Origin of the sequence: Oribacterium sp. C9 (genome assembly GCF_002007235.1) — a bacterium.
Taxonomy (GTDB): Bacteria; Bacillota; Clostridia; order Lachnospirales; family Lachnospiraceae; genus Oribacterium.
Genome location: NZ_MUHW01000022.1, coordinates 1 through 57,671 on the forward strand (window position 1 = coordinate 1; position 57,671 = coordinate 57,671).

The window sequence follows — 57,671 nt, forward strand, 5'->3', positions numbered from 1 at the left end:
AAATTCCCCCAAGTAGGTTTTATATTTCAGTGTCCTACTTGGGGGGAGCATATCATCATCTAGGCGACAGCCCCATGTTGTTAAACCTTCCACTTAAACGGCAGGAACTCTCCGGTTGTTATAAGATTAAAAGCTGTAAAATGCAGCCGGAGGCTACATCTATCCTTGCATCAGATTGTAAGGTCTAATATCAGAAATATCAACAATCTTACCTGATACCTTAAGCATATCCAAATCATACTGATTTTGAATGTTCAGCCAGAACTGCGGAGTTGTTCCAAAGTACATTGCAAATCTCATAGCAGTGTCGGCTGTAATTCCTCTCTTGCCACTTATGATATCACTGATTCTTGACTGAGGGATGTGTACCTCCTTGGCAAGTCTATATGCAGTTACTTTCATTGGTTCCAAGAACTCTTCTTGTAATACTTCTCCTGGTGATGTAGGTTCTAAATCCATCAAATAGGTCACCTCCTTAGTGATAATCACCGATTTCTTCAATGATTACGTTTCCTTTATTCCAATAGAAACAGATTCTATATTAGGTACATTCTTTCATCCATTTTGTCAATTACAATTATTACACCAAAGAGCAGGTCCCTAAGACCTGCTCCATTCGATCATTTATTCTGTTGTTCCTGAGGAGCACCCTGTCCACTAGAGACTCCGGAGCGGCCCTGTCCGTTGGGTATTCCCTGACCATCACGGTCACCGGTGACTCCTTGTTCACCGGAACCGCCGAAACCACCGGGTCTTCCCTGTCCTTCACGACCGCCTGGACCGCCGGGACCACCCATACCACCGCCCATCATATCAGCGGAACGTTCTCCGGCAGTGCCGGTCAATCCTTCTATAGTAACAGTTGCTTCCTGATCACCGGTCTTCACCGTGTAGGTCTCTCCAGCCTTAAGTTCCGGGCTTGAAAGCAGAAATACGGTGAATTCCTTCTGGGAGTCAGCATTGACATAGATGACCTTGCCTTCGCTGTCCGTAACCGTGATCTCAGTACCTGCCGCCTGTCTTTCCGAATAGTAAACTATGATCTGAGCCTGTGTTGATTCCCCGCTGAAGCTCTGGAACATGCCGCTGGAGCCTGTCAGTGAGAAGCTTCCGCCTGTAATAGTGGCTGTGCCGTTGTAATCGAGAGAAGCATTGCCATCCATGGAAGGACCGTCAACGTAGATCTCGCCTCCGGTGATGACCACATCGCCGTTTGAATCGATTCCGTCTCCTGCCGCAGTGATATAGACCGTACCGCCGTTAATGCTTATGGCCGCGCCTTCCGTCACATCGAACATGCCGCCTGAGGAGTCGGCGCCGCCGGCAGAATTTATGCCATCGTCGGAGGAAGAAACACTGATATTTCCGCCGTTTATCGTTACCTTCAGAGCCTCCAGTCCTTCATAGGATTCAACTATGTCCACATTTCCGCCATCAATCCTGACTTCATTTTCCGCGTGGATTCCATCGTCCTCAGCAGAGATCTGCAGTGTACCGTCGCTGATTATCACATCACCCTTGGAATGAAGCGCGTCCTCACCGGAAGTGATGCTGATGGTACCGGCCTGAATCTCCAGACTGTCCTTTCCGTTGATACCATGCTCTGTGGCTGTGATATCGAGAGTCACCGCCTCCGACACCATGAGAAGATCCTTTCCATGAATACCGTCAGAATAGCCGCCCCTGACAGTGAGTGCACCTGTTCCGATGATATAGAGATCTGACTTGCTGTAGATCGCGGCATCCGGAATCTCCTCCGTGGAGGTGCTGCCGGATGCTGCCTCACGCTTGTCCTCCACCAGATTTTCAGTTCCTGCCTCAGGCTCCAGGAAGAAATTTCCGGAAGTCTTTACATAAATCGGAGCTGTTTCACTGTTGCTAATGCTAAAACCGTCAAGTATCAGCTGAACATCATCCTTGTCTCCTGCCTCCACTAGGATCTGCCCCTCCGTAAGAGTTCCGCTCAGCCTGTAGGTTCCTGCCTTTGTTATGGTGATGGTGGTGCCGGAAACCTTCACACTGTCAGAGTTCTGACCGCTTACGTTGATATTTCCGTCATTCACTGTGATGGCTATCTCGCCGTTTGTCGACTTCGTTCCCGATGATGCCTTTGCTGCAGCTGTACTGTCAGACGATGATCCCTCATCTGAAGCTCCCGAAACATTGATACCACCCGTTTCCTGCTCCGATACTGTCCCGGAATTACTGCAGCCTGCCGCAAAAACAACTGTTCCCGCAACAGAAAGCGCCATCGCCATACCTTTAATACTTCTGATATATGCGTATTTAGAATTATTCTTTCTCATTTTTCCCTCATTTCTGTATGCAAACTGTTTCGGATCCACGAACCGATTCAGCATGCTTTCTCTGCCAATTATCTTCCGATGGTAATATCTTAACTGCAGACATCTCTATGACCGGCTCTTATGATCAAAGTGATTCTACCTTCTCCGAAATTCTTCCGCAGCTTATCTCGAGATTACCGTTTCTGGTTCTTAGGTCATCTATCATCTGCTTTTCGTTTTTCCTGTCCTTCAGAGTAATGTGATAAACCAGCTCATAAAGTGAGCCCATATTCACAGTCTTCACTCTCACAAGCTGAGCACCGTTTGAGTATGAAGCAAAAACATCATCAAATATATCTGCGTAATCGAGATTCTCAGGGATCGTCACCTTAAGCTCTCTTTCAAGCTCTCTTGCCTGTCCTATAGGAGCTGCCACTATAGCGATGGAAACCGCACCAACTATAAATGTCATCACCGCTGCCATCATGAGATACCCCATACCTGTTGCAAGTCCCACTGCCATGGCGAGGAAGATGGATGCGATCTCACGGCTGTTTCCCGGAAGCGATCTGAATCTCACAAGCGAAAAGGCTCCCATTACCGCAACTCCGGTTCCTACATTACCGTTTACCAGCATTATCACCGACTGCACTATAGCCGGAAGCAGTACCAGCGTCATGAGGAAATTCTTGCTGCTCCTGTTTCTGTAGCTGTGAAATGCCGCTATCACCGCGCCAAGCAACATGGAAACTCCGAGACATAAAACAAAAACTGCCGGTGTTGCTCCTGTATCGTAAATTATTGTATCTAACATGATTTTTCTCCTTCTATCTATGAAAAAATGTTGCGTTTTTCTCTCATAATTTATGGAAACGCTGCTAAAAATGTTTCCCGGTAGGATTTTCGCCACAAAGCAATAATTCTTTTGGGATAATCCGTGCCATCCGACCTCTCAGGCCATCGCTCTTCTCGGAAGCGCAAGCTCTCTCGATTCTTCCTCACTCTTTCTTCTGAGCTCCAGAGCATTCAGCTGTTTCATTGCTATGATCTTTGCTTCATATCCTGTCGCTTCCGCAAAGTGCTGCTTATAATATGTACCGTACTTTGAAAAAGAAACCATATTTATATTTAATTCTGCAAATGCCTCCGCCATCCAGACAGGCATCGCTCCCGGGATCTTCACCTCCATGAGAACCTGCGAATCTGAGATCAGATGCTCTCCCTGATCGCCGGATGTCAGTTCCAGATCCTTTTCTCTCGCTCTTATGGAATTGTCAAAAGTGACACGAAGCTCCGAATCCTCATTTCCATGTAACGCTACTCTGTCATAGGCTATAAATGCCTTTGGCTTAAGTCCGTAAAAATTCTTTGCGTAATCTATCTCCCTGAAGATCTGCCTCGTGGCGAAATCATTCTTTATTTCAGGAGTCTTACCCTCATACAGGTACCTTCTCGCCTCAGACATCTTCATGGCGATTCGTCTTTTATAAACGATTCCCTTATACTTCTTCTTAAGCTCGAGAAAAACCTCCTGATCGTCAGTGGGAACCCCATAGGATCTTAGTCTTAACTTTTCTTTGTACTTTGGCTTCTCTATGGAATTTCGTATCAACTGAAAATTGTCTGTATCAAAATATATGTTGCAGATCGTATAATCTGTGAACTTGTCAGGTGACATATGATCATCGAGTATCGGCTTAAGTCTTTCAAACTGTTCTCTCGTCAGCATGAATTTCTTTTCAATTCTTTCAAAAATCTGTAATGCCATTTCTTATTCTCCTCTCATATACCTAAGCCGGGATATCGTTTTTGCCCGATATCCCTTCGACTTAGTGCTTCCGGTCAAGTCTTTGGAAAAACTCAACTTTCTTAGGATGGATGTAGCATACAGTCTCAAACTGAAAAAAAACTGAAAAATCCTGTGGAAAATGTGTCCTTTATGTGAAAAGAAAGCCGGTTCGAAACTCAATCTGTCCGAACCGGCTTTCGTATGATGTCTCTCTATATAAAATGTAATCAGAATTCTACTGTTTCAGGCGCACTGGTAAATGAACTGAAGGTCGCCTTTGCGTTCTTGAAATAAAAAACCTCTGTGTTTGGATCTTCAGCCGAGTACATCTTCTGAAGAGACGGATATGCATCCAGCATTGACTTCTTCGCCTCGATCCTTTCATCCTCTACGAGTTCTCCTGCAACACGAAGCCATGTACCATCCTTAAATGCACACAGCTCCACCTTTGGATTCTTGTGGATCTGTCTGGAAACATCCTTCACCTTACCGGTCTGTATATAAAGCTTCCCTTCGAAGATATGTACTGTTCCGAAGGGTCTGACCCTTGGCTGGTCTCCATCCACTGTAGCAAGATAATATGTCTCTGCCTGCTTTAAAAACTGTTCTACTTTCTGCATGATTACCTCCTTATACTTTTATTTTACTTATATTCCCGAGCCTGTCCCGGGATGCCATACATTAATCAAGAAAGTGTCAATGCTTCTTTCCGGGGGATCTCATATGAAGGAAGATATGCTCCGCTTCCGTTCATCTTATAGTAGCCTCTGAAGATCTTATCTATGACCACCTTAGTTCCATCTGTATTGGCACCGATAATTATAACAAGAAAATGACTGTTTCCATACCTTGTTGTGATGTCAACATCTCTGATGTTCTGCCTTATGGACTGTTCCATATAGTACATCGATTTTTCCAGCTCTTCCTTATGATCCTTTTCGATACCTGCAGCATCAAGATTTATGGTTACAGCATCAAAGGGGTAAGCAAAGCTTTGCTCCTGCTCCGATAAAAAGTCAAAGAGCTTTGTGAAATTCCCGGATCCCCTCTCAGCATCACCGGAATCGACATCCTCTTTATCTGAACTGTAGCTGTTATTTTTACTCAGAAAGCTCTCCAATTCGCTTCTCATGATAGCCGATGAAATTCTGGCATTTTCTTCATCTGCGGCGGTATCGTCCTTCATGATCGAAGCCAGCTCTCCCTTGTCCCAGAGTTCTATGAAAACATCTACGAAATGCGGATCAAACTGATGTCCTTTTCCGGCAAGCAGCTCTTTTCTTATATGCTGTTCATCGCAGGCTTTTCTGTAAACTCTGTTGGAACTCATGGCATCAAAGGAATCCGCCACAGCAACTATCCTTGCCTCCTCGGATATCTGTATCCCCTTAAGTCCCCGTGGGTAGCCGCACCCGTCATATCTCTCATGATGACTTCGCGCCACATCCTCAGCTATAGCTATAGTCACCTTACCCTTCAGGATATCACCGCCCATGGTGGTGTGAGACTTAATGATATCGTACTCTACATCTGTAAGCCTCCTGGGATTATTTAAAATCGAATCCGGTACGCCTATTTTTCCGATATCATGCAATAAAGCCGAAAGCTTCAGTTCATTTATACGCTCCTTATCCCATTGAAGAGCCTCCGCTATCTTCACGGAATAATCACTAACTCTCGTGGAATGACCTCTGGTATAGGGATCCTTTGCATCTATAGCCTGAGCAAGAGCCTGAATGGTCTCGATGGATATCTGCTCTATCTTCCTGCTTCTTTCCTCTGCCACAGCGGTCTGCTTGGCAACCTCTTCAGACAGTTTGTTGGCATAATCGATCTCAAAAAGCGCCTTCCTGTGATACTGTATCATAGCCATGCCTGTGAAAAGAGAAAGGCAAATGTAAAGAAGAGGAAAACGTTCCATAAATCCATTTGTGTAATATGCCTTCACATGCTCTCTCAAAGGCGTATAAAAAACGATCACAAATACAAGTGAATAGTATGCAGAAAGAATTATACCGTTTTTTACACTTACGAAATAGCACATACCTATAGGTATCATGATGGCCCACAGCATGGCTGATCCATCTGCGGCACCGGTAATGATATACACTGTGATGACCACCATACAGAATATCGTCGGGATCTGTATGGCGAGCTCTCTGTCATAAAGCACCTTTGTGCAGAAAACGCAGCCTACCCCGGCTATCACAGTGACCATCGACGCTATAAACATAGCCGTGTCGCCAGTGAAATAATTTACCACTGCCAGGATCAATCCCAAAGCTGTAGAAACCGAACCTGCAAATGTAAGCGCCGTCAGATTTGATTTTAGACGGTCACCGACATAGATAGTCCTGTCCAGACTCTCCAAAACAGCTTTGACTTTACTTTTGAAATCGCCCCCCATATAACACCTGTATCCTTCCGAAATACCACATCCTTATTGAATAATTATACTAATTTCATAGGCAAAAAAATACCGGTTCATGAGCATTTTGTCATAAACCGGTACATTATAATCAGTTAAAAAGAGTATATAGCCGAATTACAGTCGGATCTTTGAATCCTTTGGAGCCGCTTCCTGCTTCTTCGCTTTAGCATCCTTTACGATCGCCTTTACATCTTTTGATTCTTTTGATTCTTTTACTTCTTTTGATTCCTTTATTTCCTTTGACGCTCTGGTCACAGTGGTTTCCTTTACTTCCTTTTGAGCCTTCTTCTCATCCTTTTTTTCGGTTTTCTCCTCTGCTATTTCAGCACTTACTGTAACTGTCTTTTCAGGCTCCAGCACCTTCGGAAGGAAATAGCTGATCTGCTTCATCCACCAGTCCCAGCTGTGTGAAACATCATAGCCCCAATAGTCGCACCATGCATTGATGCTCTTTGTTATGAAGATCCTTTCCAGATTCTTGAGGGCACGTACACCATCAAACTCCTGAGATCCCTGTCCGACGCAGAAGATCATCTTTCTCTGATTATAGAGCTTTATGTACTCATGATCCGGTGCCATATTTTCGAGAAAACGCTCCGGAGCATTCTCATAAAGATCATGATCTATATAGTTTCCGAAGAAATATCTCGCATCATAGATTCCCGACATGGCTATAAGTGCCTGGAATATATCAGGTCTTCTCAAAAAGACAACTGCCGCCTGATTGGCACCCATCTCTACTCCCGTGGCAATAGGCAGCTTTTTAGACTTGTTTATCTTTCTGATAAACGGAATAACATCCTCAACTATGTATCTGTAATAACTCTCCTGCCTTGCAGTTCTCCAGACATCTATTCCGTTCTCGCAGAGCCAGCTCTCATCATCAACTGAGCCTACGGTGAATAGCTGGATCTTTCCGGCCTCAAGCAGACTCTCGATACTGTCTACCATCCCGTTCTTTTCCCAATCATCAAATCTGGTACTCTTACTCGGAAACGCCAGAACCGGAACCCCCTTTGTTCCGTAAACAAGGACTGACATGTCTCTATCCAAATGCACACTGTGCCAAGTATACTTATCTCGATTCACTGATTGTACCTCCTGTCCCTCTATATTTTCACGATCGTTATTTCTATGTCAAAGTATTACAAAAATTATACCATGAATTACAGATTTCGTGCACTATATTTACTTCTGAAAAATATGTATAATGTTACTTGAGTGTCACAATTCCAGCATTCGTATGTGTTTCCATGCATGATCCCGGTATCGTGACCAAATCAATATTCGTCAGCTTTCGCAGTGCGAAATTTCATGGGCTGACGTCCCATCAGGAGGCTCTGATATGAATTTCATTTTTCTTTCTCCCAATTATCCGGATAATTATTGGAATTTTTGCGACCGTCTGAAAAAGAACGGTGTCAATGTCTTAGGCGTGGGTGATGCACCCTACGAAAATCTTCCGCAGGACCTGAGAGAAAGCATGACTGAATATTTCCGTATCGACAGTCTTCATGATTATGATCAGCTCTATCGCGCAGTAGCCTTTTTCTCCTATAAGTACGGAAAAATAGACTGGCTCGAATCCATGAATCCCTACTGGCTTTCCCAGGAAGCACGTCTCCGTACGGATTTCAACATAACGACAGGACTTAAACATTATCCTGCTGCAGCTTACGATGACGAGACTCTGGCTAAAAATCAGAATGCCGAGGGAATCATCTGCTCTTACGATGCAGTGAGCGACAGTCATGGAGAACCCTTATTTGAATCCATGACCGTATGGCCGGAGGACGAGCTCACAGAGAGCCGCGCCGATACCGGCATAGTATACTACACCTGCCCAACTATACCTGCAAAGCTCAAATCACTGGGCCGGAAGACTCTGAAGTCTCTCGATGCGAAATCCCGCTTCGTCCACTTCGTATTCAAACGCCTCACTAAGGATCAGGCCGACTTCGGTTCAGAGGGTGACTTCATCGCCATCGATACAGACCTTTGTCCTGCGGGCGGCTACATCCCTGATATGATGAACATCGCCCATTCTGTGGACGTATATAAGATATGGGCGGACATGATAACCACAGACAGACGTTATCTGGACGAGCGTCTTCAGACAGCTTCAGAACTCATGCATCACAGCTCTGAGAGCGACGAGAACTGCTTCTCCGTTCATGCGAGCCGAAAGGAAGGACCTGATTATGTTCATCCCGAAAGCCGCATCGCTGACAAGTATCACGACGTCATAGTCATTAGAAAGGAACTGCCTGAATCAGCATGGCAGCATATCGGAAGATATATCTACACGCTTCGTCTCCGCTCACAGCACGAGGTCGACACCTTCATCAGATTCCTTCATGAAACAAAAACAGAAGAAAAATAAAAAGCTTTATGCCGGATTCCTCGGGAATCCGGCATAAAACTTTTTTATAGAACTCTTATATCCGTCAGCGCCACCTGATCTCCTGTGATGGCTGCATAAACCTTTTTTCTGTGATCCTTTATTCTGGTGATATTCTTTATCTGTATTCCGAGATTTTCACTGGACAGCGTGATCCTGTCTCCCTTTTTCGTAAAGTACACATCATAAACGAGACCCTCCTTATTGCTCTTTTTCCAGTGATCCCATCCATCGAATTCCGCAGTCCTCTTTACGGAGAAAGCATTCTCTGCGTACTCATCCCTGTTATCATTTTCGCCGTTCAGCTTTATGAGGGCATATTCCCGGTATCCCTCTCCACGCACTTTTTTATCCTTTGAATAGTACAGAACAACATAAGGACATTCCCATACGAGACTTGCGGTAGGGAGGCTCATGGAATGGAATCTGAGCTCCAGACCATCCTTCACCTCAACTCCATCCGTTGCCGAAGATCTCGTCCTGTCTACCTGGATGTTCGGTATATCTGCCTCCATCCTGTCGATATAGCTTATCTCCTCTGAGATACGGGCTACATCCCCAGGCTCTATCCGACAGGCTGTATTCTCCAGCTCTATATCACAGATACGGCAGTTCTCTCCGGTAAGTCCGATAAAAGCCTTCATGGATTTATTCGGCAATGCCATAACAGCCTCGACTGTTTTTTCCGGTCCCTTCATGATCAGCCGGAGGTGATCCTCATACCTTCCGAATACTATTTCATATAAGTCTTCATCCCCGTTTTTATCCGGGTAAGATCCAAGTCTTCTTACCGTGATAACATCCGATGCCAACTTCTCCTCAGTCTTTACCCTGATTTCCATATTTCTGGCTGCCGTTGTTATACCATGACCGTCGAACCATATCTCACCGAATTCCATGTAGTGATTTGCTTCGATGGATTTAACATTATTATGTACATGTCCGTCGAAGGCGTCGAAAATGATGAGCGAAGGAGCACTGAAGGATACGGAATTCACATTATGCCTCCGGCACCTGAATCTGATAATGCTTTCGTTGTTCAGTATCGGTATACCGGTAGAGACATTGCTCCTGTACTCTTCGCATAATAATTCTTTCTCCAGATCCAGTTTACCTGAATCCTCCTTTGCTGCATTTTTAGAGTCTATCAGCTGAACCATAAGCTCCGTATAATGGGCATCGAACTGTGTGCCGGATCCCTTTATGAGCTCTTCCCGGACAACCTGTATGGGAAGCGGATCCCTGTATCGCCTTTTAGACACCATGGCGTCATAGGCTCTGGAAACCGCTATGATCCTTGATATCTCAGGGATATCTTCTCCGGACAGTCCGTCAGGATATCCTTTTCCGTCATATCTTTCGTAACTGTGGCGGGCGCTCTCACTGAGATATGGATACTCCTTTATACTTGAAAGTATCTCTCCGCTGAACACCGGCGTTTTCTTCACAAGCTTATACTCTGTATCACTAAGCCCCTCAGCCTTTCCGATGAGACTGTCAGGAAGCAGTATAAGACCTATATCATGTAGAAGCGCTGAATAGTAGACTCTGTCGCACTCATCTTCACTCTTGCCGCTTCGTTCAGCAAGTATCCTTGCGATATCAGCAATTCTCGAAGAATGTCCCTCTAAAAATGTATCCTTCCTTTCGATAGCGGATACAAATGCTTTGGCAGCCTCATCAAACAGTCTCTTCATACTCATCTTTTCCTTAAGAAGAGTATCCATCTCAAGCTTATGGGCTTCCGCCAGTCTTTCATTGGTATCCATAAGTGTAAAGATATAAATGATGATGATCTCTCCTACCATGGTCATATTGGTGAGGGACAGACCGTACCAGACTATCTGCAGTCCACCTGCCATAAGCGGAGTCAGCGAAAAGAGAAAAAGCGGAATAAGCACTCTTTTACTGAGCTTGTGGCAATACTTTATCAGCACCAAAAGCTGGGTGACTGCCATGATGACCGGAAGTATATAACTCATGATAAATCCCGGAGAACGTACATAATGATTGGTCTCATCAAAGGTATAGTAAAGACCTGTGAACTGCGAGACCACTATAAGTATCTCTGCAAGTAATGCACATTTGTCATTGAACAGAAGCATAAGCGGAAACTTATCGTCACAACCCTCATTTACACACAGGTCCTTGATATACTGATTTACATAATACACAACTGCAATAGTCATACTGTAAACCAGATAATTGCTGATCCTGGTCATAAATATGGCGAAGTCTGATAACTGTCCGCGATAGATATAAGCGAATCTGTCCGAAAAAAGAAGTACCATGGCCGAGAGCTCCATCCCTATCAGCACCCTTTTCCTTCGTTTGGTGAGAGCGCTGGATACATAGGAGAACAGAGCTGTCGTTCCGCAGATACTTCCCATCATGAGCATTATATTAAGTTGATGTGCTGCGATAAAATCTTTCATAAAAAACTCCAAAATGCGATTTTGAAACGTCAGCCTATTTTCTGATCAGGACCGGACACAACAGCAAATTCATCTTCGTATTCTTCAGACATTCGATCTTCAAATGAACTTATGTGATTTGCATTGTATCTTTCAAAAACCGCCTCTACTTCAGACAGAGCCTCCATGAACACCTCCACGCACTTCGGATCGAACTGGGTACCCGCACCTTCTTCCACCATTCTCAGAGCTTTTTCGATGGTAAAAGCCGGCTTATATACACGAGGTGAAGTCAGGGCATCGAAAACATCGGCAACAGCCATGATCCTTGCAGAAAGAGGGATCCCTTCACCGTGAAGCCCCTCAGGATATCCTTTGCCATCCCACCTTTCATGATGATAAGCCGCCATATTCCGTGCTTCCCTCAGATAGCTTTCGCCATGAACAGTACTGATGGCGGTTTCCATGATCTTTTTTCCAGCGATAGTATGAGTCTTCATGATCTCATACTCTTCATCAGTGAGTTTTCCGGGCTTGTTTAAAACTCTGTCGGTAATGCTTATCTTTCCCACATCATGCAGCGGAGCGCTTCGAACGACCTCAGATATAAATCTGGGCGTTATCTTCTCGGCATAGTAGCCTTTCCTTCTGAGTCCCTCTGCTATGATCTTTACATAGGCGGCAGTCTTTTGGATATGGGCTCCTGTATCGGAATCTCTGTTCTCCAGCATGTTGGCCATGGTGATGATGATTCCGTCCTGCATCTGTGCGGTTGACTCCGATAATCTCCGTACATTTCTCATCTGCTCAGCCTGATTGAGAGTCATCTGACACACGGCATGATACAGCTTTTCAACCTCATCACCTGTATGTATACCGAGCTTTCTTACCGTCATTACATTTTCATCGAGAGTCTCCTGATCATAACCGGCAGACGCAAAACGGTCTACACATCTCGCAAGACTGCTGATGGGATATTCTACATACATATCGGTCATCCAGGTAACGAAGACGATGATCAGAACAAAGAATCCTACGAGGATAAGTCCCATCTTATTTAAAAATCTCAGAAGGATCATCGCTACTGTAGTGAAGGATATCTCAGCCCCCACATAATATCCCGTATTTTCTCCTTTGTTCCTAAGTGGATAATAGATATTTAGGAACACTCCGGAATCATCTCTTGATTGTATCGGTTCTATCTCATTCCCCATAAGAAAATCATCATTATATGGCTTGAACTCTTCTTTTATGGGCACATAGCTTCCGGGCTCATGCTGCTCTGTTTCACTGTTTTTGTCGAGATCAAAAACAAAATAGGCTCCGCCCTCCATGACCTTTACTACCCTGAGCTTTTCCACGCCATAAGCATTGACACATACATGTCTGAGAATTTCCTCTGTTTCGGCATATCCGTCTGCGGCCCTACCCTTCGTGAGGTACTCTTCCAGACGGTCGGTATCCAGCACCTCAGCCACGATTTTCACTGTTCTTTGGGCTGTTTCTGTCCTTTCGGTCTTTGCTTCTTTAAAGAACAGATTCACACCTATGCTTCCGACGATAAAAAGAAGCGCAGTGGATAATCCTATAAGCACAAATGTCATCCTTGTTCTGGAAGACAGTCTGATATCCCTGCCCCAGTTCCGAAGATCCTTAAGCTCCTCCTCGGACAAAGGTCGCTGTCTCCAGACTCCGTCTCTGATGCTGCGCACTATATCATTTGGGATGGCTCTGATTATAAAGAGAGTTATGACAAGGGAAAGTCCCTTATCTATGATGTGCATGCTTATATTGGCGAAAGAAAGTGACATAACAGGCGAAATATCAAGTAGCAGCCTGAAATGATCCGCTATGCCGAGAATAGTGTAATTGGATATATTTCTATAAAGAAAAAGCTCTATGAGTGAGCCCATCAGACCGCATGAAAAGCCGGATACCAGAGAAAATATCACCATATCACCGACGCTTACCTTTTCATGCTTCTTTCGAAAATAAACGACGTATATTGCAGTGAGAACATTTATCAATGAGAAATACAGAGCATCATAACTGTAGAATTCACAGATCAGGTTCGTGAAGAACGCTGTCATGACCCCCGGAAATATCCCTCCTATCCAGGCGGTACACATGGTTCCTATAGTGTTAAGATAAAGTGGAAGCTTAAAATAGATAGCAAAGGCTGAGAGCATGATATTTATGCATACTCCCACAACTATAGACATTATCCGCATCCTTACTCCGCGTCTGTATCTTCCCGAATTCGATCTCATTCTGTTCACTCCGTTTGCAAAACGCCCCATTTTGTAAACCACTTTACCATAAGTATTTATGCGGTTCAATTCAATTTTTAGTATTGCATTTTTCCTGTTTTTTTATGAGCTTTTATACGTGCTTATCTCCTGTCTTCAGTTATTTTATTTATGGTCCAGACCTTTATATTTACCCCTTCGATTGCAGTTCCGCAATATTCGCAGACCTTGACCCCGATCATCTTCAAAGGAGCTCCGCAGTTAGGGCAGTTATATCCTATCATCTTGCCCTTCAGCCTGCTGTCCACCTTGTCAGCATCCTGAACATACACAAGATCTGTCTTGAATACCGACTGTATCTTTCTGATCCTGGATCCGGCACTTCCCTGTGCGGAATTTGCCTTTATCCCCGCCTTCACATGACGCTCATAGCTTGCTGAAGTCTGGGTATGAATAGTACAGAGTCCTGAGTTTCTGTCATAACCGAAGATCACAGTATCGTAGGCATGTCGGTTCTTAAACTCAAGCTCATCCTCGGAATAGGTGAGATTTTTCACACCTGTACCTTCATTTGTGATGATCCTCTCCACCTCTTCCTTTATAAGCGGATGATCACTGAGCAACTCAGGATCCCTCTCATCTATGGCTTCCATCCTTCTGAGTACCGCGTCCTGTATCCGTACCTTCCATTCATTCCAGTTGAACTCAGGGAAATCCTTCTCAAGCTTAGGAATATAAATGGAATCCATGGAGGACAGGGATCTCGGTTTTGCAGTGTATTCCGGCTCTTCTATCATACCGTCACCGTTAACTACTGCCTTTGCGATAGTCTCCACTGCCTGCCCCATGATGGAATGTCTGAATCTCCTGATACGATATCCTATATATCCCACTATGATGAAAAATGCCGCAAGGCTAAGTATAGGTCCTAAAATAGCGCCCCAATCAAAATTCATACTCTACCCCTCATATTATGATTAAGCTGTAAAAAGCCGTCCAAAGAACATGCTTACATCTTTACTTAAATGTCTCTGTCCTCATATCGTTGGGAATATTGTATAAATTAAATATTCAGTTTTCAAGGCGAATTATAATTAATTCCAATGATTCATAATCATCCAACCGCAAGCATTATCTTTACGATCTCCTTATCCGTTTCTCTCATTCCCTCCTTTCCAAGACGACCTACATTCTCTATAGTAGACTCCGCATCTTTGTTTACTATCCCTTCACCCTTCTTGAATTCCTGACCATTTTTATACATATGGTATCCGAGAATCCCTGCTTCAACACTTGCTGCGATCTTGCCGGCACAAGAAGCTTTGGCACCGTCACAGATAATACCTGAAACTATCGCGAGAGAATTGACCAAAGTATGGCTTATCTCTTCAAATCCCCCGCCATATAAATATGCTATACCACAACCTGCCGCACAGCCTGCACTTACAGCTCCGCAATATGCCGACAGCCTTCCGATACCTGTTTTTTCATGTATAGCTATAAGATTTGAAACGATGAGCGCTCTGTATAGAACTTCCCGGGAAACACCAAGATATCCTGCATATTCTATTACCGGTACAGATACTGTTATTCCCTGATTACCACTTCCGGAGTTTATGACTACCGGCATCTCACACCCGCTCATCCTGGCATCGGATCCAGCCGCCGCCTTTGCCATTGCGCGGTTTCTTACATCCTCTCCATAGGTCAGAATCAATGTTTTGCCAATATTAGCCCCATAGTTTCCATTTATTCCTTCATCCGCAATGGCAGAATTATATTCTATCTGCCTGTCCAAAATATCTCTTATTTCTTCCAGATCAACAGTGTCAGCAAATTCGATAATGTCACTGATATTCAGGAGCGAATGATCTGCCAATCCATCCTCCTTATCCTGTAATTCCCCTTTATTCAGTTTCCTGTACAGCTCTGTTTCGAGAAGTATTTCTCCGTTTCGCTCTTCATATATTATGTTTGTATGATACTGACTGATTCTTACCTTTGAGGAATCATTTCCGTTTTTCAAAATGATCTCTATATCAAAGACCATCCCTTGTTCCATCGGTATCACCCTGATAGGAAGCTCATTTAACATACTGCAAATCTGACTTTTCTGTTCATCGGAAACCTTTGAAATCACTTCCAGTTTCATCTCCGTATTTCCTGCGATCAATCCTGCTGCAGCGGCTGCTTCTATTCCTTTAAGACCGTTTGTATTGGGAACCACCACACTTTTTACGTTCTTAATGATATTATTGCTTACGAAAATATCCATACAGTCAGGCATTTTTCCTAATAAATCGCGTGCTCTGGATGCACAATAGGCAATTGCTATAGGTTCCGTACACCCCATTGCGGGAATCAGCTCTTCCTCAAGAATTTTTATATATGTACTTTTGACTCTCTCCGGCAAACTCATAGTCAACTCACCTCCTAGACAAACTGCAGACCGCCATTAACATTTATAACTTCACCTGTTATATAACTGCTTAGTTCTGATGACAGGAAAAGCACCGCATTTGCAATATCTGTATCCTTTCCTATTCTCTTTAAAACCAGCCGGTTCAAATACTTATCTTTGTTTTCTTCGATCCGTTCATGTGTCATGGGTGTATCTGTTATCCCCGGCGCTACCGCATTTACTCTTATATTGTATCTGCCGAGATCTAAAGCCAGTCCCCTCGTAAGAGAAACCACTGCACCTTTTGTCATGGAATAACCGGCATAATTCAGACATCCGGCAAAAGCATCAACAGAAGAAAGATTCACGATGCATCCACCTTTATTATTTACCATAAAAGGCACACAGCGATGTATCATTCTGATCATTCCCTTAATGTTTACATCTATCATTTTTCCCCACTCATCCTGAAGCTCCTCTCTTAGGATATCTGTAGGAAGAAACAATGCCGCATTATTCACCAGGATATCGATCCTTCCGAATTTTTCCTTTACCCACTTTGTCAGTTCATCGACTTCCTCAGATTTTGAAACGTCACATTGCCTTCCATAAACACATTTACCCTCAGGGTCTATTACTCTGGCCGAACCTTCAATCTTCGTGGCATTTCTTCCGATAATGATGACTGTTGCATGCTGCTCAGCAAAAAGTCTTGCACATTCATTTCCGATGCCACTCCCTCCGCCAGTGATGATCGCAACTTTTCCTGATAACATATCTTTATCCCTGCCTTTCATTTTCAACTGCCATATACCTATAATTCTAGACCTGTAATCATCTTTTAATCTTTGTTCATACATATGACCACCAAAAATATTCTGACTTTACCGCTGAGATCCTCCTAATATGAATTCTTGCATTTTACATCTATTATGTATGCCATCTCGTCAGAATAATTATGAAGAATATGCTTTCGATTGGGCAATACTCTTATTGTGTCTCCTTCATGAAGCTCGATTTCTTCATCTTCAAACTCCATGGTCACACATCCGTGCATGATATAAACACTTTCTTCTTCGTGATGAACCGTATATGTGCCGGAAGTATCCCCATGAGGATATAGTTCAACAAAAATCATATCCATATAATTATGGAACGGTCTTTCTGTAAGAAGTTCATACATCAGGATTTTTCCTGCTTCCTCATGCATCACAGTCCTTTCGCTTTTCCTAAGAACGAGTTCATTATTCGATATTTCCTCTGAAACAAGCGTCGAAACAGATATATCCATTTCATTGGCAATGCTTTCAAGAACTATATATGTCGGATTACCTATACCTCGCTCTATCTGGCTGATGATCGCTGTACTGAGCTTTGTTCTTTCCGCCATTTCCTGTATTGTCAGATTATTCTTTTGTCTGTAATTACTGATCTTTTTACCAAAATTAAATGACATCTTTCACCAGCTTTATGAGGTTCCGAGATATGCAGCCTGTACCTTTGGATCATCCAATAATTCTTTTCCCGTTCCGCTGAGAGTGACCCTGCCATTCTCAAGAACATAGGCTCTGTCTGCAATGTTGAGGGCCATAGATGCATTCTGCTCTATCAGAAGAACTGTTTTTCCGCTTTCCCTTATCTTTTCAATAAGTTCAAATATTTCTTCTACTATTATCGGTGCAAGTCCCAAAGAAGGTTCATCCATCATTATTATCTGTGGATTCATCATAAGCCCGCGGGCAATGGCAAGCATCTGCTGTTCTCCTCCGGAAAGAGTTCCTCCGAGCTGATTCATCCTCTCTTTAAGCCTTGGGAACCATTCAAACATCTCTTCCAAAAGATCCTCCTTTTCACTGCCCGAAAGATTCTTATTTCCAAAAGATCCGGTCATTAGATTTTCCTTAACCGTCAGATCCGGAAATATCAGCCTCCCCTCGGGAACATGACATATTCCATGTTCAACGATTTTATGCGGAGACATATTTGTCAGATCCTCACCTTGAAACGTGATACTTCCGCTGCTCTTCTTTATAAGATTGGATATTGCCTTCAGGGTAGTGGTCTTTCCTGCACCATTTGCCCCTATCAGGGTGATTATCTCTCCCTGATTCACCTCAAGGTCAATACCTTTTACTGCATGGACATAACCATAATCAACGACCAGATCATTTACCTTAAGCATAATCTCACCCCATTCATGCGATACCTCGAGTAAGGCCCTTTCCAAAATAAGCTTCTTTTACATTTTGATCATTCCTTACAACCTCTGCAGTTCCTTCGCATATTTTCTTTCCAAAATTTAAAACCATAATGTTGTTGCACAGATTCATCACAAATTTCATATCATGCTCGATCAGTATGATGGTATATCCATCCTTATTAAGCAGTCTGATAAACTCCATAAGTGAATCAGTCTCCATCGGGTTCATTCCCGCCGCAGGCTCATCCAGCAGAATCAGCTTGGGGTTTACTGCCAAAGCTCTTGCTATCTCCACCTTCCTCTGAATACCATAGGGAAGCTTGCCTGCCATCATATACGCATAGTCCTGAAGACCAAGCTTTTTCAATATTTCCATACTCTTTTGCATCACATATTCTTCATCTTTTTTATATCTTTTAGTATGGAATACTGCATCAAATACATTTGAACATGTATTTATATGAAATCCTACTGAAATGTTTTCGAGAACATTCATATACTTAAATAGCTTTATATTCTGAAAGGTTCTGGTGATCCCAAGCTGAGCTATCCTGTCACTTGACATCTTTGTAATGTCTTTTCCTTCAAAAAAGAGCTTTCCCTTACTTGCAGTATAAAAACCTGTACACATATTAAAAAATGTTGTTTTACCTGCACCGTTTGGACCGATTATTCCAAAAATGTCTCCTTTGAACACTTTCATGTCGACCTGATCTACAGCAGTCAGCCCGCCAAAAATCTTCGAAACTCCTTTTGATTCAAGCATCAGTTCATTCATAGCCCTTCCTCCATGACACTATCTTCGAAAAATCAACTGCCGGTACTTTTTATATCCGGAAGGCCTCTCAGCCATTCATACTCAAAGAAAACAGGCTTGCTCATCAACCTATATTTGCTTTGCCCAGTCTTCTCGTCCCGAAGGTCCTGTCCAAACTGAAAACCTCCGGCAATTTTATAATCGACCTGCTTCTGTTCTTCTTTCCGGCAAGAACGCTTTCAGAATTACCCGCAAGTCCCTGCGGTCGCAACCACATCATCGCTATAATAAGAACGGCACATGCTATGTATCTCCAGACTCCTGCGAATCTGAGGCCTTCCACCAGGAACTGATATACCGTAACTCCTATGAAAGGACCTGCAAGTGTTCCTTGTCCGCCTATTATGACCATTGATAAAATATTGAACCCTTCATCAAGGGTGAAATATGCCGAATCAATATAAGTTTTATACGGAGCAAGAAGAGCTCCTGCTATCCCTGCCCAAAAAGCCCCATACATAAAGTTGATTATCTTATACAGATTAAGTGAAATACCCAGAGACTTTGCAGCCATATCGTCTTCCCTTATGGCCATCCATGCCCGTCCTATCCTTGAATGTATGACACGGTCAGTCGACAAAAGGAAAAGCATTACTGCTGCAAGATAGATGTAATAATATCTTGACGCACCGCTTGTTTTTAAGCCGAAGAACATCGGCGCCTTCAGACCCTTGATTCCCATGGTTCCGCCGGTTACAGATGTCCAGTTAAGCGCGATCAGCCTCATCACTTCCGAGAATCCTATAGTGATCATCGCCATAAACATTCCTTTCATCTTAAGGGTAGGGATCGCTATCAATGCACCAATGATGGCTGTAAACAAACCTGATGGAATGATTCCGATCCAAAAGCTTACATGAAATGTGTTCATCAGAATCGCCATAGTATAGGCACCAACGCAATAAAAGCCGGCGATTCCAAAACACATCTGACCACTATATCCGTTTATCACGTTAAGAGCTCCTGCTATGATCAGATATCCCATGATGCTGCACACGATAGTCATAATTGATTTTGACAATATGTGAGGCAGCATACACACTATGATGACTGCCACTAACATAATCGCTTTTTTAACATTAGCATCCATTTTATCCATCATGCTCTTGCACCTCTCTTCCTTCTAAAACCGGTAGGCTTAAAGATCAGCATAATAATCAGGAAACCAAAAGAAAAAATATCTCTGAAGCTTGCCGATGAAAATGCTATTCCGATATTTTCTGTCACTCCGATAAGGATTCCTCCCAACGCTGCCAATGGAACACTTGTCAGTCCTCCTAATGTCGCAGAAGTGAAGGCTTTCATGCTAAGAGTCGCTCCCATGGTGGCATATGCGCTCTGATAATAGATTCCTATCAAAGTTCCGGCTACTCCGGCAATGGCACATCCAATGCAGTTTCCGATCATAGCTGTTTTATCAACATTGATTCCTACCAGTGCGGCTGCTTCTCTATTCTGGCTTACAGCTTTTAGTTTTAATCCCCATGATGTTCCGGTAAAAAGAATTGATAAAATAGTCACCATGATCAGAACTGTAACAAGCACCATAATCTGAACACGGGACACTTCAATGATTCCCAGGTGATAGATTCTGTTCTCAATTATGTTCAACATAGGTTTTTTCTCCGCTCCGAAAAAAATCTGTGCCAGATTCTTTAAAAGCATGGAAAATCCAATAGTACAGATCAGTGAAATATACTCAGGAGAATCAAAAAACTTTGCATAACAGACTTTATAAAGGATCATTCCTATAATCCAGGTAATCATAAAGCTTGCGATCATACCATAGATAAGATTATTTCCGCTCCAGAGAAACACATAATATGATGAATATGCTCCGATCATTACTATTTCACCCTGAGTGAAAGTCGCAAATCCAACTATTCCTATGATGACTGCAACTCCCAATGCAATTAGTGCATATATAAGCCCAAGACACAGTCCGTTTACGATTTGACTTATCAGATATCCGTCCATAGTCATTATCCTTTCCGGGAAAACCGCCCTCTTTTTTCTTCATATATAAACTGATGCAGTTTTTTCAGGCTGCTCATCTGTTTATATAAAAATAGGGCTACGCAAAGATGATGTATATCATCTAAAGCGATAGCCCCTTTACTATTTACCTGTATCCATATTTTTCTTTGACTACGTAACCACCGTTTTCTACCTGAATGATCAGGAGATCTCTGCTTACACCACCATCATCATTGAACTGTGTATGACCGGCAAGTCCATCGTAAGAAACATCTTTTAATGCATCCTTTATGGATTCTCTTGTGACCTCTCCATCAATAGACTTTATAGCTTCTGTAAGAGCCTGGACAGCATTGTAAGCGCATAATGAATGGTCTGTAGGTGCACACTGATTCTTGTCATAGAACTTCTTATAAAAATCCGAGGTATCAGGATTGTCAGCAGTTATATAAGACGGACATGGAATTACGAGTCCTTCTGCATTATCCCCACACAGATCCAGAATCTGATCTGATGCTCCGGGACCAAGTGACACGATCTGACAATCCCATCCGCTTCCTTTGACCTGATTAATTATGGTTGGAACATTACCCTGATCAAGAATTACCAGAGTATCAGCTCCTGTTGCTTTTAACTTGGAGATAACCGAACTGAAATCCGTTTCATTCTCCGTATAGGACTCATCTCCCAAAAGCTTTATTCCTGCTGAATCAAGTCCCGAAAGGAAATAATCATTTGTTGTAATACCCCAGTCAGTATTAAGATACATAACTGCACATTCCGATTTACCCAGGAAATGTCCAACTACAGATTCTGCTGTCCATGGCGCTGCCGTCGACTGGTTGTACATCACAGAAAAACAATACTCACTCATGGATGCATACGATGGATCCGATGCAGTAGGAGAAATCTGTACAAGTCCGTACTCTTCAGTAAGAGGTGCATTAGCTTTACAGCAACTGCTTGTGAAATCACCTATAACTGCCATGATCTCATCATCCTCGGCATATCTTGTAAATATATCGGAAGAGGTTTTCGCATCTGCTGCCGAGTCCTGACATTCCAGCTCCAGTTTATATCCGTTCACTCCACCTGCCGCATTAATGTCTTCCACTGCAATTTGAGTCGCCGCGTCAAAGCCCTGTCCATACTCTGCATGTGTACCTGTGAGCGGTGCAATCACTCCAAATTTTATGGTTTTCTCAGCATTATCCGATCCATCAGCTGCTTTCGTCTGAGCAGTGGATTCCGGCTCGGGTACTGCACTATCTTCTGCACCGCAACCCGCAAGACTCATCAACGATAAAGACATGATTAACAAAGCTGCAATTTTCTTTCTCATAATTATCCCCTCTCCAACTGATCCTCACAGTTATTTATGAAAATGTAACTTACATACATCGCACCCTTTTGCTATGGTATCTGTCAGCGATAGTTCCAGTCCATTTGCCTTGGCTATGGCTCTGTCACCATCCATTGCTATATCGCAAAGCTTCATGCATTTCTCATCATCGAAACCAAGCTTTTGCCATGCTGCAACTAATGGGCAATAATGAAATTCGATTTTAAAGTCATCCTTTGTCACTTCCGTGAAATCCATCTGGAATGTAGATTTAACAACATCACTCACAAATGCATCAGCAAACTGTGTCAAATCCTTTGAATCACTGCAGCTTTCTTTTAATGCCTGTCCGGAACCTTCACCGGTTCTGGTGATCGCACGTCTTAAGATAGATTCGGCATCAGCACCTTCTTTGAGTGCCTCTTCATACATTAAGCCCATCCATGTAGCACGATGTCCTATAGCAGCTCTGTTTATATCAACTTTTTCATCATACACTGTTGTTCTGTTTTTAATCATTTCTGACACTCCTCTCTTTTTTTATAAAAAAACGGACCGATACATCCTGGAATGTATCGGCCCCTTCGCTAGCGGTTTTTTTATTGGGATGATATTAACACCCGCTATTTTTGACGTCAATGATTATTTTACAAAAACTAACAATATTAAATATAATGAAAAAATGATTCTGAAACAGAAATTTAATTTAACAGAAACCCGAATTATATCTTCATTTCTCAAAAGCCCTTCCGCATTTCGGACAGAACTCGAAATCCTCAGTCGTTTCGTATCCGCAGTTATAGCAGATCTTTGATATCTTACGTTCTCTTACATTGCTGCCCTTCTGTCTAAGATAAAGATCCTCCTGATGTATGGTGACATTTTCTCCATACTCTATGGCTCTTCCCGTCTCCGGTCTCAATTCATATACGGATCCGCAGCATGAGGTCTCCACATAGTAGGTCCTTCCCCATTTAAATACCGGGATAAAAAATACGGAAAGTACCATATAGGTCATGAAAACTCTGTACTGTCCCATCCTTCCGCAGAGATCACAGGTCATCTGCTGATGAAAACTAAGATCCTTTTGTCCATTAGTTATACCAAAAAAGAAAATCATATAAACATTACCAGAACCTTCCGATTGCTACGATATGATCATAATGTATCGCGCTGCTTCCACGATCCTCAAATACCGAGTTTCGTCTTGCGTTAGTTGCATGAACTATGGAATTATCTCCGGTATAGATAGCCACGTGAGAGACGGAGCCAATGCTTCCACCGTAGAAAATCAGATCACCCGGAAGCATCTCCGCTTCGCTCACATATCTGGGAGCGCTCGCCGCCTGCTGTCTGGAAGTCCTCGGAAGTGAGAAACCGAACTCTCTGAATACAGCCTGTACAAAGCCCGAGCAGTCGACCCTTCCGTTAAGTGTATTACCCGCTCCATAAGGAAGAACTCCTATGTACTGTCTTGCAAAATTAACGATATCCGGACGGCCTGTAGCCGCCATGGCATAAGCATAGGCATCCGCAGCGGAATATATACCGCCGCTGGACGAATCGTATGAAGCTGCATCTGTTGCGTCAGCCTCCGATGAAAATGTTCCGACCTCAGTATTTAACTGAACCACTGCAATGGTCTTTCCGTCACACTGTACTGTACCGTCAGCCTGAAGAGTCACTGCGCTGAAACCATCAGCTCCCTCCTGAACCGGCGCCATGGAACCGTCTTCGTTGTACTGATAAGCCTCCTGAACACCATCGCCGTTCAGATCCATCCACTCCCAGTTCTTGTTTTCATCTGCCAATGCCGCAAAGGAACCTGCCACCGCCAGTGTAGCAGTCATCATTCCCACTAACAATCTATAATTAAATTTCATATCGCTCCTAAAAGTTTTAATGTTTTTTTCAAGCACCTTTTTCTATTTTACCTTCTAACAGCATTTCAGTGCAAGTAAAAAAGCTTACTCCGAAACCGGCCTAGCCACCTGGGTGCATCCACATTTCTAAAGAAATGTGGATGCATAAAAAAAGTCCTGATTCCTCGCATCCGGAACCAAGACCTGTTATCGATTATTCTGCATAAAGGGCATACGCCATATAAGAGAATATCAGCTACTGACCGGACTTGAACCGGTGACCTTCTGATTACGAATCAGATGCACTACCGACTGTGCTACAGTAGCATATATGTAAACTTATGTCGTATGGAAAAGGCAAAACCCCTTTCGATACGACCATTAGTTTACAGATTTTAAAAGTGCTTGTCAACCTAAGAGTTCGGATGTACAACGCCGTTTCCGTCAATGCTCACACCTGTGCTTATTCCCGTTATGTAGGAATAAACTCCGGCTATTTCTGCAGCACTGTCAAGCTTCTCGGTATAGCCTGCCGAGGACTTTCCCGGAATAAGCTGAAGCTTCACATCAAAAGTCTTTTTCTCTGACGAATTCTCATCCTGCCCATCGGTAGTATCCGCCGTTTCCGCACCTTCACTGACTGAGGCTTCACCGGTTTCGGTTATATTGTTTCCGGCAGACTCAGTGCTCTCAGGCATCACTGTCTCATCAGGCTCAGAAGATTCCACCTCTTCCACTGTGACCTTGAGAAACGCTGTGGAAGGAATAGAGCTTCCGAATACGAAATTACCCAGGCTATATGCTATAGGAACTCCATTATAGTACTCTATTCCCTGAAGGACATGAGGATGAGCGCCTATAACGAGGTCTGCTCCTGCATCAACTATGTTGTGAGCCAGAGTCTTCTGGATCTCATTTGGATATTCCTTTCGCTCCTCACCCCAGTGAACGTATACTACTACAAAATCCGCCTGCTTCTTCGCCGCCTTTATTCTGGCGAGAAGTTCCGCGTCATCATAAGCTGTAAAAACGCCTGCATTGATATCTGTAGCCGTCCATTCAGGCACAGGGATAACTCTGCTGGCACCGATAAAAGCGATCTTTTTTCCTTTAATGCTTACAGTGACAGACTCTGCGGCACTGTTCAGGTCAGAACCAGCCCCAACGTGTCTGATTCCGGCATCATCAAGTGTTCTTATGGTATCCATAAGCGCTTCTGTTCCATAATCCAGAGTATGGTTGTTCGCAAGCGTGACGAGGTCAATGCCCATCTCATGGAAAAGGCTGATGTTATCGGGATGCACTCTGAAGGTGAACTGCTTGTTCTCAGCCTGTTTTCCTCCGATACTGAAAGGGAACTCCTCGTTCGCCATGAAATAATCTACGGATTCTATATCCTGACGGTATCCATCGGAAAGAACTCCGCTGATGCCTCCGGCAGCTCTGTAGGCCTCCATAACATGATCACTCAGATACACATCTCCTGCAAATAAAAGCTCCACAGGCTCCTTTTCTCCGGTTCCTATGGCCTCCGCCTCTAAAGGAATGGCAGGATTCTGAACCGCTATGGCTCCGGCTTCGTTAACATAGGCTGTGATTCCCTCTGTGTTCTCAGGAAGTCCGGTTTCCATGACTTCTGTTTCCGAAAGCTCTTCCGGCTCTGTTTCTGCCGGAGTCTCCTTTGGGAAAAATCTGTTCTCGAGATCCGCCCTCATTTCAACTATTCTGCTGTTCACATTCCCCAAAAGATCCGGGTTTAAGTAAAAAGCACTTATAAAGATGATCTCATACAACAGGATAAACGAGCCTAAAACGATTCCCAGTCTGCCCCATCTGTGCTTCTTTCGGTCAATTGTTACGACTTCCTCTTCCTCGGATATATACGGAGCTACATCCTGAAACTGATTCTCGATCTCTTTGCGCTTGTGCTTTTCGACCAGTCTTTCAGCTCTCGTTCCCGAGTAATTGCTCCTTCTGGAATTGAAAAATACCTTTTTTCTTTCATCCTCTGTCCTTTTGAGATCATCACCGAAAATAAGCTTTACATCTTCCTCCGGATCTGTGCCCTCAGTTATGCCTTTACTCCGGGACTTCCCTTTAGACAAGTTCTTATCTTCATTTTCAAAATTCGTTTTTTCATACAGCTTCTTCAGTTCATCAGACAGCTCATACTGCATCTCATCTGTCTTTCCACTGAACATGGCCTCTGTTTTCTTTCGCTCATAACCTGAACTTACAAGCTTTTCCTTTTTATCCTCTTTTCCTTTTATATTTTTGAATATGCTTTCAGGTTTTTTTCTGCTCTTTCCGAAATCGGACCTGTCTCCTGCATCTGCTCTTCGGTAATTCTCATTGCGAGTGCCCTTGAGAGTTCTCTCCGGAGACTTTTCATAGTCCCTTCCGAGAGCTTTTCCGATGCTTTCGACCTTGATCTGTCTGCCCTGTTCCGTATTATCTTCCTGCGGCTCAGGTGCAGCGGCTTCCCGGATGTGACTAACATCCTTCATCATCCGTAATTTTTTTCCTGCATAATAACCGGATCTTCGTTTTCTTCCGCTTCCCTCAACTCCTGATCTGGCACGTTCAGAACGGGGACCGCGGTAACGTGATCTGGAATTTCGTCTATCGTCTTCTTTCAAAATATATAACCTCATCGGAAGAATATATGTTCTTCCGTTAATTTTTTTACAGTGAGACTCATTTTACACCAAAACGACTTTTGATGCATCAAAAAAATGCTATCCGGATGTTCACATCCCGATAGCATTTTGCTAAAGCTGTATGAGTTGTTACTCTAATTCAAAGGCTCCAGTATAAAGCTGATAATAGTTGCCCTTTGCGGCGATGAGTTCGTCGTGTGAACCACGCTCTATGATCTTTCCATGGTCAAGTACCATGATGACATCTGAGTTCTGGACTGTACTGAGTCTGTGGGCGATGACAAATACTGTACGTCCTGCCATAAGCGCGTCCATACCCTTCTGGACTATGGCCTCTGTATGGGTATCGATGGAGGAGGTAGCCTCGTCCATGATCATAACAGGAGGATCCGCAACAGCTGCTCTCGCGATGGAAATGAGCTGTCTCTGGCCCTGGGAAAGGTTTGAACCGTTGGCAAGGAGCTTTGTATTGTAGCCCTCAGGAAGTCTCTCGATGAAATCGTCTGCACCTGCGAGCTTTGCAGCCGCGATACACTCTTCATCAGAGGCGTCCAGCTTACCATAACGGATGTTCTCCATAACAGTACCTGTGAAAAGCACAGTATCCTGAAGGATGATTCCGAGCGAATGTCTCAGATCCGCCTTCTTTATATCCTTGATGTCGATGCCATCATAAGTGATGGTTCCATCCTGAATCTCATAGAAACGGTTAATGAGGTTCGTGATGGTGGTCTTACCTGCACCGGTAGCACCAACGAAAGCCACCTTCTGACCCGGACGGGCGAAGACATTGACACCATGAAGTACAGTATGCTTTCCGTCATAGGAGAAATCAACATCCTTGAGAACCACGTCTCCTGCAAGCTTCTTGTACTGAGGCTTGCCGTCTTCTCCGATCCACTTCCATGCCCACATCTCTGTGCGCTCTGTTGTCTCCTCTATCCTTCCGTCAGCTTCCCTGCACTTAACGAGAGTTACATGTCCCTCGTCCTCCTCCGGCATCTCATCCATGATGGTGAATACACGGCTGGCACCTGCGAGACCCATGACAACTGCATTGATCTGCTGTGAGATTCCGCCTATCTGACCTGCGAACTGCTTCTCCATGTTAAGGAAAGGAACAGTTATGCTAATGCTTAAGGCGAGACCACTAAGGCTCACGTTCGGAACCTTGAGGAACAGAAGTGCTCCGCCTGCAAAGGCAAGGATCACATAAAGGATGTTTCCTATGTTTCCGAGGATAGGCATCAGAGTATTGGCATATTTATTGGCCTTCTCAGCGACTCTGAAGAGCTCGTCGTTTACCTTGTCAAAATCAGCTTCCGCTGCGGTCTCATGGTTGAAGACCTTGATTACCTTCTGACCGTTCATCATCTCCTCGATGAAGCCCTCGGTCTTTGCGAGCGCACCCTGCTGCTTCATGAAGTACTTTCCTGAGCCGCCGCCCACCTTCTTGACCACCTTGGTCATGATGAACACTCCGCCTACAACGATGATGGTAAGCCAGAGGCTGTAATACATCATAAGGCAGAAAATAGTTGTGATACCTACTGCGGAAACCAGAAGCTGAGGCATGGCAACGGAGATAAGCTGTCTCAGTGTATCAACGTCATTTGTGTAATACGACATGATATCACCATGCTCATGCTGGTCAAAATATCTGATGGGAAGGTTCTGCATTCCGTCAAACATCTTTACACGCATCTTCTTGAGAGATCCCTGTGTAATGATGGCCATACACTGGTTATAAACTATGGCCGCGATAAGTGACAGGCAGTAAAGTCCGGCGAGGATAAATACCTTTGAAAGGATAGCTCCTGAAACTGCGCTCCAGTCACCTGTTCTCCAGTTCTCCTCAATGATCGCTATGACCTGCTGCTGGAACATGGCAGGAATGGCGCTGACAACAGCATTGAACAGAATACAGACTATAGTGAACGGCAGAAGCTTCGGATAGAATGAAAACAGCATCTTTATGAGCCTCTTGGCCGTGTCCTTCTTCATAAGAGATTTATTGTTATCCATCATCTTTCACCTCCTTCTGTATTTTCGACTGAGGCTGAAACGACGTCACCTGTCTCCTCTGTGATCTTGTTCTGTGCCTTATAGAGATCCTGATAGGTCTCATTTCTTGAAAGGAGCTCCTCATGAGTTCCTATATCCTGAATCTTTCCACCCTTAAGGATCAGGATCCTGTCAGCATCCTCAACGGACGATACTCTCTGGGCGATGATGATCTTTGTGGTCTCAGGGATGAACTCCTTGAAGCCCTTACGGATCAGAGCATCTGTCTTTGTATCGACTGCGGAAGTTGAGTCATCAAGGATAAGGACCTTTGGCTTCTTAAGGAGAGCTCTCGCTATACAGAGTCTCTGCTTCTGTCCGCCGGAAACATTGGTACCTCCCTGAGTGATGAAGGTGTCATACTTGTCCGGGAATCTCTGAACGAACTCGTCCGCCTGGGCAAGCCTGCATGCCTCGATGATCTCCTCATCTGTAGCCTTCGGATTTCCCCAGCGGAGATTCTCCTTGATGGTGCCTGAGAAAAGCACGTTCTTCTGAAGAACTACCGCAACCTGATCACGAAGAGTTTTCAGATCATAGTTCTTTACGTCGATATTTCCGACCTTCACTACACCCTCTGTGACATCATAAAGTCGCGGGATGAGCTGTATGAAGGATGACTTGGAGGAACCTGTGCCTCCGATGATACCTATGGTCTCACCTGACCTGATATGAAGGTCAATGTCTGAAAGCACGAATCTTTCAGCCTTCTTTGAATACTTAAAGCTTACATTCTCAAAATCGATGGAACCGTCAGGAACATCCATAACAGGCTCAGGAGGATTTGTAAGTGTGCTTTCCTCTCTGAGGACCTCAGCGATACGTTCTGCCGACTCAGCTGAAAGTGTCACCATAACGAAGATCATGCTGACCATCATAAGGGACATGAGGATCTGGAAGCTGTAGGTAAGAAGTGCGGAATACTGACCTACATCAAGAGCTACTCCCTTAGTACTGATGATGGTGTATGAACCGAAGCTCAGTACGAAGATCATGACAACATAGAGACAGAACTGCATCAAAGGATTGTTGAAGGCGAGTATTCTCTCGGCTCTTGTGAAATCCTTCTGTACATCTGTTGCAGCGATGTTGAACTTCTCCTTCTCGTACTCCTCACGTACAAAGGATTTGACAACTCTCATTCCGTTCACGTTCTCCTGAACAGAATCGTTGAGAGCATCGTACTTCTTGAAGACTGCGCGGAACAGAGGCATTACCATCCTGATGACAGAGAAAAGTCCGATGCCGAGGATTGGGATCACCGCAACGAAGATCCATGCCATCCTTCCGCCCATGATGAATGCAGTAGCAAAGGAAAAGATCAGCATCACCGGGGCTCTGAAGCCTATACGGATCAGCATCATAAATGCCATCTGCACGTTCTGGATGTCAGTGGTCATACGTGTGACCAGTGAGCTTGTCTGGAAACGATCTATATTCTCAAAAGAAAAATCCTGTATTTTATAGAAGATATCCTTTCTCAGGTTTCTGGAAAAACCCGTTGCGGCAGTGGCACTGGCGTTGCCGGCTACGACACCGAAGGTCAGGGAAAGCATGGCGAGTGCTATGAGTACAAGACCATATTTTGTGATCGTATCCATACCGCATCCGGCCTTGATCTCATTGATCAGACGTGCGGTAACAAATGGTATGATCGTCTCTATAAGGGACTCAAGAACCACAAATACCGGTGACTTAATGGCAGGGATCCTGAACTCTCTGATAGATTTTGACAGCGTTCTTACAACGTTCATTTATCTCCTCCTCAATGTATGAAATTTTGAATACCGAAAATGGTAGAACAACAATAATAAATAAAAAAAATCGATGATGTAAGCACTTTTTTAAAAACTTACAAAGAAACACCGACACATAGACTATATCGGCGGAACTTAACTATACTAATAGATTGTATAAAATTTTTCAATTAATTTATAAAAAATTTAGAGGTACCGGATATTCCTCCGGCACCCCTTTAATTTCTTCTGTCTAGTTACTATATTCAGGCTGTGGCAATTAACATATCACTTCAGTTCCTGAAACTCATCCGATATCTTCTTTCCCTTAAGCTTCGAGCTGAAACTTGCGAACTGATTGTTCACAGCCGTACTTCCCTCAAAGGTCATGATCGGATGATCCGGATCCTTTTCATTTACATCCTTATAGATGGTGAGCTCCATTCCGGGTGCAAGCCCGAACCCGGAAAGATCATAGGTATTTCCCTTTGAGTCTGTATAGTTTGTGTCCTTTCGTTCAAGCTTCAGTATCATGGTAGTCTCATCATAAGTGCCGGTATATTTCTCTAAAGGAGCATCCCCCTCGAACTTGACAGCCGCCTCGACCCTGCCATTTTCCTGCGAAGGCTTTATAACCATCTTGCCCTTCGCCGCAGAGCTTGCCAGATCACCGCTTATCTTACTGTACTGATCGGTATACTGTTTCAGGGAATCTCCGACTATCTTTCCGACTGCATCATCGCCTCCTGCTGCAGCTCCGGCTGCGCTTCCCATCATATTTATATACTGATCCAGCATCGGGCTGTTATAGCCCTCCATATAAGACTCTATCTCCCATGTTCCGTAGATGTCTCCGGTAATAGCCTGCGGATCCGATTCCGGTCCGAGACATGGCTCTCCTGATTTGAAGGTTCCCTCTACGCATTCCTGAAGTATCACCACCAGCTCCTTACGCTGCTCCTGTGTAAGCTTCTTTCCGTCCAGCTTAAGGTCGGAAATGTCTATCTTTACAGGCTCCAGATCCACATCCTTCTTCATGATCTGTATCTGTCTGAGATCCTTCTTTCCCAAACGTATCGTCAGTACATAGCTGTCCACTATCTCATATCCCGGCCATTCACCGAATATAGGAAGCTTCACAGATAGCTCCTCACCGAGATCAGTGACCTCCGGCTGGTCCGGCTTAGGCATGAGATACAAGGTATATCCGCTGTAATTATTCCATACCCATCCTTCTGAAGCATCAGCTGTTCCGCCGTCCACCTCCATGAGATAGATCGTTTCATTATCCGAGGTCCATTTTCTCGGTTCCACGAAGAGTCCGTCCGCATACTCCCTATACTCCTCATTCTCCTTTAACTTAAGGGGGATGAGCTTCATATCGGACATCGCTTCCTTATAATCATCATCGTACTTCAGGACCATGGCATACTCATTCCACTTCTCAACCAGCTTTGTGGGCTGTATCCTGCGGACTCTCGTAGTGTAGTTCTTGTTTAGAAGATCCACCTTGACTTTACCGCTGTTTCCGCTCAACCTGGTCAGTGGTGAAAAAACAGCATTAACATTATCCTTCAGTGCTTCCTTATAGAATTTTGTCTGATAATACTCTGCGAAGGCATGATAGCTTTCCGTCAGTCCCTCATCAGATTCCAGTGCAAATGCTTCCTTCAGTACGGTTGTGACCGCCCGCTTTCCCAGAAGGCTGTGATACCTCGTAAGAACCAGCGGATAGCTTACGTCATTCTGTTCTCTAAGGTATGTCACAAACGGTCCCAAAGGATAGGAAGCGGACGCAGAATCACCAGCTGACAGAGTTCCCTCCGGATAGCTGGTCTTAAACCCGTCCAGAGGAAGGGCAAACCAGTAAACATCCGAAAGATTATCAAGCACCGATTCCCGTTTCGAAGTAATGGGATCTGAACCGGCTTCCTTGAAATGATCATAGGCCATGCATTCCAGATCCTGCGCAGACATCTCATCGAACTTGTATGTCGCTAGGAGCTTTGAAACATAGCAGCGCTGCACTGCATGGAACAGCTCATGGCATACCGTGCAAAGCAGCTTGTCATAGGTCAGCTTATCGCCTCTTCCAAGATAAGCCATGGATATGACCATATATGGATTACTGAGCGCCGGAGTCAAGGTAGCACCGTACGCACCCTTATCCTCTCCCGAAAGCTCTATGCGGAACTGATAGGTGGGCATACGTAGTCCCAGATCCTCTTTCAGCCACTGCCACGCCTTAAGGGCTGATAAACATACTTTTTCCACCGCTTCCAGCTCTGTCCTGAATTCCGGTATGTTCAATTCAGAGTTCTTATAGTCCTCCAGATTCTTTTTTATACGCTTATAGTCAGGATCATTATCCTCTTTTTCCTTCAGTATGGCTTCATATCGCTTTTTAAACTTCTTTTTTATCCGGACAGCGTAATTCTTCATATCCGGATCCTTGCTCCAGGCATTCAGCTCGTTGTTCATCTCGCCAATTGATTCAACATACAGATTTTCTTCTTTTTTTATCTGTTCAAATGCCTCTTTTTTTGCCTTTGTCTCCAGTTCATTATGAAGCTCACTGTTTCCGCTTTCCAGCGCACCTAGGAAGGACTTTCTGTCCAGCATCACCTGCATTACCTTCTGCCCGTTGTATTTGAGATCAAAAGTCCCGGTATATGGATTAAAGTAGGCACCTCCGGCATAGGCCGTATATGAATCAGCAAGCACGGCAAAGCCGCCTGCCGCAAGCGCGATAAGCAGGATACTGTTCTGATCAGCCTCTATGGTCACCTTATCTCCATTTAATCTCGCAGGATACTCCTGCCACTTACCGGCATCATCGACACGGTAGAATCTCAGGGCATCATAATCCGAGGCTTCAAGCCCCATGGCTTCAAGATCGAAATCCATAGTATAGTACCCGGGCAGTACCTCCGAATCCCCGAGACCGGCATCGATCTCCCATGCTCCTATCAGAAGTCCGGAAGCTCCTGCCGCATCGGGAAGCTCTGCATCCAGCTTTTCATACCCGGCAGCATCTACTGCCTCAAGCTTGAACTCCCTGTCCTTATCCAGAGCATTTTCTTCAGCACTTATGGTGATTCCGTATGGAGTCTCCTTCTTAAAAGCCTTACTCTTCCCCTCGGGAAGCACAGTAAGACCCTCTCTTTCTTCTTCCCATCCCAGAGAATCGCCATAGATCCAGTCATAGTTTTCATAGCGAGTATCATTTTCTTTATTATCATCAAATAAAGTCCCGTTCTCAAAAGCTGCATCTATAGCATCATACTCTTCCTTAAGCTTTTCCTGAGACACCTTAGCTGTATATTTATCCCTCGTTGATGTCCCGGGCTTAAGCTTTTCGTTCACTAAATCTGTCAAGCCTCCAGGAATACCCGGAAGTTTAACGCGCAAGAATCCGGGAAAAATAAAGCCTGTAAAAAGAGCAACCACCAGCACAAGCGCTATCAAAGGCGCTATAGACCCTTTCCGCCTTTGACTCTTCATCATCTGAACCTTTTGATGACGAATCGCCGAATTTTGTCTGTAACGTTCAGCCTCGGAAGCTCCCTGTCCCGGGATCCTCATATGCTGTCCCGAGATCCTCTTATCCTGTACCGGTGAACCGGATTTTGAAGCAGAACTCTCAGCCTTCCAGCCGCATTCACGGCAGAACTGCGCTCCGGAGATCATTTCCTTTCCGCATCTCCGGCAGAATTTAGGAGACTGCACTCCCATTTTTTCCGGTCTCTGCCTTTCCACCGCCTTTCCGCAGTTTTGGCAGAATCCGGCATCGTCCGCTATCTTAGCTCCACAGTATTTGCAAAATCCTGCCATAAAAGCACCTCTTCCGTGTCGCCCATCCCGGCGGCTTCCGTATATCTTTGGACCGCCCCTGTATCAGCTTGCCTATCTCATCAATGCTATCTGATCGATCTCACCTGAGATCCAGTGGAAAGTTCCTACAGCATATTCCGTCTGCCCGTCAGTTGAGATATAGAACTCATCAAATTCGATCATCGCATCATCAGTCCTGCAGACGGCAGTTCCCTCCAGATCATCATAGCTTCCCTTGAAAGTAGTATGTCCGGTTTCCGTTATCGTCTTTTTGGAGACAGGATCGATAAAATACTTCCAGTTTAAGGTGATGTTGAACTTGTTGCCCTTTGTATCGACAGTAGCATTGAGATATCTCTCACCGTCAGAACCGTAATCTCCGTCCTTCGTGAACATGAACGCCTTCCAGCCTCCGTTCAGCGCCGCCTGCTCATCTGTTATTCTCCTCGCAAGCTTCTTATCGGTGATGACACGACCGTTTTCACGTCCATTGTTCAGCACATAGTCATAGAACCAGTCAAAATCGAGGGCACGCGCATCTTCGCTTGTAGAAAGCTCATCGGCTATTTCCCTCTGCTCTGACTCTGAAAGTACTTCTGAAGTAGTATTACCTCCTGATTTATCATACTTTGACTTCTTCTGATCCCACGCTCCGTCCTTTCCGACATAATATCCGTCAGGAGTGTAGCCATCCGTAAGCATAAATCCGTTTTCATCAACGTAGTAGTAGACATTCTTATGGAGTATCCAGCTGTTCTTCACCAGCTTTTTGTCCTTCTCATACATCCACTCAGATCCTACCTGCTTCCACTTTCCTCCGGAAACCGTCGGGATCTCCACCTTGGTCTCGGCTTCATCCTCTTCCTGCATATTCTTTTTTGTCAATGCTTCTGCCTTTTTGCCGAGAGCATCCGAATCTAGCTGACCCTTATAATCATTATCCTCCCCGGAATCGTCTGCTTCCTCTTCATCCTCATCCAGAGTACTTTTTTTCTTCTCTGATAAAGAGTCAATGACTTCCCTTTCCTCCTTCGCAAATTCCTCTGAAGTCTTGTGAACCACGAAGTCTCCCTGCATGACCACATCCACTTCATTCATAGAAAGCTCCAGGAAGAAATTTCCCGCTATGAGCCTGTCATCTCCATCAGTACAGTAGGCACCGATGTGCTCCAGCTTCATCTTACCCATGCTTCCGTCATCAACCTCCTCTTCCTTATCGATGCGGGCATGATAGACTCCATTCGAAGGCATGGTGATCATCAGAGCATTTATCTCCTCCGGTGTAAACTCCTTAGGATTATCATATTCATCACTTTCAAAGGTGGACTTCCTTCCCATCATGGGCCAGGATATGCTCCACTGACCGTCCTCTTCGATTTCCAGCTCACACTCTACCGGGGATTTAAGCATCTCATTTAGCGCCTTGATAGCCTCCTCTGTGACACCGTCCATCTTTTCGTAGCCTTCTATCCTGGTCATCTGGATCTCGCCCTTATACTCACCGATGAGATCCCATAACATGGCATCCGTCTTTACCTCTGCGCCATCTGGGAGCTTTATATTTGCGAGATCTCCGGTAGCCTTCGAAGCTGTAGTCTCCTCAACCTCTTCCCCGTTTTCTCTGCTTCCTCTGCTTTCATCCTCAACCTCAGTCTCGATGACAGCCTCTGTTGTCTCATCTGTATCTTTGGACTTTCCTTTGGTGAAACCTTTGATCACAAATACGGCTATCACGATAGCGACAACTATCGCCACTATTCCCAGTAGAAGAAAAATGATCTTGGGAAAACCTCCGCTGTTCTTAGGAGGCATACCTCCTCCACCATAACCTCCGGTCTGTGGTCTCTGGAAGGAACCCTGCCCCATATTCGATCCGGGATAAGCTCCCTGTCCGTAACTTCCCGAAGATCCAGACGGACCGGTATAGGAACCGCTTCCCTGGGTATTACCACTCCATCCGCCATTTCCGAAGCTTCCGGAATTTGCATTTCCGCCATTATAACTTCCACTATTTACATTTCCGGTATTAACATATCCGGTTTTTGATGCTTCATAGACATTATTTCCCCGGGAGGTCTCACCAGGTGCTTTAGGGACTTCTGATTCAGGAATCATCTCCGCACCGCATTCCGGACAGAACCTTGCATCATCATCCATGGGGGAACCACAATTTGTACAGAATACGCTCATATGTTCTCTCCTCTCTGCATCGCATACACTATAAGTTTATTTCGTCAAAAACATTCATCATTATCAGTATTCTGCAACAAAAAGTGAGTGCCGTATTCACGGCACTCACCTCCAATCTCCACGGTCCTCTTATAGCTCATAAATCCCTTAAATCTTTAAGACCCACACCTGATCAGCTAATAAAGACCACTATTCTTTTTCCTCAGTTTTTCCATCCTTAACAACGTTCTTTGTCTTACAGATGTCAAAGATGATATCAACGCAGTTATCTACTCCGAGGGTTCCCGTATCGAGGGTAATGTCATAGTTCTGACACTTGCCCCATTCCTGCTCGGTATAGTATCTGTAATTGAACTTACGCTTTTTATCTACGTCCTTCAGCATCTTCTCAGTATGCTCAGGATCCTTATAGATACGGGTGATACGGTCTCTTCTGCATTCATAGCTTGCGTGAATGAATACATTGAGAACATCATTCCTCTCCTTAAGGATATAATCCGCGCAGCGTCCGACTATAACGCAGGGCCCCTTTCCCACGAGCTCAAGGATGACCTCTCTCTGCTTTGACCAGAGATAATCCTCAGGACTCATACCGTAGCTGTTACGTGCCGAGAATGAATACTCGATCCAGTTTTTAGCATTGGCATACTCGCCCTGCTTCTTTACGTATTCTTCAGCAAAGCCTGTCTTAAACGCTGTCTGCTCGATGATTTCCTTATCATAAAACGGTATTCCAAGCTTATCTGCCAGCTTCTTGCCGACCTCACGTCCACCTGAACCATATTCTCTTGAAATCGTTACATAGTTAATGCTCATACTGTCACCTTCTTCCTCTTAAGAATATTCCTGATTTCATTTTAACATCAGGGTTTTATTCATTCAACATTTCTGAAAAACTTTTCCCACACTCCCCAGAGTACTACGCTCATGATGAAGCCAAGAGCCACATCCACGATGGAATGCTGCTTGATAAAAACTGTTGAAATGCAGATGAGCACCGCCACCACGGTTTCCATATTTTTATACCTGGTCTTTATATAGCTGCACTGTCTCACCACTATATCGATAGCAACAGTGCTGGAAACATGCATGCTGGGGCAGACATTACGGGGAGGGTCAATGCTTCTTAACCAGAGCACTCCCATTGAAAATATGTCTGTGCCCTCCAGTGTTTCTCTCAGCTCAAGTCCGTTCGGCCACAATGTATATACCACCATGCAGATAGTATACCCTCCGAAGAGAATAAAGCAGAGCTTCAGGAAATCCCTTCTGGTACCTGAAAAAAGAAAGAACAAAAGAGCACCCGGAAACAGCAGCCACCAGAAACCGTAGGGAACAAAAAAAGCCGGGATCGTAGGTATCATTCTGTCCAGCGGTATCTCAATGATACGAACAGAATCAAGCGGCACCTCCCTGAGCTGAAGAAGCGCAAAATACAAAAGATATACAGGCAGATACAGGAGCCACAGGGCATATCTGTTCTCATCTATAAATTTAACAGGGGATGTAACAAAACTTCTTACTCTTTCCATAATTTGATCCTTTTTGAATTTCAGCCGAAGGTCGATATCGGATCGCTTCGCGCTGCGACTCATTCCATTCTATAACGAAAAATCCCGAAATAAAAGAAGATCGTACCCCACTTCATGGTAAGGATACGATCTTTATTTTCTGTCAGCTTGCAGCGAACTGGCTGTTATACAGTGTGGAATAGAATCCTCCACGGGCGAGAAGCTCCTCATGCTTGCCCTGCTCGATGATGTTTCCGTCCTTCAGAACCAGAATGAGATCTGCATTTCTGATAGTGGAAAGTCGATGGGCAACTATGAAGGAGGTTCTTCCCTCCATCATACTGTCAAATGCCTGCTGTATATGAAGCTCGGTTCTGGTATCGATGGATGAAGTCGCTTCATCCAGAATAAGCATTGGCGGAAGCCTGAGCATAAGTCTCGCGATACAAAGAAGCTGCTTCTGTCCCTGACTGAGTGAACCTCCGTCCTCTCCGAGGACTGTGTCATAGCCCTGAGGAAGCCTTCTGATGAAGCCGTCACAGTGAGCCTTCTTCGCTGCTGCAACGATCTCTTCCATGGTGGCATCCGGCTTTCCGTATGCGATATTTCTCCTTATGGTAGTCGCCTTAAGCCATGTCTCCTGAAGCACCATGCCGAAATTGTTTCTGAGACTTTCTCTGGTGACCTCTCTGTTATCATGACCGTCAACCTTGATGCAGCCCTGATCCGGCTCATAGAATCTCATGAGAAGATTTATGAGGGTGGACTTTCCGCAGCCTGTAGGACCAACGATGGCAACGGTCTCACCCGGATTTACATGGATGTTGAGATCTGTGAGAAGCTCCTTATTTTTGACATAGGAGAACCAGAGATGCTCTATATTCACTTCTCCCTTGAGAGTCTCACCCTCACCGAGAACAGCAGCATCGGGAGCATCCGGCACCATCGCCTTCTCGTCGATTACCTCAAAAACTCTTGAAGCCGATGCGATGGCATTCTGAAGCTCTGTGGCCACACCTGAAATTTCATTAAATGGCTTAGTGTACTGGTTAGCGTAACTAAGGAATGACACCAGCTCACCAACTGTAATCAGTGCCTTTATGGCCATGAATGCTCCGCTGACGCCAACTGCCGCATATACTATGTTGTTCACGCATCTTGTGGCAGGATTCACAAGTGAAGATACAAATACTGCCTTGAAGCTGTAGCCTGACAGCTTTTCATTAATGCTTTCAAACTGCTCCTGAGCCTTCTTTTCATGTGAAAATGCCTTAACCACCTTCAGATTTCCCAGCATCTCCTCTGTGAAAGCCGTGATATCTCCTCTGCTTTCAGACTGACGCTTAAAGAGGCTGTAGGTGCTCTTGGCGATAAGACTTGCCACCACGAAGCTTAGTGGAGTCAGCACGATAACAAGCATCGTGATGACAGGCTCAATGTAAAACATAAATCCAAGGGTTCCGAGAATGGTAAGCACACCCGTAAAAAGCTGTGTGAATCCCATGAGAAGTCCCTGGGAGAACTGATCGATATCCGTAATGATACGGCTTGTAAGGTCGCCTGCAGGGTGCTTGTCAAGGTAGCTTACCGGAAGCTCCTCCACATGATTAAAGGCCTTTGTTCTTATATCCTCCACAACTCTGAAGGTAACCACGTTGTTGATGTGGTTCATGAGCCACTGGGCAAGTGCCGTCAGGACTATAAGGATCGCCATAAGTCTCAGAGTGCTGAGGAGCTTTGTCCAGTCAACCTCACCCTTTCCAACGATGGTATCCACCGCAGAACCTGTGAGAATCGGAAGGTACAGAGTCAGCACTACAGTCACTGCCGCAAGAATTATGGACAGGACAACGAGATGCATGTACTTCTTTATATAACGAAGGATTCGTCCTATGGTACGACGGTCTTCCGCCGTCATCTTTCTTGGTTTCCCTTTAGCCATCACTCTGCCTCCTTTCCGTTTTCTGCCAATGTCTCTGCCTTGTCTGCACTCACTTCGCTTTTTTCAGAATCTACAGAACCGGTTCTGGTTTCAGGCTTTGCCACTGCGTTGCTGTTTTCGGCTGAGGCATTTTTTGAATCTCCGGAGCGATGTCCGGCCTCATCCTTATTAAGCTGTGAAAGACAGATTTCCTTATAAACCTCGCAGGATTCGAAAAGCTCATCGTGGGTTCCGATACCCGCTACCTTACCGTCATCAAGAACTATTATCCTGTCTGAATTCCTGACTGTTGAAACTCTCTGTGAAATGATGAATACAGTCATGTTCTCAGTGTCATGCTTTATGGCTTTACGAAGAGCAGCATCAGTTGCAAAATCAAGAGCCGATGCAGAGTCATCGAGAATAAGTATCTCAGGTTTTCTCACAACAGCTCTTGCTATGGCAAGTCTCTGCTTCTGTCCCCCTGAGAAGTTTCTTCCCTCCTGCTCAACAGGAAGCTCAAGCCCCTGGCCCTTCTCCTCTACGAAGTCAAAAGCCTGGGCAGTCCTGAGGGCAGCGTAAATCTCTTCATCACCGGCATCTTCCTTGCCCCACTGCATGTTTTCACGGAGTGTTCCGCGGAACAGCACGCTTCTCTGGGGAACGATGCCTATCTTGTTTCTGAGTTCAGAAAGACCATAGCTCTTAACAGGGCGCCCATCGATATCTATCTCACCTTTTGTTGCATCGTAAAATCTCGGAATAAGATTTATGAGAGTCGACTTACCGGCACCTGTACCGCCGATAACACCGATGGTCTCTCCGGGCATGGCTTCAAATGTGATATCGGAAAGGGCAGGATCAGCACCTTCTGTATAGGCAAAATCCACGTTTCTGAAGGAAACCTTGGATGATCTGCCACTTGGAGCATTTGATTTTAAATCCTCCATTGAAGTCCCCTTCGAGGTTCTCATATCAAGCTTAGACTCATCAGAATCTGCCTTCCAAGCCACTGAAGCCCCGGCAGAAACATTGGCAGGCTCCTGAACACTGGGCTTTATGCTGAAAACGCCGTCGATTCTGTTCATACTTGCCATGGCGCGGGTTATCTGGATCACAAGGTTCGCAAGCTTTATGAGCTCCACAAGAATCTGTGACATATAGTTTACGAGGGCCACAAGTCCACCCTGGGTAAGGGTGCCAATGTCTACAAACCGCGCTCCACGGTAGATGAGATAAACCACCGCAAGGTTTATGATCACATAAGTCACAGGGTTGAGAAGCGCAGAGATACGTCCTACGCTGACCTGCATCTCAGTAAGTCTGTCGTTTTCTCTCTTGAACTGCTCTATCTCCGAAGCCTGACGATTGAAGGCCCTGACAACTCTTACACCGAGAAGATTCTCACGGGTTGTCTTCATGATCTTATCAAGCTGTGCCTGATTGTTTTTGTACATAGGCGCAGTTGTAAGGATGATGCCGAAAACTACCGCAAACAGTATGGCGATAGTCATCGCAAAGATAAGTCCGGCTTTAACATTGATGGTAAAAGCCATAACCATGGCACCGAAAACGATGAATGGTGAACGCATGAAAAGACGAAGGGCCATGTTGACACCGCTTTCCACCGCATTGATATCAGAAGTCATTCTGGTGATAAGGGTGCTGGTTCCCAGTGTGTCAATGTCTCTGTAGGAAAGTGTGTTTATATGCCTGAAAAGATCATTTCTCAGACCCTTTCCGGTATGTATGGCAACCTTTGCGGCAAAGAACTGGGCCGTAAAGGAACAGGTAAGACCGATGGCCGCAAGAAGCAGCAAAAGTCCGCCCATCTTTAATACATATCCCGTATCACCGTTTTTTATTCCGGTGTCGATCATGCTGGATATAACCATAGGTACCAAAAGGTCGAAACAGGCTTCCAGACACTTGAACAGCGGCGCAAGCACAGCTTTTACCTTGTAATCTTTAATGTAAGATAACAGTCTCTTCACAAATTACCTCCAAATGATGTATTCCTGTAACAAAACAGGTCCGCCGCGGTTCCCCGCAGCAGACCCATTATACTCCCTTTGTCAAGGGATGTCACTTTCGCCCAAAAATAGCCCGATATATAAACCGTCCTTCCGTTTATGCCACACTAATTACTTTATAAAAATCAGCTAAAATCAATTCCCACGACAGTATCATCATCCTTGTAAATTGTAATTATAAGTGTAGTCCTCGCCGACATATTACCTTTATGTTTAAATTTTTCACCCCATCTGGAATTATGATAATCTTCCCCCAGCACCAGATAGTCATGAATAACGGAAGTACAATAGTCAGTAGCAGTGAACAACGGTCCTTCATCAAACAAATCATCATTTCCGCCAGACACATTATTATAGCCCACAGCTACACCATCCGAATAAGTATAATAATTACCTCCATCTTTGACTTTTAATTCTAGCGGTTTCAGATTATATGCAGATCTAGCAATATTAAGATATCTCAGAAAATCTCTTATATACTGATCTCGAATGAGCGCATCATTTGTTACCCCTTTTTTCTTCAACCTACCATAAGTATCAGAATAACCAATTGATGTACGATACACAGGATTTTCAAAGCGATAAAGAATTTGCATTACATCATAATTATAATAGGGCTGACCATCATAGCTATTGTTGAATATGATATTTTTTATATCGTCATCAGTAAGTGAATACACATCCACATAACCACTTTCCGGAGTGTACTGTTTTATAAGATTAATAGTTTGATCAGATAACTCCTTGGAAAAATACTTGTCGGTTTCAAGCCATAAATCTTCCTTTGACTGTACATTATAAGACATGGTAGTTTTATTTGAGACTTTGGATTTTCTATTATTTTCCTTTTCTTTAGCTATTTTTTTGCCCTCTTCTGTATCTTGGAATTCCACATAATTAGTCACACTAACAGAACTTGCAGGAACATAACCAAAATCACCAACATAAACTCCATCCGGTGTATACTGATTCTTAAGTTTCTTTCCTTCTTCATACCAATATGCAAATGAACCATTAGAATCATTATTTTCATAAGTCTGACTGCCATCTTTTGACTTGACTTTTGCAAAATCCTGCCAGGTATAATGCACCCATCCAGTATAAGCAAAAGCTGCAAAGTTAAAAAGGCGCGCTGATAATACCATCGATAGTATCATCAAGATATACTTCTTAGTTTTCTTCATACCATAATCTCTCTTTACATGTTCCTCTTGTAACTAGTTACTATTTCCAAAAATTCTGAATGAATGCCTCATGTTCTTCTATGCTCTCATACCAACATATCGCACCATATTCACTATTTTCACGCATTCCATAAATCCTACCATCCGAGGCGGCAAACAATAAGAATCGATCGCCACTATCATCCGGAACATCTGAAATAAAAGAATCCGCCGAATCATTATCTAGCGACGACATTCCATAATACGTATATGATTCAGAATTTGTAGTGCCAGACCATGAGTCATCTTCACTAACCATCAACTTATCCCCTTGAATGGTAATAGTCACTCTTGATGTATAATCACCATTTGTCGCATCAGCAAGTGTATATATTCCATCAGTCCAAACGCGAGCATTTGATAACTGATTCATTGAGTTTTTCTGTTGTACGACTCCATCTTTTATCCATGCACCTCTTTTATCTACAGTATGCCCATCCGGTGTAGTGGTATCCTCAAGAAGCCAGCCATTCTCATCAAAGTAATAGCATTCAGCTATACCATCAGCATCACCGTCTATCCATTCCCATCCTGATTTTACATAAGAACCATCATCATTAAGATAGTACCATCCTTCGGAACCTTTACCCCAACTTCCGGCGAAGGATGTCACAGTCAATGTAATAATTATTCCAATAGTGGTCATAAAAATTTTATTCTTTTTCATTACAAATCCTCTTATTATTTAAATATTTACATCCATATTAAAGTCTATAGTTGACCCATTTAAATTCTGAAGAACGATATCATCATATGCCTCTTCAGGATATTCGAACTCACAGCTATTTATATCTAATTTTGCTCCTACTAAATTCACATCAGCTACAGCTGTATGAGCATACACCGCTCCTAATTTCCAACAACTACCAAATGAACCGTCTGATTTATTTTCAAATCTGCAGTTTTCAAAGTGGACTTTGCTATCATGTGTAAGTCCCATTCCTACTGCCGCAGTCTGATTCGAAATAAAAATACAATTTCTAAAAAGTGTATTCATAGAACCATAATCTGCATGTACAGCATACGCCCCATAATCAGTTGTATTAATCACACCCTTCGGATGTGTTGCCTTAAATGTGATGTTTTCTACGATACCATTTAACCTTAATTCTGCTGCCGGCGCTTTATAGTACCCTAAATTACTTTCTACTGTCACATCTCCTTCCCCTATAAAACTTATAAATCTCGGTGTTGAATCAATGGTAGACTTTGCTGAAAAGCGATCATATTTTCCCGGCTTCATGTAAATGGTCACTTTATTTGTCTCACCATCATTACAATTGTCGATAATATTCTGAACATCATCTCCAGGCCTGACGGTATACCTTGTGTCCGCCATTCCCTGTATACACATCAACAAATTGAAATAAACTGCCAACGTTACAATATTTCTTTTTTTCACTTATACAACAGATCCTTCTAACAGTTAATACTATTATCGTCCTCTTCCCTGAGCGCGATGTAACGTGACCCATTCTACCCCCCCCACAGATTTGTCAATGCTTTTCACCGATTTTATAATTATCCAATTAAAAAGCTCGGCCATATGCCAAGCTTTTTAATTCCTATTTTAATATTTCGCTCTCTAAAAACTATCATATACATCTTTATCAGCTATTAAAAAAATATCTCCCTTGAATACGGTGGTCATCTGAAATATTCAACTGTCTGAATTACCATAATGCTTGAACAAACTATATCAATGATATATTATTATATATCATTGATATACACAGAGGTGATATAAATGACGCAAAAATCAAAGATTAATGCCAGTGGTGTTGAAATAAGTGTAATTGATATCACTGATTCCGATAATAGCTATTTAAGTCTTACGGATATAGCTAAATACAAGAATTCCGAAGATCCAAGGGTAGTTATTACTAATTGGATGAGCTCTTATTCAACAATTGATTTTCTTGCAGTCTGGGAAGAAATTCATAATCCGGAAGATTTTAACCGATTGGAATTCCAATCGGTTAGAAACGAGCGTGGAAGACTCATTATGACCCCAAAGCAATGGATTGAAAGAATGCAGGCCAAGGGAATAAGATCAAAAGCGGGTAAATACGGAGGAACATATGCTCATTCTGACATCGCTTTTGAGTTTGCATCCTGGATCTCTCCGGAGTTTAAACTCTATATAATCAAAGATTATCAGCGGCTCAAGAAAGATGAAGCTGAAAGAAAAGCTATCGGATGGGACGAAAAAAGAGCTCTTACAAAACTGAATTATCACATCCATACAGATGCCGTTCAAGCATATCTGATTACAGACGAATTAACAAGCGAAGAAAAGACGTACACATTTGCAAACGAAGCCGATCTTTTGAATGTTGCGCTCTTTGGAAAACGCGCAACGGATTGGCGAAAAGAACATCCAGAAGAGGCTAAAAGAGGCGAGAACATAAGGGATTATGCATCCGCCGAGGAACTGATAGTCCTTATTAATCTTGAAAACTTTAATGCAGAATGGATTTCCCAGGGATTAACTCAGCAGGAACGACTACAAAAGTTACGTTCGGTAGCATTTAGACAAACAGAAATCCTTCAAAAAAACGCTGCAAAAAGAAAACTCGGAAATGTAAATCCAAAGCTTTTAAAAGGCGGTGATCCAGATGCTGATTAAGGAATTGAGAAAAATCACCGGATTGTCCCAGGCTGCATTTGCCAAAAAATTCCGTATACCTTTGGGAACACTATCCCATTGGGAACAGGGCGTTAGAACTCCTCCAGACTATGTAATATATATGATGTCAAGAATTATATATATGGAACGCGAACAATATAAAAATAATTCATGAATAAAAAGCGGGAAAATGCTTCTATCAGCACTTTCCCGCCTTTATTTACACATTATTTCTTATTTATCCAGTAATCGAACACCTGCTTTGCCACAGGCACTGCGGTTCTTCCCCCGGTCTCACCTTCTTCCACCACTACGCATACAGCGATTTCAGGATCATCATAGGGGGCGAAGCCTGTGAACCAGGCATTTGTGATAGTCTCACCATTTTTACTTACCTCAGCAGAGCCAGTCTTTCCTGCAGCCGCGTACCCGGCATCCCTGAGCTTTGAGGCAGTTCCGTCGGTAACAACAGATCTCATGAAGGATGAAAGAATCGACGCCTCTTCTTCAGTCATGAGCTGTTTTGTTGCCGGGTCCCCGAAAACCTTAATAACCTTTCCGTCAGAGGATTGAACCTGCTTCAAAAGTTTTGGCTCCGCAAGAACACCCTTATTGGCGATGGCGGACGCCAGAATCACCTCATGAAGAGGACTCATCATGGTCTCACCCTGCCCGATAGCCGTCTGCATCATAGTCCAGACACCGGAATCCTCCGTAACATTGAAACGACTCTTACTGGATGAAACGTCTATGGGCAGCTCCTGATTGAACAAGAGCTGTTCTGCTGTTTCAGCAAGCTTCGTCTTGTTTATCATGGTTCCTATCTTTGCAAATGCTGAATTGCAGGAATATGCAAAAGCAGTGTGGAGGTCCTCGGCTCCGTGAACCTCTCCGCTGTAGCAGTGTACCACATAGTCTGAATTGGACGCATCACGATACACACCATCGCAGTTAAAAGTAAAATTCTGATAGTCATTCGGGTGCTCTCTCATATATTCAAGAGCCATAACGATCTTAAATGTTGAGCCGGGAGCATAGAGCCCCTGTGTGCATCTGTTGAGAAGCGGCGCACCGGCACTCTCATCATTTACTATACTGTCCCAATCCTCAACTATAGTATTGGGGTCGAAGCTCGGCTTAGATGCCATGGCAAGGACCTCTCCCGTCTTCGGATCTACCGCGATGACGGCACCATTATGATCCTCCAGTGCCTCATAGGCTATCTTCTGGAGCTCTGAGTCAAGAGTAGTGATGACATTGTCACCCTGACTCTTGGTCTCGGTGATCTCATTGACCACCTGTATCACAGGATTTGAGTTTGACTCCATGAGATAAAAGTTTGCAAGGGATTCGATTCCGGTCTTTCCCTTTGTGGAGTAGCCTACCGCCTGTGCAAATGTCTTTCCATAGGGGTACTCTCTGGTCTCTGTGTAAGCGCCTCCCGGATTCTCTGTTCCGTCGGAATTTTTTCTCGTGTCACTCACAACTGTTCTCGCCAGCACCTGTCCGTCGGAAGAAATGATGGCACCTCTTACGAAGCGTTCATTAAAGACCTCCATCCTCGGGTTGTAGGCATTACCCATGAGTTCATCGGAACGCCATCCTATGAAATGGATCATATATCCTATCATTCCAAAGAACAAAAACGAAAAGAAGTAAATGACCCTTATTATATTTCTGTTTGTCTTTTTGATTCCGGATCGTGATTTTCTATTCATTATATCTCCAGATCCTCTGCTCTGATTTTCTCATTTCTATAGCTTCTGTTTGAATTTGACTTTCCTCTTCCCTTCGGCTCATCATAATCATAGTCAGAATCCTCGTAATCCGAATCACCATCATAGAAGTCATCGTCTTCATAACCGGCATCATTATAGCCGGGCTCAATGTACTCAGGATCATCATATGCCGCCCCGCCGGAGACATTGTCAAAAGCCCTTTCGTCAGCCTCGTCTTCATTTCCCTGAATGATGTAAAGGGCCTGGATTATGGCAAAAACGATAAATGCTGACACCAGAGAAGAACCTCCGTAGCTCACGAAAGGCAGCGTAACGCCCGTCGAAGGTATGAACTTTATGGCACCTCCGATGGTGAGGAACACCTGAACGATATACTCGATGGCGAGTCCTACGGAGACGTACTTATAGAAAGTATCCTCCATATATGTGCCTATCACCATCATCTGCATGAAGCAGCCGAGACACACGAGGGTAATGCATATGGCAGTCACCGCCCCCATCTCCTCAGAAATGGCAGAAATGATGAAGTCCTTCTCAACGATAGGGATCTTGTTGGGCAGACCCTGATAGAGACCAAGACCGGCAAATCCGCCGGTTCCTATGGCAAACAGTGACTGGGTTATCTGGTAGCCCTTGTTGTCGATGTCTGCCCAGGGGTCTATCCAGGCAAACACTCTGGTACGCACGTGGCTGAAGGAAAAATAGGAAAATACCGCAGCGAGGCACATGGAAATATTTCCCAGCATCAGATAAACAGCACTGTTTGTGGCGATAAAAAGAATCACGAGATATGCCACAAAAAATATCAGCGCAGAGCCCAGATCCTTACACAACACAAGGATAAGCATGTGGGCACCTGCCACAAGGGATGTGATGACGATGTCCCGGAAGCTCTCCGCCTGACTGAGCATACCCGCCACGGCGAGAACGAAGGTTATCTTTACCAGCTCCGAAGCCTGAAAAGTGAAGCCCCCGATGGAGATAGACATCTTCGCACCGTAGCTCGTGGCACCGATAAGAAAAACTATGCCCTGCATGAGTATACCGAATGCCGCAAAGTGGTACCGCCACCTCTTTATATCCCATATCTTGTCTATGATATACGGGATGACCAGAGTAAGCGCCGCAGCTCCTATGACTATCACGAACTGCTTGATGGCCTTTCCCATGTCCAGTCTCTCAAGAGTGATGAGTCCGTAGGCGAGAAAAAAGACCGTGTTATTCAGAAGCAGCCTGTTGATGTTTCGATATATGCGAACCGAAAAATATGTGTAAAGAATAAAAAATATGAGCTGTAAAACATAAAAAATAAGGGCTGAAACCTCCCCCGTCTTCAGAAATACAGTAAGATTCATCAGAAAATGCACCAACAGGATGATGCGAAGCTGCCAGTCACACAGCGGATTCGCATCATCCTGATCGGGTATGGATAAGAATCTGAAATTACAATAGGTATACAGGGCTATCAGAAGCAGCTGAATGTACTTCGTAGCTGTAATGTATAAATTTATCATATCACTCAACTCCGTGACGGAAATGTCCCCTGGTGATGTCCTTAGGTATGGCACCTGACAGTATCTTCCTGACCTCTGTTCCTGTCTCCACTGAAAAATCATAGCGAAGGCGCTCAGGCTCAAGGGATCGAATGTCCTCCGGAAGATCATAAAGCACCAAAGGCTCAGCATTGAAAATCTGATTATAGCAGTATTTGCAATAACACCTTACCGGCATGTCCTTCTGCATACGGTCACGGAGAATCATGAAGCGGTTCTTGTGGTCGCAGCCTGCGGAAGTCTTCCTGATACAGTTGGCACTTACCATCATAGGCAGATGCCCGTACACGAGAATCTCGTACGGCATCTCTGAAAGCTCCTCATCGGGAAGAGCCCTCACTGCCCTCCTCAGACTCAGGCACTCCCTGTAGTTCAGCTCGATGGGATAAGTAAGCTCCTCAGCCCCCAGCTCCCTGAGCATGGACACAGCCTCAGTGTTATAACCGTAACAAGTATAATCGAATATCTTCCTTATGTGGTTTAAACCTTTATTACCAGTTTCTGAAGTCTCGAGGTCAGAGACCATCATAGCCTCGTCAAAAGTACGGATGAGCAGCATATCAGGAGCGGCCCCTAACTTTATGAGTCCCCTGAGAAGTGACAGTGAACCAAGCCCCGGATCCGTATCTCTCTCGATACGCCTAAGTCTCAGGCCAGCCTCTTTTCCTGCATCATGAATCTCATTTATGATTTTCGCCAATGCTTCTGCTTCCTGTTCTCCCGCTTTGCCTTTACCCGGCTTTCCGCCGGCATCTCTCCCCGGGATACCGAAGCATGCTTCATCTATGTAGATACGGGAAACAGCCTTTTCTCCTAGAACAGCCTCTAACTGCTCCTCAGTCTCCACTGAAACCGCCACAGGCATGTTCCAGTCCGAAGCAGAAAGACCGGACTCTCCAGAGAATACCTTCACACGCTTTACATATCTGTCCTTTTGACCGGCAAATGCTCTTTCTCCGGTCTGCCCCGGATTCAGTCTCCTTCTCTTTGGTCCGCTTTCGCTCTTAATTCTATCAGACTTCGTCCGGCTATCCTTAGGCACCTTTCTGGCGCTGGAACTTCTTTTACTATTTTTAGACAAGTTGTCTCTTTGACTCACTTAAAATCTCCTCTTCATACATGTCGAGAGCTTCTCGTCTCAGCTGGTTAAGCTTTCCTACAGGATAGAAAATATCCCCTTCCAGAGAGACATTGACAGACTCAAAAGTAAATACTGTCCCGCCTGTCTTACGGAGCTTTGTTTCAATGCTTTCCGCGTCCATCGGATGGCTTTCTGCAGAGGCTACCGAATCCTCGGAAACCACTGTGACCATCCTTCCCTTTGCATCACTGAGTGTCAGAACTACAGGGGCACCCACAGTTAGCTTGATGTCCGCATCCAGCTTCAAGGTCCTGTTCCTGTCTATGTATGTACTGTTGATATGATCGAGAACGGACTTCTCAACCTCACGGAACTTCTTTTCCTCTGTGGCGATCATATCTGCACCGTTATGCTTCTTTAAGTAGCTTGTGACACCGCCTCTGTCAAAGACCTCTCTCAGTATCTTCACATCGTCAGGATCCACACTGTAGCTTCGGATCTCTCCATCCAGATACTTCATGGCGAGATCGAGGTACTTTCTGTAAACACTCACAACTCCCGCTGTATATATGGGAGACTTCATACGTCCCTCTATCTTGAAGCTGTAGGCTCCCGCCTCGATGAGTTCCGGCAGAAGGTCTATGGTCTGCATATCCTTCATGCTGAGAAGATATGCCTTTTTATGAAACTCCTCTCCGGCACCTTCCTTTGCACGAGCCTGAAAAGCAGTCTCGCCGTGGCTTATAGCCTCATAGCAAAGTCTGCAGGTTCCGGCACAACGTCCTCTGTTTCCTGATCTTCCTCCGAGGAGCGATGACATAAAGCAGGCACCGGAATAGCTGTAACACATGGCGCCGTGGCAGAATACCTCCAGCTCCATGCCTGTCTCATCATGAATACGCTTGATCTCCGAAAGACTCAGCTCTCTGCTGCATACAGCTCTCGTCATTCCGAACTTCTGTGCCATACGGGCTCCGTTCACACCGGATATGGTCTCCTGTGTGCTGGCATGGACCTCGAGATCCGGGAACCATTCTCTTATCTTCTTTACCGCACCGAGATCCTGCATGATAAGTCCGTCAACTCCGGCCTCATAATATGGTTTTATGTACGAAAAAAGCTCTTTAAGTTCTAAATCCTTAAAGAGTATATTTACCGTCATATAAAGTTTTACCGAGAAGAGATGACAGTAACGGATGGCCTCCATCACCATATCTTCCTCCTCGGCTTTTGCTGAATCTGCGTATGCACGTGCACCGAATTTCCTGCCGCCCATGTAAATGGCATCGGCACCGGCATTAACTGCCGCTACGACGGATCTGAAGGAGCCTGCCGGCGCAAGCAGCTCCACACGTCTGTCTCTTTTTAATTTCATACTGTTTTTATTTCTATGTCATTTCCTGACTCCGGTGATTATGGACGCCACTCTGTCATCGGAAATAGCTTTTTCCTTTGCCTCTCTTACAGCTTCTCTGGCTTCAAGCTCCGCAAGGCGCTTCTGGGTATTCTCCAGCTCCTTCAGAGTATTCTCCAGCTTGATCTGAAGCTTCACCTGATCGTGCTTAACGCTATAGCTCTCGCGTTCTGCCTCATCCTTTTCTCTTTCAAATCTGCGGGTCTTCTCCTGCTCGCGGAAAAGATCATCACAGATGTTGATCTGCAGCAGCAATGCCTTAAGGTTGTCATCCAGCTTGTTGTAGCTTGAAATCTGACGCTTCAGGTCATATATCTTCTGATTAAGATAGCTCGCCACCTCATGCATATATCCCTCGGTAGCATCTCCCGAAAGCTGATAAATTTTTCCATCGATAACAACTTCTACTGTGTTCTTCTCTGCCATAGGTTTTATCTCTATCCTTATTTTTATCGCGCATCGCGCGGAACTTTAGTAAAAAACCAAAAAATGTTACTACACAACTGTGAATTTGTCAAATTCACCTATTTATTTTATCATAAATCGATTATTAAACGAGAAAAATATATTTCTTATCGACTTTTTCAGCTGACGAAATTTTATCCTTCAAATGACTCCTGATACGCCATACCAAGATGTTTATAGGCATTGGCAGTAGCCACACGACCTCTCGGAGTTCTGTTTATAAGTCCGTTCATAAGAAGGTATGGCTCGTAAACATCCTCGATGGTTCCGCTGTCTTCACCGAGAGCCGCCGCAAGAGTATCAACTCCCACAGGTCCACCGTTGAACTTCTCGATTATGGTCAGAAGATAGGCTCTGTCGTTCTGATCGAGACCAAGCTTATCAACATCCAGTATATCCAGTGCCGCATCCGCCGCTTCCCTGGTGATTCGTCCGCCATATCTTACATCGGCAAAATCCCTGACTCTCTTAAGCAGCCTGTTGGCAAGTCGCGGGGTTCCCCTGGATCTCAATGCTATTCTCTCGGCTCCTGCGTCGTCGATCTCAACATTCAGAACCTTCGCTGAACGAAGTACGATCTGCATAAGCTCTTCTCTATTATAATATTCCAGCTTCGAAATGATTCCGAAACGGTCACGGAGAGGTGCCGACAAAAGGCCCGCTCTCGTGGTGGCACCGATCAGGGTAAATCTCGGAAGATCAAGCCTTATGGACCTTGCTGTGGCATCCTTTCCAAGCATGATGTCTATGGCGAAGTCCTCCATGGCGGGATACAGTACCTCTTCCACCTGACGGTTCAGTCTGTGAATCTCATCCACAAAAAGCACATCTCCCTCTGAAAGTCCGTTAAGTATCGCCGCTATCTCTCCCGGCTTCTCTATGGCGGGACCGGAGGTCACCTTTATATTTACACCAAGCTCATTTGCGATGATGTTTGAAATCGTTGTTTTTCCAAGTCCCGGAGGTCCGTAAAAAAGGCAGTGGTCCAGAGACTCACCGCGGTTCTTTGCAGCGGTAATGTATACCTTCATCATTTCCTTGAGCTTCGACTGACCGATATAGTCATCAAGCTTCTGAGGTCTTATCTTCGGTTCAAGCTGTCTGTCTTCAACCGTTTCATCTGTATTTATAACGCGACGTTCCATCTATAATTAATTCCTTTGTTCAAATCTTTACAAAAAGCTCAGATTCTTGAGACTGAGCTTCAGGATCTGGTCAACAGTCATATCGGCTGTGATCTCCACCTTCTTCACTGCCCTTCCGGCCTCCAGCTCCGAATATCCGAGAGCCACAAGAGCCTCGATGGCTTCTCTCTGGGCGCTTCTCATGCCTAGAGTTGAGTTCGCCAATGCTGAGTTCTTTTCACTTCCACGATCCATAGCCGTACTGAAGACCTCTGTGGCATCCAGCTTATCCTTTAGATCCAGGACTATTCGCTGGGCAGTCTTTGTACCTACTCCCGGGGCCTTGGAAATGGACTTGCTGTCTCCTGTTACTATGGCCATTCTCAGGTCATCGGGAGAAAGGGCACTAAGGATTCCCAGTGCCGCCTTAGGTCCCACTCCGCTTACAGAAAGGAGCATCGTAAACATCTCCCTGTCCTCGGGAGTCAGAAAGCCGCAAAGCTCAACACCGTTCTGATTCAGGGAAAAATATGTATATATCTTAACTTCTTCACCCATGGATGGCAGTCCTGAGATCACCGTGGCAGGAACTCTGATACCGTATCCAACCCCGGATGCCTCCACAACTATGAATCCATCCTGAATTTCAGCTAGTTTACCGTGTATAAAACTGATCATTAATTATCACCTTTAGATTGATTTTTTCTTTCAAAAGAATATCACAACTCCAGTGCAAACGCCAGCCGATACACCGGAAGGCTGCCTCACCTCATGATATTTCATGTAACAGTTCATCTTTACTCTCTGTGTATCTTGACAATTGGTTTATTTTTCAGAACATGCTAGAATCTCTCTGACACTGATTTTGTATGAGGGAAAGGAACGCTTTGATTCGCATAGAAAAACCTATTGAACTGAATACATCATTTGATCTTTCACTGATTGCACCTCCGGAAGACATCATGTTTTTTGATATCGAAACCACTGGACTGTCTGTTTGGAAATCCGGTTTATATCTCATAGGACTTCTGACCTATGATGATGGCTGGAAGCTTATCCAGTATTTCTGTGAGGATGTATCCGACGAAGTCACGGTACTCAGCAATTTCTTCACACTTCTTTCTACAAAGAAGGTTCTCATTTCTTTTAACGGCGACGGATTTGACATACCCTTTTTGACCCATATGGTTGAGCAGTACGAGCTGCCCTTTTCCTTTGATAATGTTTCGAGCTTTGACATTTTCAAAAAGATTCGTCCCCTGAAAAAGCTACTGGAACTGCCGAATCTCAAGCTTAAGACCTGCGAAAAATTCCTGGGGATCTACAGGGAGGATCAGTTCTCAGGCGGCGAGCTCATAAATGTATATTTCGACTGGCAGCAGAATCCGACTGAAGAAAAGCTGAACTGCCTACTGCTTCACAATGCAGAAGACATAGAGAACATGCCCAATGTCCTTCCCATACTAAGCTACATTTATGCTTTGACCGGTGACTTTTCACTTAAATCTCAGGAGCTTGTGGACCTGCCCTCCACCGGAAAAAAGGTGTTTAGCCTGACATACAGCTGCCTTTCCGTTCCCATTCCTCTTGACATAAAGCTTGATAACTGGTTTATAAACATCACGGAATCGGAACTTAATCTTTGTGCTGCACTTTACGAAGGTGAGCTCAAGTTCTTCTATCCGGACTATCAGAATTACTATTACCTTCCCATGGAGGACAAAGCAATTCACAAATCCGTTGCTGAATTCGTTGACAGAAAATACAGAAAGAAGGCCTGTGCAAAGAACTGCTACCAGAAGGTAAACGGCCTCTTCCTGCCGGAACCCGAACCCATCTTCTCACCTACGCTGCTGAAGGAATATAAAGATAAACTGCTCTATGCAAAGTTTGACGAAGGGTTGTTCTGTGACGACACCCTTGCCGGAAATTATCTCAAATCTGTTCTCGGTCAGCTGAAAATCAAAACCTAGACTATCATTCTACAGAAAACTAAACGCTACATATAATAATCGCTTCCCTGAATCCATTGAAATAAGGGTTCAGGGAAGCGTTTTTAATGTCAAATATAAAAAGATTGCTCATATTGAGTCGACGACCTTTATCTCATATAGTCGTAATTTAGACTATATGCAATCCAACGACCTTTTGGTATCATACTCTTCGGAATCATTCAAAAGATTCATATTCATAATTCTTAACACGTTCTGTGATTGAGATATTTCCGGATAAGATAAAACGATACTTATAGAATTGGGACTGTTAAACAGGCCGAATGATACTTCATCATGCCTACAAATTAACGATTTCTTCCATTCATATAAGTTCTATGCCGTTCATTCACTTCAATTCCCTAAAACCGATAATTAAACTGAAAAGATAAGGAGGTCCTTAACTAACCATGCCCTACGATGATAGTAATTTAGAAGACTTGTCCAGCACGCCTTTCGATGATGTATTCAAGCTTCAGATAGAAAAGATGGGACAACTTCTTGTACCTGTCATAGAGAGAATGTTCCATGTCACGGCAACCGTAGTAGACATGGAAGAAATCGAAAGACTTGCCAATGAACGTTTTCTCCTGGATGAAGAACAAAGAAAGATTTCCAAGCGTTTTTCAGACAGCTGTTATAAGATTGCAGGCGGATACTACCATGTGGAATGTCAATCCACAGAGGATGGAAGTATACTGTTCCGGTTGGCAGAATATAATGTCCGGATAGCTCTTGATGGTGCCACTAAAGATGGTGATTCTATAAGAATAACCCTTCCAAATTCCGGACTCATAAAGCTTAGAGGCACTACCGATTCAGAAAAATCTTCCGAAATGAAGATAATATACCGTTTTTCAGATCAAGAAATAGTCATGCCTGTTCCGGTTCTGAATGTACAGGCATACTCTGCTGATGATATATATGATGGCGGATTGTTTTTCCTGATCCCCTACTATCTCATCAGGTTCGAAAACCGTTTAAGAAAAATATCAGATTCGGAAGACCCTGAATATGTTAAGATATACTCAGAACTACGTGAATTCGTTAATCGGTTAATCAAAGCCTGTGAGGACGGAATTATCTCAGAAGATAATACCAGAAGACTCGCAGAGTTATCGAATTTGATACTTAATCATATTGCAAGCAGATTGAATAAAGATTTAAGAGAAAGGATGGCAGGACTTATGAGTCATGTAATAGAACTTCAGGAAGACAGATGGCTTAGGGAAGGCGAACTCAAAGGATTAGAAAAAGGCAGACTTGAAGGAACAAAATCATTACTGTTCTCTTTAGTGAAGGATAAACTTCTAGATATATCGATTGCAGCCGAACGAGCCGGTGAATCTGAAGAAGATTTCACTAAAGAACTGGAAGAATATATCAAGAATCAGAAATAATACTTATTGCTATAATATGCAAAAACCTGCTTATACCTGTTATGTACATGGGATTTTAACTACATAACAGGTATAAGCAGGTTTTTTCGTAAATACCATGAAGCTGCTACTTCACTTTACGAGAAAATATCGTGATCTTTATCTCAAAAAGCCATCGAGGCTCGGAGAATAAGATATACAAAAACAAGGCATCTCCAATCCGAGCCAAGGCTTGTGCTGCAGGAATAAAAAGCATCCTTGGGCTTTGTATTCCCTATGATACAGGTGTCATGAAGTACCCATGACACTTATATCATCATGTTTTAAATTGACGCAGTGATTTTTCCGGCAACTGCGCTCTTTGCGGCGGTCACAGGAGACGCGAGATAGATATTGACCTTGGAGGTACCCATCCTTCCAAGGAAATTTCTGTTATTTGTGGCAACTACTGTCTCACCGTCAGTAAGGATTCCTCCGGAACGTCCGCAGCACAGTCCGCAGCCGGGATTCATGATTATGGCGCCTGCCTCATTGAAAATCTTCATGATACCCTCATGAACCGCATCGAGATAAATAGAGCGGCTGGCCGGGGTCACAATGAGCTTCACGTAAGGTGCAACCTTCTTTCCCTTCAGTATCTCTGCCGCAGCCCTTAAGTCCTCAAGACGTCCGTTGGTGCAGGAACCGATGAATACCTGATCTATGGCGATGTCCTTAAGCTCGGAAACCGGTCTTATCTTGTCAACCTGTGACGGACAGGCAGCAACGGGAACGAAATCCTCCGCCTTGTAATCGAGAACCATTGCATAGTCCCCGTCATTGTCATCGGTGAAGCAGCCGTGCTCTTCATCAAGAGGCACACCGGAAAACTCAGCTGTCTTCTCGTCCGGATAGAACAGCCCGCACTTTGCACCGGCCTCTATGGTCATGTTGGCCATGGTAAGCCTTGAAGCAAC

Annotated in this window: 46 protein-coding genes and 1 tRNA gene (1 of these 47 running past the window's edge); 5 read left to right on the top strand and 42 right to left on the bottom strand. The window is 44.3% G+C overall.

Annotated elements, in window-relative coordinates; genetic code table 11:
• Window positions 1-159 precede the first annotated feature (159 nt).
• From BXO88_RS12880 to BXO88_RS12910, 7 genes are all read right to left on the bottom strand, one after another.
• Window positions 160-459 carry a HigA family addiction module antitoxin gene (locus BXO88_RS12880; protein WP_078038138.1) on the bottom strand — a complete coding sequence of 100 codons (300 nt, stop codon included), beginning with the start codon at window positions 457-459 and terminating at the stop codon, window positions 160-162.
• 161 nt (window positions 460-620) lie between these two features.
• Window positions 621-2,306, bottom strand: a complete 1,686-nt coding sequence (locus BXO88_RS12885) for a carbohydrate-binding domain-containing protein (RefSeq protein WP_168171706.1) — start codon at window positions 2,304-2,306, stop codon at window positions 621-623.
• Window positions 2,307-2,430: 124 nt separating this feature from the next.
• Window positions 2,431-3,099 (bottom strand): DUF4956 domain-containing protein, encoded by a 669-nt coding sequence (locus BXO88_RS12890; protein WP_078038140.1) that lies wholly within the window; start codon window positions 3,097-3,099, stop codon window positions 2,431-2,433.
• Window positions 3,100-3,237: 138 nt separating this feature from the next.
• Window positions 3,238-4,053: a polyphosphate polymerase domain-containing protein gene (locus BXO88_RS12895; RefSeq protein ID WP_078038141.1), complete on the bottom strand. Its 816-nt coding sequence runs from the start codon at window positions 4,051-4,053 to the stop codon at window positions 3,238-3,240.
• A 248-nt stretch (window positions 4,054-4,301) separates the two neighbouring features.
• On the bottom strand, window positions 4,302-4,694 hold the full coding sequence (locus tag BXO88_RS12900; RefSeq protein WP_078038142.1) for a pyridoxamine 5'-phosphate oxidase family protein: 393 nt from the start codon (window positions 4,692-4,694) through the stop codon (window positions 4,302-4,304).
• A gap of 65 nt (window positions 4,695-4,759) precedes the next feature.
• Window positions 4,760-6,481, bottom strand: a complete 1,722-nt coding sequence (locus BXO88_RS12905; protein WP_078038143.1) for an HD-GYP domain-containing protein — start codon at window positions 6,479-6,481, stop codon at window positions 4,760-4,762.
• A gap of 138 nt (window positions 6,482-6,619) precedes the next feature.
• Entirely contained in the window at window positions 6,620-7,594 is a 975-nt protein-coding gene (locus BXO88_RS12910; protein ID WP_139355592.1) for an esterase family protein, read from the bottom strand.
• A gap of 256 nt (window positions 7,595-7,850) precedes the next feature.
• Between BXO88_RS12910 and BXO88_RS12915 the strand changes: the two genes are divergently transcribed.
• On the top strand, window positions 7,851-8,888 hold the full coding sequence (locus tag BXO88_RS12915) for a hypothetical protein (RefSeq protein ID WP_078038145.1): 1,038 nt from the start codon (window positions 7,851-7,853) through the stop codon (window positions 8,886-8,888).
• A 44-nt stretch (window positions 8,889-8,932) separates the two neighbouring features.
• On the opposite strand, the gene BXO88_RS12920 is transcribed toward BXO88_RS12915, so the two are convergent.
• The 27 genes from BXO88_RS12920 to BXO88_RS13050 form a co-directional block, all read right to left on the bottom strand.
• A complete protein-coding gene (locus tag BXO88_RS12920; protein ID WP_078038146.1) occupies window positions 8,933-11,341 on the bottom strand; it encodes an HD-GYP domain-containing protein in 2,409 nt (802 codons plus the stop codon).
• Window positions 11,342-11,370: 29 nt separating this feature from the next.
• Window positions 11,371-13,620, bottom strand: a complete 2,250-nt coding sequence (locus BXO88_RS12925) for an HD domain-containing phosphohydrolase (RefSeq protein ID WP_078038147.1) — start codon at window positions 13,618-13,620, stop codon at window positions 11,371-11,373.
• A gap of 92 nt (window positions 13,621-13,712) precedes the next feature.
• Window positions 13,713-14,525, bottom strand: coding sequence for a zinc ribbon domain-containing protein (locus tag BXO88_RS12930; protein ID WP_078038148.1), 813 nt, complete (start codon window positions 14,523-14,525; stop codon window positions 13,713-13,715).
• Window positions 14,526-14,683: 158 nt separating this feature from the next.
• Window positions 14,684-15,988 carry an L-cysteine desulfidase family protein gene (locus BXO88_RS12935; RefSeq protein ID WP_078038149.1) on the bottom strand — a complete coding sequence of 435 codons (1,305 nt, stop codon included), beginning with the start codon at window positions 15,986-15,988 and terminating at the stop codon, window positions 14,684-14,686.
• A gap of 14 nt (window positions 15,989-16,002) precedes the next feature.
• On the bottom strand, window positions 16,003-16,746 hold the full coding sequence (locus tag BXO88_RS12940; protein WP_168171707.1) for an SDR family NAD(P)-dependent oxidoreductase: 744 nt from the start codon (window positions 16,744-16,746) through the stop codon (window positions 16,003-16,005).
• Between the two features lie 125 nt (window positions 16,747-16,871).
• Window positions 16,872-17,426, bottom strand: coding sequence for a helix-turn-helix domain-containing protein (locus BXO88_RS12945; protein WP_044996457.1), 555 nt, complete (start codon window positions 17,424-17,426; stop codon window positions 16,872-16,874).
• A 12-nt stretch (window positions 17,427-17,438) separates the two neighbouring features.
• The gene (locus tag BXO88_RS12950) at window positions 17,439-18,152 is read right to left on the bottom strand and encodes an ABC transporter ATP-binding protein (protein ID WP_078038151.1); all 714 of its coding nucleotides are present in this window, start codon (window positions 18,150-18,152) and stop codon (window positions 17,439-17,441) included.
• 13 nt (window positions 18,153-18,165) lie between these two features.
• A complete protein-coding gene (locus tag BXO88_RS12955; protein ID WP_078038152.1) occupies window positions 18,166-18,948 on the bottom strand; it encodes an ABC transporter ATP-binding protein in 783 nt (260 codons plus the stop codon).
• Window positions 18,949-19,051: 103 nt separating this feature from the next.
• Entirely contained in the window at window positions 19,052-20,089 is a 1,038-nt protein-coding gene (locus tag BXO88_RS12960) for a branched-chain amino acid ABC transporter permease (protein ID WP_078038153.1), read from the bottom strand.
• Window positions 20,086-20,964, bottom strand: coding sequence for a branched-chain amino acid ABC transporter permease (locus BXO88_RS12965; protein WP_078038190.1), 879 nt, complete (start codon window positions 20,962-20,964; stop codon window positions 20,086-20,088). The genes BXO88_RS12960 and BXO88_RS12965 overlap by 4 nt, the downstream gene beginning before the upstream one ends.
• Window positions 20,965-21,109: 145 nt before the next feature.
• Window positions 21,110-22,306, bottom strand: coding sequence for an ABC transporter substrate-binding protein (locus BXO88_RS12970; RefSeq protein ID WP_078038154.1), 1,197 nt, complete (start codon window positions 22,304-22,306; stop codon window positions 21,110-21,112).
• 30 nt (window positions 22,307-22,336) lie between these two features.
• Window positions 22,337-22,825 (bottom strand): L-2-amino-thiazoline-4-carboxylic acid hydrolase, encoded by a 489-nt coding sequence (locus tag BXO88_RS12975; protein ID WP_078038155.1) that lies wholly within the window; start codon window positions 22,823-22,825, stop codon window positions 22,337-22,339.
• Between the two features lie 211 nt (window positions 22,826-23,036).
• Window positions 23,037-23,426, bottom strand: a complete 390-nt coding sequence (locus tag BXO88_RS12980) for a zinc ribbon domain-containing protein (protein ID WP_078038156.1) — start codon at window positions 23,424-23,426, stop codon at window positions 23,037-23,039.
• Between the two features lie 7 nt (window positions 23,427-23,433).
• Entirely contained in the window at window positions 23,434-24,189 is a 756-nt protein-coding gene (locus tag BXO88_RS12985) for a C40 family peptidase (protein ID WP_078038157.1), read from the bottom strand.
• Between the two features lie 233 nt (window positions 24,190-24,422).
• Window positions 24,423-24,495, bottom strand: a tRNA-Thr gene (locus tag BXO88_RS12990).
• Window positions 24,496-24,581: 86 nt separating this feature from the next.
• Window positions 24,582-26,807 carry a CapA family protein gene (locus BXO88_RS16900; RefSeq protein ID WP_242945230.1) on the bottom strand — a complete coding sequence of 742 codons (2,226 nt, stop codon included), beginning with the start codon at window positions 26,805-26,807 and terminating at the stop codon, window positions 24,582-24,584.
• A 150-nt stretch (window positions 26,808-26,957) separates the two neighbouring features.
• Window positions 26,958-28,853 (bottom strand): ABC transporter ATP-binding protein, encoded by a 1,896-nt coding sequence (locus tag BXO88_RS13000; protein ID WP_078038192.1) that lies wholly within the window; start codon window positions 28,851-28,853, stop codon window positions 26,958-26,960.
• Complete coding sequence (locus tag BXO88_RS13005; protein ID WP_078038158.1) at window positions 28,853-30,646, bottom strand: ABC transporter ATP-binding protein; 1,794 nt, start codon at window positions 30,644-30,646, stop codon at window positions 28,853-28,855. The genes BXO88_RS13000 and BXO88_RS13005 overlap by 1 nt, the downstream gene beginning before the upstream one ends.
• 270 nt (window positions 30,647-30,916) lie before the next feature.
• Window positions 30,917-34,462 (bottom strand): zinc ribbon domain-containing protein, encoded by a 3,546-nt coding sequence (locus BXO88_RS13010; RefSeq protein WP_078038159.1) that lies wholly within the window; start codon window positions 34,460-34,462, stop codon window positions 30,917-30,919.
• A gap of 72 nt (window positions 34,463-34,534) precedes the next feature.
• Window positions 34,535-36,652, bottom strand: coding sequence for a zinc-ribbon domain-containing protein (locus BXO88_RS13015; RefSeq protein ID WP_078038160.1), 2,118 nt, complete (start codon window positions 36,650-36,652; stop codon window positions 34,535-34,537).
• 189 nt (window positions 36,653-36,841) lie between these two features.
• Complete coding sequence (locus BXO88_RS13020) at window positions 36,842-37,468, bottom strand: cytidylate kinase-like family protein (RefSeq protein WP_078038161.1); 627 nt, start codon at window positions 37,466-37,468, stop codon at window positions 36,842-36,844.
• A 59-nt stretch (window positions 37,469-37,527) separates the two neighbouring features.
• Window positions 37,528-38,184 carry a hypothetical protein gene (locus tag BXO88_RS13025; protein ID WP_078038162.1) on the bottom strand — a complete coding sequence of 219 codons (657 nt, stop codon included), beginning with the start codon at window positions 38,182-38,184 and terminating at the stop codon, window positions 37,528-37,530.
• Between the two features lie 142 nt (window positions 38,185-38,326).
• Window positions 38,327-40,105: an ABC transporter ATP-binding protein gene (locus tag BXO88_RS13030; protein WP_078038163.1), complete on the bottom strand. Its 1,779-nt coding sequence runs from the start codon at window positions 40,103-40,105 to the stop codon at window positions 38,327-38,329.
• Window positions 40,105-42,078: an ABC transporter ATP-binding protein gene (locus BXO88_RS13035; protein WP_078038164.1), complete on the bottom strand. Its 1,974-nt coding sequence runs from the start codon at window positions 42,076-42,078 to the stop codon at window positions 40,105-40,107. The genes BXO88_RS13030 and BXO88_RS13035 overlap by 1 nt, the downstream gene beginning before the upstream one ends.
• Before the next feature lie 164 nt (window positions 42,079-42,242).
• Entirely contained in the window at window positions 42,243-43,301 is a 1,059-nt protein-coding gene (locus BXO88_RS13040; RefSeq protein ID WP_078038165.1) for a hypothetical protein, read from the bottom strand.
• A gap of 40 nt (window positions 43,302-43,341) precedes the next feature.
• Window positions 43,342-44,007 carry a hypothetical protein gene (locus BXO88_RS13045; protein ID WP_078038166.1) on the bottom strand — a complete coding sequence of 222 codons (666 nt, stop codon included), beginning with the start codon at window positions 44,005-44,007 and terminating at the stop codon, window positions 43,342-43,344.
• An 18-nt stretch (window positions 44,008-44,025) separates the two neighbouring features.
• Window positions 44,026-44,742 carry a hypothetical protein gene (locus BXO88_RS13050; RefSeq protein WP_139355593.1) on the bottom strand — a complete coding sequence of 239 codons (717 nt, stop codon included), beginning with the start codon at window positions 44,740-44,742 and terminating at the stop codon, window positions 44,026-44,028.
• A gap of 345 nt (window positions 44,743-45,087) precedes the next feature.
• Between BXO88_RS13050 and BXO88_RS13055 the strand changes: the two genes are divergently transcribed.
• Together BXO88_RS13055 and BXO88_RS17270 are read left to right on the top strand one after the other, a co-directional pair.
• Entirely contained in the window at window positions 45,088-45,969 is an 882-nt protein-coding gene (locus BXO88_RS13055) for a KilA-N domain-containing protein (protein ID WP_078038168.1), read from the top strand.
• Window positions 45,959-46,144, top strand: a complete 186-nt coding sequence (locus tag BXO88_RS17270; RefSeq protein ID WP_078038169.1) for a helix-turn-helix domain-containing protein — start codon at window positions 45,959-45,961, stop codon at window positions 46,142-46,144. The genes BXO88_RS13055 and BXO88_RS17270 overlap by 11 nt, the downstream gene beginning before the upstream one ends.
• Before the next feature lie 52 nt (window positions 46,145-46,196).
• On the opposite strand, the gene BXO88_RS13065 is transcribed toward BXO88_RS17270, so the two are convergent.
• From BXO88_RS13065 to ruvA, 7 genes are all read right to left on the bottom strand, one after another.
• Entirely contained in the window at window positions 46,197-47,687 is a 1,491-nt protein-coding gene (locus tag BXO88_RS13065) for a peptidoglycan D,D-transpeptidase FtsI family protein (RefSeq protein WP_078038170.1), read from the bottom strand.
• Entirely contained in the window at window positions 47,687-49,222 is a 1,536-nt protein-coding gene (locus tag BXO88_RS13070) for an FtsW/RodA/SpoVE family cell cycle protein (protein WP_078038171.1), read from the bottom strand. The genes BXO88_RS13065 and BXO88_RS13070 overlap by 1 nt, the downstream gene beginning before the upstream one ends.
• Before the next feature lies 1 nt (window position 49,223).
• Entirely contained in the window at window positions 49,224-50,342 is a 1,119-nt protein-coding gene (locus BXO88_RS13075) for a U32 family peptidase (RefSeq protein WP_078038172.1), read from the bottom strand.
• A complete protein-coding gene (locus BXO88_RS13080) occupies window positions 50,335-51,717 on the bottom strand; it encodes a peptidase U32 family protein (RefSeq protein ID WP_078038173.1) in 1,383 nt (460 codons plus the stop codon). The genes BXO88_RS13075 and BXO88_RS13080 overlap by 8 nt, the downstream gene beginning before the upstream one ends.
• An 18-nt stretch (window positions 51,718-51,735) precedes the next feature.
• Window positions 51,736-52,182 carry a cell division protein ZapA gene (locus BXO88_RS13085; RefSeq protein ID WP_078038174.1) on the bottom strand — a complete coding sequence of 149 codons (447 nt, stop codon included), beginning with the start codon at window positions 52,180-52,182 and terminating at the stop codon, window positions 51,736-51,738.
• A gap of 173 nt (window positions 52,183-52,355) precedes the next feature.
• The gene (ruvB, locus tag BXO88_RS13090; RefSeq protein ID WP_078038175.1) at window positions 52,356-53,366 is read right to left on the bottom strand and encodes a Holliday junction branch migration DNA helicase RuvB; all 1,011 of its coding nucleotides are present in this window, start codon (window positions 53,364-53,366) and stop codon (window positions 52,356-52,358) included.
• A gap of 27 nt (window positions 53,367-53,393) precedes the next feature.
• Window positions 53,394-54,023: a Holliday junction branch migration protein RuvA gene (ruvA, locus tag BXO88_RS13095; RefSeq protein WP_078038176.1), complete on the bottom strand. Its 630-nt coding sequence runs from the start codon at window positions 54,021-54,023 to the stop codon at window positions 53,394-53,396.
• A 209-nt stretch (window positions 54,024-54,232) separates the two neighbouring features.
• On the opposite strand from ruvA, the gene BXO88_RS13100 reads away from it, so the two are divergent.
• Window positions 54,233-55,318: a ribonuclease H-like domain-containing protein gene (locus tag BXO88_RS13100; RefSeq protein WP_168171708.1), complete on the top strand. Its 1,086-nt coding sequence runs from the start codon at window positions 54,233-54,235 to the stop codon at window positions 55,316-55,318.
• Between the two features lie 428 nt (window positions 55,319-55,746).
• Window positions 55,747-56,736: a hypothetical protein gene (locus tag BXO88_RS13105; protein WP_078038178.1), complete on the top strand. Its 990-nt coding sequence runs from the start codon at window positions 55,747-55,749 to the stop codon at window positions 56,734-56,736.
• Between the two features lie 302 nt (window positions 56,737-57,038).
• On the opposite strand, the gene BXO88_RS13110 is transcribed toward BXO88_RS13105, so the two are convergent.
• On the bottom strand, window positions 57,039-57,671 hold the 3' portion of the coding sequence (locus tag BXO88_RS13110) for a 3-isopropylmalate dehydratase large subunit (protein ID WP_078038193.1). It continues 615 nt past the right edge of the window; the window shows 633 of its 1,248 coding nt (coding positions 616-1,248); its start codon lies beyond the right edge, outside the window; the stop codon is at window positions 57,039-57,041.

What these genes read in the sequence shown, in the direction of transcription:
- BXO88_RS12880 (WP_078038138.1), bottom strand. Translation starts at nt 459, where the DNA reads ATGGATTTAGAACCTACATCACCAGGAGAAGTATTACAAGAAGAGTTC.
- BXO88_RS12885 (WP_168171706.1), bottom strand. Translation starts at nt 2,306, where the DNA reads ATGAGAAAGAATAATTCTAAATACGCATATATCAGAAGTATTAAAGGT.
- BXO88_RS12890 (WP_078038140.1), bottom strand. Translation starts at nt 3,099, where the DNA reads ATGTTAGATACAATAATTTACGATACAGGAGCAACACCGGCAGTTTTT.
- BXO88_RS12895 (WP_078038141.1), bottom strand. Translation starts at nt 4,053, where the DNA reads ATGGCATTACAGATTTTTGAAAGAATTGAAAAGAAATTCATGCTGACG.
- BXO88_RS12900 (WP_078038142.1), bottom strand. Translation starts at nt 4,694, where the DNA reads ATGCAGAAAGTAGAACAGTTTTTAAAGCAGGCAGAGACATATTATCTT.
- BXO88_RS12905 (WP_078038143.1), bottom strand. Translation starts at nt 6,481, where the DNA reads ATGGGGGGCGATTTCAAAAGTAAAGTCAAAGCTGTTTTGGAGAGTCTG.
- BXO88_RS12915 (WP_078038145.1), top strand. Translation starts at nt 7,851, where the DNA reads ATGAATTTCATTTTTCTTTCTCCCAATTATCCGGATAATTATTGGAAT.
- BXO88_RS12920 (WP_078038146.1), bottom strand. Translation starts at nt 11,341, where the DNA reads ATGAAAGATTTTATCGCAGCACATCAACTTAATATAATGCTCATGATG.
- BXO88_RS12925 (WP_078038147.1), bottom strand. Translation starts at nt 13,620, where the DNA reads ATGGGGCGTTTTGCAAACGGAGTGAACAGAATGAGATCGAATTCGGGA.
- BXO88_RS12930 (WP_078038148.1), bottom strand. Translation starts at nt 14,525, where the DNA reads ATGAATTTTGATTGGGGCGCTATTTTAGGACCTATACTTAGCCTTGCG.
- BXO88_RS12935 (WP_078038149.1), bottom strand. Translation starts at nt 15,988, where the DNA reads ATGAGTTTGCCGGAGAGAGTCAAAAGTACATATATAAAAATTCTTGAG.
- BXO88_RS12940 (WP_168171707.1), bottom strand. Translation starts at nt 16,746, where the DNA reads ATGTTATCAGGAAAAGTTGCGATCATCACTGGCGGAGGGAGTGGCATC.
- BXO88_RS12945 (WP_044996457.1), bottom strand. Translation starts at nt 17,426, where the DNA reads ATGTCATTTAATTTTGGTAAAAAGATCAGTAATTACAGACAAAAGAAT.
- BXO88_RS12950 (WP_078038151.1), bottom strand. Translation starts at nt 18,152, where the DNA reads ATGCTTAAGGTAAATGATCTGGTCGTTGATTATGGTTATGTCCATGCA.
- BXO88_RS12955 (WP_078038152.1), bottom strand. Translation starts at nt 18,948, where the DNA reads ATGAATGAACTGATGCTTGAATCAAAAGGAGTTTCGAAGATTTTTGGC.
- BXO88_RS12960 (WP_078038153.1), bottom strand. Translation starts at nt 20,089, where the DNA reads ATGATGGATAAAATGGATGCTAATGTTAAAAAAGCGATTATGTTAGTG.
- BXO88_RS12965 (WP_078038190.1), bottom strand. Translation starts at nt 20,964, where the DNA reads ATGGACGGATATCTGATAAGTCAAATCGTAAACGGACTGTGTCTTGGG.
- BXO88_RS12970 (WP_078038154.1), bottom strand. Translation starts at nt 22,306, where the DNA reads ATGAGAAAGAAAATTGCAGCTTTGTTAATCATGTCTTTATCGTTGATG.
- BXO88_RS12975 (WP_078038155.1), bottom strand. Translation starts at nt 22,825, where the DNA reads ATGATTAAAAACAGAACAACAGTGTATGATGAAAAAGTTGATATAAAC.
- BXO88_RS12980 (WP_078038156.1), bottom strand. Translation starts at nt 23,426, where the DNA reads ATGATTTTCTTTTTTGGTATAACTAATGGACAAAAGGATCTTAGTTTT.
- BXO88_RS12985 (WP_078038157.1), bottom strand. Translation starts at nt 24,189, where the DNA reads ATGAAATTTAATTATAGATTGTTAGTGGGAATGATGACTGCTACACTG.
- BXO88_RS13000 (WP_078038192.1), bottom strand. Translation starts at nt 28,853, where the DNA reads ATGGATAACAATAAATCTCTTATGAAGAAGGACACGGCCAAGAGGCTC.
- BXO88_RS13005 (WP_078038158.1), bottom strand. Translation starts at nt 30,646, where the DNA reads ATGAACGTTGTAAGAACGCTGTCAAAATCTATCAGAGAGTTCAGGATC.
- BXO88_RS13010 (WP_078038159.1), bottom strand. Translation starts at nt 34,462, where the DNA reads ATGGCAGGATTTTGCAAATACTGTGGAGCTAAGATAGCGGACGATGCC.
- BXO88_RS13015 (WP_078038160.1), bottom strand. Translation starts at nt 36,652, where the DNA reads ATGAGCGTATTCTGTACAAATTGTGGTTCCCCCATGGATGATGATGCA.
- BXO88_RS13020 (WP_078038161.1), bottom strand. Translation starts at nt 37,468, where the DNA reads ATGAGCATTAACTATGTAACGATTTCAAGAGAATATGGTTCAGGTGGA.
- BXO88_RS13025 (WP_078038162.1), bottom strand. Translation starts at nt 38,184, where the DNA reads ATGGAAAGAGTAAGAAGTTTTGTTACATCCCCTGTTAAATTTATAGAT.
- BXO88_RS13030 (WP_078038163.1), bottom strand. Translation starts at nt 40,105, where the DNA reads ATGGCTAAAGGGAAACCAAGAAAGATGACGGCGGAAGACCGTCGTACC.
- BXO88_RS13040 (WP_078038165.1), bottom strand. Translation starts at nt 43,301, where the DNA reads ATGAAGAAAACTAAGAAGTATATCTTGATGATACTATCGATGGTATTA.
- BXO88_RS13045 (WP_078038166.1), bottom strand. Translation starts at nt 44,007, where the DNA reads ATGAAAAAGAATAAAATTTTTATGACCACTATTGGAATAATTATTACA.
- BXO88_RS13055 (WP_078038168.1), top strand. Translation starts at nt 45,088, where the DNA reads ATGACGCAAAAATCAAAGATTAATGCCAGTGGTGTTGAAATAAGTGTA.
- BXO88_RS17270 (WP_078038169.1), top strand. Translation starts at nt 45,959, where the DNA reads ATGCTGATTAAGGAATTGAGAAAAATCACCGGATTGTCCCAGGCTGCA.
- BXO88_RS13065 (WP_078038170.1), bottom strand. Translation starts at nt 47,687, where the DNA reads ATGAATAGAAAATCACGATCCGGAATCAAAAAGACAAACAGAAATATA.
- BXO88_RS13070 (WP_078038171.1), bottom strand. Translation starts at nt 49,222, where the DNA reads ATGATAAATTTATACATTACAGCTACGAAGTACATTCAGCTGCTTCTG.
- BXO88_RS13080 (WP_078038173.1), bottom strand. Translation starts at nt 51,717, where the DNA reads ATGAAATTAAAAAGAGACAGACGTGTGGAGCTGCTTGCGCCGGCAGGC.
- BXO88_RS13085 (WP_078038174.1), bottom strand. Translation starts at nt 52,182, where the DNA reads ATGGCAGAGAAGAACACAGTAGAAGTTGTTATCGATGGAAAAATTTAT.
- ruvB (WP_078038175.1), bottom strand. Translation starts at nt 53,366, where the DNA reads ATGGAACGTCGCGTTATAAATACAGATGAAACGGTTGAAGACAGACAG.
- ruvA (WP_078038176.1), bottom strand. Translation starts at nt 54,023, where the DNA reads ATGATCAGTTTTATACACGGTAAACTAGCTGAAATTCAGGATGGATTC.
- BXO88_RS13105 (WP_078038178.1), top strand. Translation starts at nt 55,747, where the DNA reads ATGCCCTACGATGATAGTAATTTAGAAGACTTGTCCAGCACGCCTTTC.